The sequence below is a fragment of the Sphingobium sp. B10D7B genome, assembly GCF_025961955.1.
GTDB lineage: Bacteria > Pseudomonadota > Alphaproteobacteria > Sphingomonadales > Sphingomonadaceae > Sphingobium.
On the sequence record NZ_JAOQOQ010000001.1, the window covers coordinates 1,128,439 to 1,184,812 of the forward strand.

A 56,374-nucleotide genomic window follows, 5' to 3' on the forward strand; every position below is an offset into this window, starting at 1 on the left:
CGCGATCCTGCGCTATGTCGGCTCGTGCGATGGCAATATGGAGGAAGGCTCCATGCGCGCGGACGTGAACGTCTCCGTGCGCAAGCCCGGCGAGGAATTCGGGACGCGGACCGAGACGAAGAACGTCAATTCCGTGCGCTTCGTCATGCAGGCCATCGAATATGAAGCCCAGCGCCAGGTCGATGTGATCGAGGGCGGTGGACGGATCGTGCAGGAAACGCGGCTGTTCAACCCGGATACCGGCATGACGCGCTCGATGCGCTCCAAGGAAGATGCGCATGATTATCGCTACTTCCCGGACCCCGACCTGCTCCCGCTGGTGCTGGAGGACAGCTTCATCGAGGATTGCCTGCACTCGCTGCCCGAACTGCCGGATGCCAAGCGCACCCGCTATGTCGAGGTACTGGGGCTCTCCGATTACAATGCCCGCGTGTTGACCGCCGAAGCGGAAACGGCCCGCTGGTTCGAGGCTCTGCTCGCGGAAAGCGCGCGCATCCAGAAGAAGAGCGAAGGTGAGGTGGCCAAGGCCAGCGCCAACTGGCTGCTCTCGGAGCTTTACGGTGCGCTCAATCGCCTCGGCAAGACGCTTGAGGACAGCCCGGTCAACCCCGAGCGCGGCGCGGAATTGCTTGCACTGGTGGCCGATGGCACGATTTCGGGCAGCATCGCCAAGCACGTGTTCGAGATCATGCTGGAGACCGGCGAAGCGCCTGCCGAGATTGTCGAGAAGCGCGGCCTCAAGCAGACCACGGATACTGGTGCGATCGAGGCGGTCGTTGCGAAGATTCTCGCCGACAATGCGGACAAGGTCGAGCAGTATAAGGCTGGAAAGGAAGCTTTGTTCGGCTTCTTCGTCGGTCAGACGATGAAGGCCATGCAGGGCAAGGCCAATCCGCAGATGGTCAATGAGTTGATCAAGAAGGCATTGGGCTGATCGGATCCCGGCCGCACCCAGAAGGCGAGGCCGGGAAGCAGGGATCAGTCGGGTGGCGGCGCGATGGACGGCAGTTCGTCGGGGCCGCGGCCCGGTTCATCGATATTGGGCGTTTCCGGCGCGATTTCCGGCGGTTCGCGAAACGGCGTCTCGTCCGGCGATTCCATGGGTGGAAGCTCGTCAGGTGACTGCGGGGTGATGGTATCCGGGGGAGGAATTTCCGGCTGGCTGGCCATGGCTTTGCGTCCTTTCGTTGCTCTTTTCAACGGGCGGGGTGAGGGATCGTTCCGGATCGACACGGCAAGGCGCGCACAGCCTTGCCCTTTCCCAGGCTTTGCACTATGGCCCGCCGACCGGCGACCGATGCGGGCGTGGCGAAACTGGTAGACGCGCCAGATTTAGGTTCTGGTATCGCAAGATGTGGGGGTTCGAGTCCCTTCGCCCGCACCAGTTGCGCAGCCTGGCCCCGGTCGTTCCAAGAGATTTCATCCTAGCCTGGAAAGCGTCGAGTTAGAGATATGCAGATTGTCGAGACATTGAATGAGGGCCTCAAGCGCGCCTATACGCTGACCGTCACGGCCAAGGACATCGACGCCCGCGTCGAAGAGGAAGTGAAGTCGATTGCGCCGCAGGTGCGGATGCCCGGTTTCCGGCCCGGCAAGGTGCCTGCCAACCTCGTCCGCAAGATGCACGGCCCGGCCCTGCAGCGCGAGGCGCTGGACAAGTCCATCCGTGAGGGCGTCGAGAAGGTCATCGCCGAGAACAAGCTGCGTCCCGCGATGCAGCCCAGTGTCGAACTGACCGCCGATTATGAGGACGGCAAGGATGCCGAGGTCAAGGTCGCTCTGGAAATCCTGCCGGAGGTTCCCGCGCCCAAGATCGAGGGCATCAAGCTGGAGCGGCTCGTCGTCGATGTGACCGACGAGCAGATCGACGAGGCGGTTGGCCGTCTCGCCGCGCAGAGCCAGCGTTATGAGGACGCTCCCAAGACCGCCAAGGCGAAGGAAGGCGACCAGGTCGTCATGGATTTCGTCGGCAAGGTCGACGGCGTGCCGTTCGAGGGCGGCACCGGTTCGGACATGGCGATCGCCATCGGCTCGGGCAATCTGATCCCCGGCTTCGAGGAACAGCTGGTCGGCGTGAAGACCGGCGACGAGAAGACCATCAACGTGACCTTCCCTGCCGAATATGGCTCCAAGGAGCTGGCCGGCAAGGATGCGACGTTCGATCTCGTCATCAAGGCGGTCAAGAACCCCGTCGAGAAGCCCGCTGACGACGAATTTGCCAAGCAGCTCGGTCTCGAGAGCCTCGAGAAGCTGCGCGAACTGTTCAAGGCGCAGATCGAGCAGGAGCACGGCAATCTGACGCGCACCTACATGAAGCGCCAGTTGCTCGATCAGCTGGCTGCCGGCCATGATTTCGAGGTGCCCCCGGGCATGGTCGAGGCCGAGTTCGGCCAGATCTGGCAGCAGCTTGAGCATGAAGCCGGTCACGAGGAAGATCCCGAGGCGGCGCTCAAGGAAATGGAAGCCGACCGCGACGATTATCGCAAGATCGCCGAGCGTCGCGTCCGTCTGGGCCTGCTTCTCTCGGAAATCGGCCAGGCCAATGGCGTGGAGATCACGCAGGCGGAAATGAACCGCCTCGTGGCCCAGGCCGCGCAGCAGTACGCCCCGCAGGACCGCGAGCGGTTCGTCGAATATGTCCGCAACGAGCCGATGGCCGCCGCGCAGCTGCGTGCCCCGCTCTATGAAGACAAGGTCGTCGATTATCTCTTCGAGAAGGCCGATGTGAGCGAGCGCACCGTTGCGCGCGCCGATCTGGAAGCGGCGATCGAAAGCGAAGAGGGCGGTCACGTCCACGGACCGGATTGCGGCCACGATCACAGCCACGACGCCAAGCCGGCCAAGAAGGCTGCCGCCAAGAAGCCGGCTGCCAAGAAGGCTGATGCCGAGGCCGAGGCTGCTCCGGCAGAAGAGGCCAAGGCCCCTGCCAAGAAGGCTCCGGCCAAGAAGGCCGCTGCTGCCAAGGCCGACGAGGGCGAGGTGGCTGAGAAGCCGGCCAAGAAGCCCGCTGCCAAGAAGGCCAAGACTGCCGAGGCCTGAGGCCTGGCTGCAGATCGCATGAACTGATCAGAAGCGAGCCGGAGCGGGATGCCGTTCCGGCTCGCTTTTTCTTTGGATGCATGGCGGCGGGCTCGTGCAGAAGGTGCCGCCGGGCACCGGGGCCGCAAAAGACCATTGCAACCATGCGATCTGTTGCCATAAGCCCGCAGTCCCATGCATCCAGACCCGTCCAGCCCGATGACAGGCGTGCGCATCGCCGTCCTGCTGCCTTGTTATAACGAGGCGGTCGCCATCGGGCAGACCGTCACCGCGTTCGCGCAGGCCTTGCCGCAGGCGGCCATCTACGTGTTCGACAATAACAGCTCCGATGACAGCGTCGCCGTCGCGCGCGCCGCCGGGGCGATCGTCCACAGCGTGCGGCAGCAAGGGAAGGGCCATGTCGTGCGGCGGATGTTCGCGGACGTGGATGCGGACATCTACGTGCTTGCCGATGGCGATGCGACCTATGATGCGAGCGCGGCGCCGGCGCTGGTCAGCGCGATGCTGGACGGGCCGCTCGACATGGTCGTCGGCGCCCGCAAGTCGGAGGTGGAGGCGGCTTACCGTCCGGGGCACCGGCTCGGCAATCTGCTGCTCACCGGGCTGCTGCGGCAGCTTTTCGGGCGCAGTTTCACCGATATCCTCTCAGGCTATCGGGTGTTCTCCCGGCGGTTCGTCAAGAGCTTTCCGATCCTATCGGAGGGCTTCGAGATCGAAACGGAGATGTCCGTCCACGCCCTCGAGCTGCGCATGCCGGTGGGCGAGGTGATGACCGCCTATGCGGCGCGGGCGGAGGGCTCGCTCTCCAAGCTCAACACCTTCCGCGACGGCTGGCGCATCCTGCGCACGATGATCCAGCTCTATCGCGTGGAGCGGCCCTTGTGGTTCTTCGGTTTCATTGCGCTGGTGATCGCGCTGGTTGCCGGGCTGATGGGCGTGCCGGTCGTCCTGACCTATCTGGAGACGGGGCTTGTGCCCCGCTTCCCGACCCTCATCACCATCGTGGGGATGGGCGTCCTGGCTGCCTTGTGCCTGCTCACCGGTCTCATCCTCGACACAGTGACGCGCGGCCGGCAGGAAATGAAGCGCCTCGCCTATCTGGCGCATACCGCGCCGGGGATGTCAGCGCGCCGCTGAGAAGCAAAGGGCCGGTTGCGCTTCCGAAAATGAAGGTGAACGGGTTTGTCTAGCCGCCACGGCGCGCGCTAGGGAAGCCCAAAGGGGCAGCACTATATGGATTTGACGAAGGCCAAGCACCGCTATGTCGCGCTCGATAGCCTGCGGGGTGTGTGCGCCTGCATGGTGGTGATGCTCCACTTTCAGACGCAGGGGCGCATTTCCGCGTTACCTATAGTCCAGCATGGCTTTCTGTTCGTCGATTTCTTCTTTGTCCTGTCCGGTTTTGTGATCGGCTCCAGCTATGGTGAGAGGCTGCGCGAAGGCTTTTCCGTGCCGCGGTTCATGGCGTTGCGGCTTGGGCGCATCTACCCGCTCCACATCGTCATGCTCATGGTCTTTCTGGCTTTTGAGATTGTGTTCGCTCTTTTTTGGCCGACGCTAGCAAACCGGGAGCCCTTTACCGGCACCCAGTCGGTCGCCGCATTTATCCAGTCGCTGTTCCTGGTTCAGATTTTCTTTGGACCTGATGCGACGTCGTGGAACGGCCCAAGCTGGTCGATTGCTGCGGAACTTTGGACGTACCTTATCTTCGCGCTCCTGCTTCGATATCGTGCGCGCTGGTTGCTGCCGGTCTGCGGGGTGATCGTCATCGGGGCACCGATCTTTCTTGCTCTCAACACCGATCGCTTTCTTAACGTCTTCCACGATGGAGCGCTGGTCCGCTGCCTGTTCGGATTTGCGCTAGGCATGGTGGGCTGGCGGTGCGCCGCTTCAGCTCACGCAATCAGGGTGGCAGGCTGGGTGGACCATCTGATCGAGCTTGTCGTGGTTGCAACTGTCATGATGTTCGTGAGCCTCGCCGGAGCAGGCCCGCTGTCCTTGGCGGCCCCACTGGTTTTCCTCATAAGCGTGCTGGTTTTCGCGCGAGAGAAGGGGATATGCAGCCGCGTCCTCAAACTCGCGCCTTTCGTGCTGCTCGGTACTTTGTCCTACTCGATCTACATGATCCATGGCTTTCTCTATTACCGCTTTTTAAACGGTCTTGCCGTTGCGCAGCGGTTCCTGGGGGTGGATTTGATCGTGCGTGTTGATGGTCACAGTCAGGTTGGAGGCACCGCTTTGTTTGGCGACGGCATGACGTTGCTTTTTGTTGGCATCGTCGTGCTCTGTTCTGTGGTCAGCTATCGGCTTGTAGAGATGCCAGGGCAGCGGTTGGCCCGTCGCTTGGTCAAGGGGCGAGATCTGCGTGCGTCACATGGCCCCCCATCTTGAAGTCAGTGCCCAAACGTCCGATGTAGTGGCCGCAGACGGCCAGTAAGAAAGAGAATCATGACCGATAATTTTGATCCGCTCGGGGCACTTGTTCCTATCGTTATCGAACAGTCCAATCGCGGCGAGCGCAGCTTCGATATCTACTCGCGCCTGTTGCGGGAGCGGATCATTTTCGTGACCGGTCAGGTCGAGGATCACATGGCCTCGCTGATCGTTGCCCAGCTGCTCTTTCTGGAATCGGAGAACCCGAAGAAGGACATCTGGATGTACATCAACTCGCCGGGCGGCGTGGTGACCAGCGGCATGGCGATCCATGACACCATGCAGTATATCCGCCCCAAGGTCGGCACGGTGTGCATCGGTCAGGCCGCATCGATGGGCAGCTTCCTGCTCGCGGCCGGCGAACCGGGCATGCGCTTTGCGCTCAGCAACGCGCGGATCATGATCCACCAGCCGTCCGGCGGCGCGCAGGGCATGGCGTCGGATATCGAGATCCAGGCCAAGGAAATCCTCCGGATCCGTCGTCGCCTGAATGATCTGTACGTCAAGTACACTGGCCAGCCGCTGGAGAAGATCGAGGCCGCCATGGATCGCGATACCTTCCTGGAAGCGGAAGAAGCGCTCGCGTTCGGCCTTGTGGACAAGGTGTACGACAAGCGTCCCGGCACCAGCGAAGAAACGCCTGCTTAATGGGTTCGGCCGGCCGCTCACGCGGTCGGCCTTTGCATCCCGGCGGCGGCGTGCATCGTCGCCGGACTTTGGGCTGTGCCGTGGTTGAGTGAGCGGCCAGCTTGTTTCCGCCGCTAAAATCTCTCTGTTCGCAGCCTGGCCGGGGCCGGCCAGCATCTCCCATTGCAAAGCCGGACCAGCCCTCCCATCTTCTTTCCATTATGGCTTTTGAGCCGGCAATGTCTGGTTTACGCTATTTGGCGACATTTTCGGCACTTGTGATGCTGCAAGAAGGCGGTCTAGGATGACCGACGGAAAGAGCATCTGGGCAATTGGCGCGAGACGGCGCCAGACCAAGGAAGAGATTGAATGACAAAGCTCACAGGATCGGATTCGAAGAGCACGCTCTACTGCTCGTTCTGCGGAAAGTCGCAGCACGAAGTGCGTAAGCTCATCGCCGGCCCAACCGTGTTCATCTGCGATGAATGCGTCGAATTGTGCAACGACATCATTCGTGAAGAGACCAAAGGTGGTCTGGTCGGCCGCAAGGAAGGCGGCGTGCCGACGCCCCAGCAGATTTGCGATGTGCTGAGCGATTATGTGATCGGCCAGCAGCGCGCCAAGCGCGTGCTCTCAGTGGCTGTGCACAATCACTACAAGCGGCTCGAGCATGGCGGCAAGGCGGGCGATGTCGAGCTGGCCAAGTCCAACATCCTGCTGATCGGTCCGACGGGTTGCGGTAAGACGCTGCTCGCGCAGACGCTCGCCAAGACGTTCGACGTGCCGTTCACCATGGCGGATGCGACGACGCTGACCGAAGCTGGCTATGTCGGTGAGGATGTCGAGAACATCATCCTCAAGCTGCTTCAGGCGTCCGACTATAATGTCGAGAAGGCGCAGCGCGGCATCGTGTATATCGACGAGATCGACAAGATCAGCCGCAAGGCGGAGAATCCCTCCATCACCCGCGACGTGTCGGGCGAGGGCGTGCAGCAGGCGCTGCTCAAGTTGATGGAAGGCACCACCGCCTCGGTGCCGCCGCAGGGCGGCCGCAAGCATCCGCAGCAGGAATTCCTGCAGGTCGATACGACGAACATCCTGTTCATCGCCGGTGGTGCCTTTGCGGGGCTGGAGAAGATCATCGGCGACCGGCTTGAGGGCAAGTCGATCGGCTTTGGCGCGCATGTCGCAGCGCCGGACGAACGGCGCACCGGTCAGCTGCTCAAGCAGACCGAGCCGGAAGATCTGCTCAAATTCGGCCTGATCCCTGAGTTTGTCGGTCGTCTGCCGGTCATCGCGACGCTGGAAGACTTGGACATCGCTGCGCTGGTGCAGATCCTCACCGAGCCCAAGAACGCGCTGGTGAAGCAGTATCGCAAGCTCTTTGAGCTGGAAGATGTCGAGCTGACGTTCACCGACGAAGCGCTGACGGCGATTGCTCAGCGCGCCATCGAACGCAAGACCGGCGCGCGTGGTCTGCGGTCGATCATCGAGGCGATCCTGCTCGACACCATGTTCGATCTGCCGACGATGGAAGGCGTGACCGAAGTCGTGGTGGACAAGGATGTGGTGGAGGGCCGTAAGGACCCCGTCCGCGTCTTCGGGGCGGAAAAGCGCCAGGCGGGTGACGCGGCCTGATCGGATAATCTGACCGGCATGAAAAACGCCGCCGCCGGGGCCTGAGGGCTCCAGCGGCGGCGTTTTCGCTTGTTCAGCCAAATGCTCAGTCGAGCGTCTGCTTCACCGCATAATATGTGAAGATGGAGTGATCGGGATTGGAGCGGCGGCTGCCGGTGCCGATGATCAGCGTCTTGCCCATCCAGTCATGCGGCCCCTCCGGCACCACGAATGTGGGCGAGAAGCAGAAATAGGCCGGCTGCGGGGTGCCATCATCCAGTCGCGCCTCGCCCGGCTTGGCCGGGATGAGATAGCCATTGTTGTTGATGTAGATCTTGGTGCCGTCATCGGCTTGCAGCATATAGTGCGACTTGATGACGATGGTGCCATCGCCCCGCACAGTGGCATAATCGGCACCGCTATCCGGGATGATGATGCCGGACAGGCGCGGGCCGTAGATCGTGCCGCTGGCGCAGGGCGTGTAGCCCTGATAGCCGCCACCCGGCAGCGGGCCGACGGTGCAGCGTTCGGGGCGGAAATTCACCCGCATCTCGAAAACATATTCGAGATGGGCGGGGACTTGCGGATCGTTCATCGCATGCTCTCCTTTTGGCTGGATAAGGCACTGCCGCCGCCCTGCGGAAAGTGCAAGGCGGCGGCAGCTGGTTTTCTTTGCGAGGCGTCAGCCGTCAGAGCAGCATGAAATAGTGGATGCGGTTGGCCTTCGGGATCTTCTCGGCAACACCGACGAAGATGTGCTTGCCCAGCCATTCGTGCGGGCCTTCGGGCACGTCGAACTTGGGGCTCACACGCATGTAATATTCTTCCGGCCCTACATCTTCGTTGCGGGCCATGCGCTCCATGGCGTCCCCTTCAGCCCAGCGATAGCCGCGGCTCTGCAGATAGATCGGAGTCCCGTCATCGGCCTCCAGCATGTAGCGCGCGTCGAAATCGATCACGCCATTGGGGCGGGACAGCGGATAGTCGCCGCCGCTCATCGGGATGACCCGGCCGCGAATGCGGGGGCCCTCGAAGGTGCCTTGGGCCGCCCACACGGCAGCGCGGGTCGCGCCCATGCTGGTGGGGGAAATCCACACCGCCGGTGTCAGGTCGATCGACACCGTAAAGGCGAATTCGAACTTCGGCGCGAAGGGATGGGGGGCAATCTCGGGCGTTACCATGAAGTGCAATCTCCTTTTTCGATGACTATCAAACAGCAGCTGTGGCGGGCAGCGTCTTGTACCGCGCGCCGAGAATCTGCGCGAATTTGCCGTCGCGCAGATAATAGAAGCCAAGGCTCTCGATGTTGAGGGTTTGCCCCTTCATCAAGGGGCCGGCGATGAAATCGGGCCAGTCTTCCAGGCCGTAGAATTCGGTGCGAACATGGCAGGCGAGGGTGCCCGGACCGGCCGCGACGGCGAGAATGTCGAGCGTTTCGCGGACCTTGGACTTCACGTCGCGGTAGAAATCCAGAATGGCGGAACGTCCTATGATCTGGCGCTTTTCGCCCAGGTTGAACACCACGTCATCGCAATAATAGCGGCCGAAACCTTCGAAATCGTTCGCATTGAAGCGGGCGATGTAGTCGGCATAGTCGTCCTCGGTCATCCTGCGCTCCAAGAAAATTCTTGTTGTTGATTCTTCAACAGCTAAGCGGGTGGCCGCTTGGGTTCAACTGAAAAACGTCGACCCACTCGACCGATATGCTTGCCAGGCCCCGGAATTTGGCCGATTGTTGCGCATGATAACATTGCCCATCACGGGGTCCGCCTGTTTGTGACGATGCCTGCAAAACAAATTGCCATTGCTGCACCTGAGATTGATTGGGCCGTAGAAAGACCGCGTGTTCCGCTCGATCAGGTCATGCGGGTGTTCCTGCGCAAGCCGGGGTTTCTGCTCAACCGCATCGATCAGATCGCCAATGCCCTGTACGGATCGGTGGCCTGCGGGGGCGAGACCTTGTCGCAGGCGGAAATGATGCTGGCGATTGCCGAGCGTCCGGGGAGCGATCAGGTCCGCCTCGCGCGGGCTTGTGGGAGTGATACCTCGACCACGGCGATCGTGCTACAAAATCTCGAACTGACGGGCCTCATTGCCCGCCAACAGGATGAGCGGGATCGGCGGCGCAGTCTGCCCGTGCTGACGGCGGCCGGGGAAGCGCGCATGGACGAAATCCGGTCGTCCTTCGCCCAGCTTCAGGCGTTGCTGCTCGATCCGCTGAGCGATGATGAGCGCGCGGTGGCCATGGCGCAGCTCTCCAGCCTGGTGGAGGCCGGCAATGACGGCGCGCCGCGGTGGGACAGGCAGGACTCCTATCTGGCCAATGTGCCCAGCATGTTGTTCCGCCGCGCGCTGCAGATCCTCCATGCGCATTTCAGCGAGCAGGTCGCCCCGATGGCGGTGACCTTGCGCCAGTTCTCCGCGATGGTGATTCTCGATCTGCATGGCGGCCTGAGCCAGGTGGAATTCGCGCGGGTCTATGGCCTGGATCCCTCCACCTGCGCGATCGTCCTCAAGAAGCTGGCCCAGCGGGGGTGGTTGCAGGCAGTGCCGTCTCCGCAGGATCGTCGCAAGACGCTCTATTTCGTCACCGATGAGGGCCGGCACCAGATCGACCGCCTCCAAGCCAGCGCGGATGCAACGGAAGATGCGGTGCGATCCAACATATCCGCGCGCGCCTTCGAAGCGCTGCTCCCGCCCTTGCAATCCGTGGTGCGCGCGCACTCGGCGATCCTGCGCTATCCGGGCTTTTTCCCCTGGGACAATGAAACGCCGCAATCCTGTTGATTGCGCGTCTAACATCGATATACAACGACGTCTGACTAATTGAGGCGAGTCTCTCGCCTTTGGGGAGGACGTTCATGGCGGATATCGAACGGCGGAGCGTGCCCGTGCACAACCCACGCAGCGGCGCGATCGACTTTATGATGGAAATTGCGACGGCGGAGGACGTAGCGGCGAAGGCCGACCGTCTCCGGCGCAACCAGCAGGCCTGGGGCGCCAAGCCGCTCGCCGAGCGCATCGGCGTCATGCAGCGCTGGCTGGGCGAGGTCGCCAAGCGCGCCAGCGCCATCGCCGAGGCTGATGCGATCGATACGGGCGGGTGCCACACTTCCTATCTCCAGGGCTTCATCACCATGGGCAATATCGGCGGCTGGATCGAGGACGCGCAGGCCGCGCTCGATGCGGCAAGCTATGCCGGTCCCTCCAAGGCCATGCCGCAGGTGGAGGTGCGCACGCAGTTCGTGCCCTATCCGCTGGTCGGCGTGATCGGCCCTTGGAACGCGCCGATGATGCTGGTGCTGCTCGATGCCATTCCGGCCCTGTTCGCCGGTTGCGCCGTGCTCATCAAGCCCTCGGAAGTGACGCCGCGCTGGGTGCAGCCGCTGTTCGAGGCCGTGGCGCAGGTGCCGGAACTGGCTGGCGTGTTCGATTATGTTCAGGGCGATGGCGAGACGGGCCGGGCGATCATCGACACAGTCGATCTCGTCTGCTTCACGGGCAGCGTGCCCACCGGTCGCAAGATCGCCGTGCAGTGCGCCGAGCGCCTGATCCCCTGCTATCTGGAACTGGGCGGCAAGGACCCGGTGATCGTCACTGAAACCGCCGATCTGGAGCGGGCGACCACCGCTGTCCTGCGCGGCGCCGTTCATGCCAATGGCATGGTCTGCTTCTCGGTCGAGCGCATCTACGTCGCCGAGGCCATCCACGACGCCTTCGTCGCGCTTCTCGTTGAGAAGGCGCAGAAGGTCCGCCTCAACAGCGACGATCCGCGCGCCGGGCATCTCCATCCCTTCACCTTCGCGCCGCAGGCACAGATCGTCGAACGGCATATCGCCGATGCGGTCGGGAAGGGGGCCAAAGTCCTCACCGGCGGGGCCGTCGAGCAGATCGATGGCGGGCTCTACATGCGCCCGACCGTGCTGACCGGCGTCACCCACGACATGCTGGTCATGCGGGACGAGACCTTCGGGCCGATCCTACCGGTCATGCCGTTCAAGACGGTTGAGGAGGCGATTGCCCTCGCCAACGACACCATTTTCGGCCTTACGGCGAACGTCGTTGCGGGCAGCGCGGAAGAAGCGATGGCGATCGGCCTGCAGATCAATGCCGGCTCCGTGTTCATGCAGGATACCTTCCTGACCTTCGCCAAGAACCGCACGGTTGGCAGCAATGCCTTTGGCGCGTCCGGCGTGGGCGGCGGCTCGCGCACCGGCCCGGAGGCGATCCTGCGCTATGTGCGCCGCAAGGCCCTGCTCACCAACCATGGCGAGCCGGCCGATATCCAGAACGATCACCATCTTGGAAAACCGGGAGGACACTGACATGGCATGGGAACTGAGCGCACTCGACCGGCTCGAAATTCAGGAGCTTTATTCGCGCTACGCCTGGGGGATCGACCTCGCCGATGAAGAGACGGCGATGTCCACCTTCGCGCAGGACGCCTGGTTCGATCACCTCTGGCAGGGCCGGGTGCAGGGTCACGAGGCGATCCTGGAGAATCTGCGCTCGCTGTGGAACGACCGGCAGAGCTGGTGGTACGGGCGCCAGCACATCATGAACACGCTGATCATGGACCCACGCCCGGAGCAGGGCGAGGTGGACGTGCGCTGCTTCTTCCAGATCCTACAGTTTCAGACCGATTACCACACCAACTTCGTGTTCGGCATCGGCACCCGGCAGGACCATGTGACCAAGAAGGAAGGCGTGTGGCGGTTCCAGTCACTGCACGTCAACGCCTGGACCGCCGCCGATCAGGTGCCGTGGAAAGGCGAGATCCTGCTCAAAAAAAAGCCGAGCCATCAGGCGCCGCCGGTCGCGGGGAAGAAGTGATGCAGATCACCGCTGCCGTCAGTCGCGGCAATCAGCCGGCGCCGGTGCTCGAAAAGCTGGAGCTGGAAGCGCCCCGCGCGGGCGAGATGCTCGTGCGCATGGTCGCGGTCGGCATCTGCCACACCGATCTGCATGAGCATCCGGGGCGTCACGCGCCGCATCCCATCGTGCTCGGCCATGAGGGCGCGGGCGTGGTCGAGGCGCTGGGTGAGGGCGTGCGCGGGTTCGCCGTGGGCGACCATGTGCTCCTCTCGGGCAGCAGCTGCGGGGTGTGCCCCAGTTGCGTGGCCGGACGTCCGACCTATTGTGATCTTGCCATGCCGATGAACTTCGGCGGCAAGCGCCTCGATGGCTCGACGGCTCTGGCGTGCGGCGATGAGCGCATCCACTCGCATTTCTTCGGCCAGTCTTCGTTCGCGACGCACAGCATCGTGCCGGAGCGCACGGCGGTGAAGGTGGACAAGGATATTCCGCTGGAACTGCTGGCCCCGCTCGGCTGCGGCGTCATCACTGGCGCCGGATCGGTGATCGAGGCGTTGAAGGTCGGGGCAGGCGACACCATCGCCATCTTCGGTGTCGGGGGTGTCGGCCTCTCGGCGGTGATGGCCGCCAAGCTGGTGGGCGCGAAGCGGATCGTCGCGGTGGACATCAACCCGGGCCGGCTTGAGCTTGCGCGCGAACTGGGCGCGACCGATGCGATCCGTTCCGACGGCGAGGACGTCGCGAAGCAGATTCGCGCGGTTACCGGTCGCGGCGTGGACTTCACCTTCAACACCACCACCGTGGCGGCCGTCCACACCATGGCGCTGGAATGCCTCGCCATGAACGGCACCGCCGGCTTCGTCGCGGCGCCTCGGGGGGAATGGGCGCCCGCCATGTTCCCCATGCTCGCGGGTGGCAAGCAGTTGCGCGGTATCCTCGGCGGCGACGCCAATCCGCGCACCTTCCTGCCCATGCTGATCGATTACTGGCGGCAAGGGCGCTTCCCGTTCGATCGGCTGATCGAGACCTACGCCTTCGATGAGATCGGCAAGGCGTTTCATGATTGTGAGGCGGGCACGGTGATCAAGCCGGTGCTCAAGGTTGGAGATGCTGCATGACCCCCGAAATCCGCAAACAGCTTGAAGCGTTCGGCACGGAACTGACCCCGGACATGATGGGCGGCACGCAGGGGATTTACCGCGCCCTGCAACCGGGGATCCCGGCCGGCGCCAGGGTGACGCGCGACCATCAATATGGTCCCGATGCGCGCAACCGGCTGGATATCTTCACACGCGACGGGCTTTCCGGCGCGCCGGTGCTGGTGTTCGTCCATGGCGGCGGCTTCGTGATGGGCGACAAGACCACCGAAGGCTCGCCCTTTTACGACAATATCGGCAGCTTCGCCGTGGATGAGGGCTATGTCGGCGTCACCATGACCTACCGCCTCGCGCCTGCCGCCACCTGGCCGGCCGGCGGTGAGGACGTGGCCAATGCCGTCATCTGGCTGCGCGAGAATGTGGCGCAATTTGGCGGCGATCCGGATCGCATCTTCGTGATGGGCCAGTCGGCCGGCGCGGTGCACGTGGCCGATTGCGTCGCGCGCTTCTCGCCGCAGATTGCCGGCGCGCTGATGTGCTCGGGGATTTACGACGTGGCCGCGGCCGAGCCGAACCAGTTCCAGAAATCCTATTATGGCGAGGACCCGGCCGGCTGGGCGCAGGCGTCCACCGTGGCCGGGCTGCTCACCAGCAAGATCCCGCTGTTCTTCTCGGTCTGCGAGTTCGATCCGGTGCCGTTCCAGCAGCAGGCCGCGAGCCTGGCTGCCCGCTACGCCATAACCAACAAGGCCTTTCCAAGGCTGCATTGGCTGGGAGGCCACAACCACCTGTCACCTGTGCTCGAGATCGGGACGCCAGACAGCGACCTTGAGCATCACATCATGAACTTCATCGCCACCGTCTGAGGCAGATTCTTCAGGAGGACCCCATGGTCGAACCCATTCAATTTCCCGATGTCGAGTTGTATCGCGGCTGGGGGGAGCCGATGCGCGCCAATATCGAGCTGCGTGGGCTGGAGCTGATTTCCGGCGCCATCCCCGATGGGCTGGAAGGCGGCCTGTATCGCGTCGGCGCCGACCGGCAATATCCCTCCGGCCGCACCGATGACATCTTCATCGATGGCGAAGGCCAGATGCACATGATCCGCTTCAAGGACAATCAGGCGGATTATGTCGTCAAATGGGTCGAGACGGATCGCTACAAGGCGCAGAAAGCCGCCCGTCGCGGGCTCTTCGGCAGCTACCGCAACCGCTATACGGCCGATGAAAGCGCGAAGGACATCCACCTCGGCACGGCCAACACCACAGCGATGTTCCATGCCGGCCATCTCTATGCGTTGAAGGAAGATGACCTCCCTTACGAGATCGACCCCGACACGCTGGAAACCAAGGGCCGCGTCGACTTCGACGGACAGATATTGTCCGAGACGTTTACGGCGCATCCCAAGGTAGACCCGATCACCAACGAGCTGCTGGCGTTCGGCTATCAGGCCAAGGGCGATGCGACCAAGGATTTCGTGTTCTACGTCTTCGGGCCGGATCGCAAGATTAAGACCGAGATCTGGTTCGAGATGCCCTATGCAGCCTGCGTCCATGATTTCGCGATCACCGATGAATGGGTGGTCGTGCCGTTCTTCCCGCTGATCACCGATCTCGACGTGGTGAAGCAGGGCGGGCCTTATTATCAGTGGCATCCCGACCAGCCGGTGCATGTCGCGCTGGTGCCGCGTTATGGCAAAGCGGAGGATATTCGCTGGTTCAAGGGGCCAACCGGCAGCGCCGGTCACATGATGAACGCCTATCGCGAGGGCACGAAGGTCCACCTCGACCTGTGCTATTATGATGGCAACTGCTTCCCCTTCTTCACCACGCCGCAGGGCGAGGAGACGGCGCCGGTTCCGCCTTTCCTGACGCGCATGACGTTCGACCTCGCTAGCAATGAGGACAGCTTCACCACGCAGCGTCTGCTGAACATTCCGGGCGAGATGCCGCGCACGGACGATCGCTATCAGGGGCGGCCCTATCGCTATGGCTTCCTGCTCGCACGCGCACAGGATGGATCGAGCGGCACGGCGCGGTTCGACAACCAGACCGGCGAGTTCCAGATCTGGAAGCCGGGCCCGGGCGATAGCGTGCAAGAGGCGCAGTTCGTTCCGCGCACGCCGGATGCGCCGGAAGGCGATGGATGGCTGCTCGTGCTGGTCGCACGCGGCTCGAAGAACCGCAGCGATCTGGCCATTCTCGATGCGCAGAATTTGGCGGCTGGGCCGGTTGCGCTGCTCAAGCTGCCCGTCCGCGTCCGCTCGACCTTCCACGGCACCTGGGTGCCGGAGGAGACGCTCAAGAGCGGCCAGTATAATATGAAGCTCAGCTCGGCGGCCTGATCGCTTACACCTATCGGCCGACCGGTTCCCTGTAGACCGGGCGGGCCTCAAACAGAAAGGGCGGCCCTCGCATCATCGCGAGGCCGCCCTTTTCCGTTTCGCCCGACAACCGTCGAGCACGCATATCAATGCGCGAGCGTGACGGGCTCTCTATCCTTCGCCTCTTCCTGGCGGCGGATATAGGCGAGAGCGAACATCAAGATCGCGGTGCCCAGCGGCAGCGCTGCCGTCAGGGCGAGGGTGAGTTGCAGCGAGTAGTGCTGGGCGAGCGCGAAGCCGCCCGCAATCGGCGCCACGATGCCGCCAATGCGCCCGGCGCCACCGGCCCAGCCCAATGCCGTGCTGCGCATCCGGGGCGGATAGACTTGGGCGATCATCGTGTTGAGGCCGGACTGTCCGCCGGTCTGGAAGAACTGCCAGGTGAGCAGCGCGACCACGAAGAAGGCGGAGTAGAAGGGCACCCAGCCCAGCAGGTTGATGGTCACGGCCAGCATGACATAGAAGCAGGCGATGAGCAGGGCAGGGCGCATCCGGTCCATCAGCCAGCCGATGGAGAGCGTGCCCGCAACGCCGCCGAGATAGCCGATCATGGCGACCTTTGCGAAATCCTGAATCGGAATGCCCGACATTTCGAGGAAGAAGGTCGGCATCCAGGCGCTAAGCAGGGCCGTGTTGGTCATGCTGAGCGTGCAGGCAGCCCAGACCAGTGCCGTCATGGTCAGGCGACCCTCGGAGAACACGTCGGACAGCTTGGCCTTGCGCCCCTTGGCGCCACCGCTCTCGATCACGAACAGTTCGTCGCCCCGCAGGTCGACATTGCGGTCGATCTTGCGGATCGTGGTCGCGATCCGCTGGTCGGACGGGTTGCGCTCGGCCCGGAACTTGAGCGATTCCGGCACGATCAGGAAGAGCAGCACCGCGCAGGTAATCGGCACGAGGCCGCCGATCCAGAAGCCGCTTTCCCAGCCATAGCTGTCCAGCAGCCACGCCGCGACGACGCCGCTGGCGGCACTGCCGGTCGAGAAGCCGACAAGCGCCAGAGAGATCAGCGTCGAGCGTTTGCGCTTGGGGGTCAGCTCGGAGATCAGCGCCATGGCCATGGGCAGGCCCGCCGCCATGAACACGCCGGCAATGCCGCGCAGAACAGCCAGCTGCGTGAGCGTCTGGGCATGGATGCTGCCGATGGTGATCGTGCCGAAGATGAGGCAGGAGACCATGAGCATGAACCGCCGTCCGAACCGGTCCGCCAGCGGGGCGATGCTGAAGGCACCAATGGCGAGGCCGATCTGCTGATAGACGAACACCTTGGTCATCGCCTCGGAGGTCTCTCCGAAATCTGCAGCGATGGCCGGCGCGATCTTGCCGATCATGAAGATATCGAACCCGTCGATGAAGCAGACCAGAACGCAGACGAGCAGCGCCATGATCTGGGTGGCGCTGATCCGCGACCGATCGATGAAGTCTTCGACGTCAAACCTGTTCATATTCAGCCATCCCGCATCCATCCGGCCGACCAGCCGGGCTTTTTATCGGATTGCACCAAAACACGGTGTTGATGGGGAATCAACATCCTTATAAGGCAAAGCTGCAGATTAGCGGTTGTGATGGGCGGCAATGTCGCCCATGGGCGCCGCGTAAGAGCGGGCGCGACGCGGCTTCGACGTGATCGGAACAAGAGGCGCCACCGGCCCGCAGGCCAGGGTCCATCGTGGCATGGATGCGACACTTTCTGACAAAGTCATCAATATTTCCTGCTCGATGAGAAATTTTCTTGTTTTCTCATCGGTGCTCTTCCAATGGCGCAGGCTGGAGTATCGGGCAAAGTCAATATCTCGGAGTATTGGCGATGCTCGGCTGGTCTTATGCCAGCGGGAGAAGGATGCAGTACAGGCGAAGCCCGTGGCTTCGATCAGGCCCTCATCGTGCCTGGTCGGCTCACAGGCAAAGGCGATCTCGTTCGTCTTGGCGCATAAGTCCACTCCCTGCTGATCACTCCAATAACGCGGTGAAGCTGCGTGGTGTCCTGGCCTGTTCGCGGGCGGCGCTGTCTCCGGGCGGCGTGGGGATGCGGCGAGGCATTCACCCATCGATCAATGGGCCTGCGCCCGCGTTTTGGGAGATTTGGAATGTCGTTTTCGTTGAGGAACAAGCTTCTGGGCATGGCGGGTGCGTCCGTCTTTGCCATGAGCATCGCAGCGCCCGCACAGGCGCAGGACGATGCCGCTGCCCAGGCGCAGCCCCAGCGCGCCGGTGTCGAAGAGATCGTCGTGACCGCGACGCGCTCGGCCACCAACCTGCAGGAAACGCCGCTGGCCATCACCGCCGTAACCGCTAATGCGCTGACCGATCGGGCGATCAACAACATTCAGGACGTTGCGGCCATCGTGCCGAACGCCAGCTTTGCGGCAGCGAACGCCTCTTTTGGCCGCGCCGTGCAGGCCTATATCCGCGGCATCGGCCAGTATGACTTCAACCTGGCGTTCGAGCCGGGCGTGGCCTTCTATGTCGATGACCAATATTATGCACTGCTCGCCGGCTCGACCTTCGATCTGCTCGACCTTGAGCGCGTCGAAGTGCTGCGCGGTCCGCAGGGTACGGTGTTCGGCCGCAACGCCATCGGCGGCGCCGTCAACCTGATTTCCAAGGCACCCGATGCCACCCCTTCGGCCTATGTCGAAGCGACCGTGGGCAGCTACAACCGCACCGACCTGCGCGCCGGATTTAACGTGCCGCTCTCGGAGAACCTCTTCTTCCGCGTCTCAGGCGTTTCGAAGAAGCGCAAGGGCTACCAGAAGCTGCTCGACTTCCGTTGCGACATGGTGCGTCAGGGCACGCCGGGCCTCGCCGGCAGGTTCCCCTCGCTCGATCCCTCGGACGGCTTCCTCTCCGGCGCCTCGCAGACCGATTGCGAACTGGGCCGCTATGGCGGTGAAAGCGTCGTCGCCCTGCGCGGTGCGCTGCGTTACGCCGGCACCGGCATCGACCTGACGCTCTCGGCTGACTACACCAACGATGATTCCCCGGCGGTGGCAAACAAGCAGCTGCGTATCGTGCCAAGCGCAGCCACGCAGGCGCTTGATGCGGCCGTTTATCAGCCGCTGTGGGGGGTCAGCTATGACAGCCGCTTCCTCACCAACAGCCCCTACACCACCTACGCCACCTATTGCGATCCGATCCCGGCTGGGACCAACATCGCCGGCACTTATTACAACGGTGGGTCGGACCGTGGCGGCCAGTGCTTCGACCGCAAGGCTGTGATCGAGAATTACGGCTTCAGCGGCAAGGCCGTGGTCGATCTGACGCAGGACCTGACGCTCACCGTGCTGGGCAGCTACCGCAATGTCTTCACGACGGCGGTGAACGATACCGACGGCTCGCCGCTGAGCCTGCAGACCACCAAGTCCATCATTACGCATGAGCAGTGGACGGTCGAACCGCGCCTCAACTACACCAGCCCGCTGTTCGATGTGACCGCCGGTCTGTTCTACTACAAGGGCAAGGGCCTGACGACCTCCAACGTCTCGATCCCGTTCCTCAACTTCCAGCAGAACGCCCGCATTAGCGTGGATAGCGAAGCCAAGGCCGCTTATGCGCAGGCGCAGGTTCGTCCGCTCGATCGCCTGCAGCTCACCGCTGGCCTGCGTTACTCGGAGGACACCAAGGACACGCTGTTCAACAACGGCCAGGGCGGCATCATTCGCCCCGTGCTCGTCAAGGACGACCGCATCGATTACCGCTTCGGCGCGGACTACAAGCTGACCGATTCCGTGATGGTCTACGGCTCGATCGCGTCGGGCTATCGTCCCGGTGCGTTCAACCCGCGTCCGTTCCAGGCCTCGCAGCTCGTGCCCGTCGCAGCCGAGGAAATGGTCGCCTACGAACTCGGCTTCAAGGGTGACTTCTTCGACCGTCGCCTGCGCCTGAACGTGGCCGGCTTCTACTCGGATTACTCCTCGCGCATTGTCTCGCAGAGCGGTTCGGAGTGCATCAACAACGGCACGACCGGTGTCTGCACGCTCGCCGGGACGCAGGTCGATCCGGCTGTGACCGGCGGCAACGAGCTGTGCCGCGCCTATAATCCGGCGACGGACGGTGCGGTCAACCTGGCGCAGGGCATTGGCGTGGCTTGCATCTCCAAGACCAACTACGTCAATTCTCCGGGCAAGGTGAAGGGCTTCGAGGTCGAGCTGGAGGCCCGTCCGGTCGATGGCCTGACGTTCAATCTCGCGGGCGGTTACACGCACTTCGATGCGCCGGAACTGCGCAACGATCCGCTCGTCGTGAACCAGACGCCGGTTTACGTGCCGCAGTGGACGGGTTCGGCTGGTATCCAGTACGAGATCCCGGTTGAGCAGCTGGGCGGCTCCATCACGCCGCGGATCGACGGCTTCTATCAGTCGAAGATCTCGTTCAACTCGCGCAGCCCGATCGCCCAGATCCCCGGCCGCGCCGTGTTCAACGGGCGGATCAGCTACCAGAACGATGCGGGCGACCTGACCGTGGCGGTCGGTGCGACCAACCTGTTCAACAAGCAGTACTACTACAACATCTTCGATCTGGTGCCCTTCGGCCAGCCCACCACGGAAGCCCAGCCGGGCCGTCCCCGCGAGTGGTATCTCTCGGTTCGCAAGAGCTTCTGACGCGCGCCTGACAGCGTCAGGCTGACATAAGGAAAGGCCGCCCCGGCGACATCCGGAGCGGCCTTTCTCTTTTGTTGCGTGAGAGAGCAGCGGGCAGGGCGGCCGCGCCGCCCCGTCCTTGCGCCTCAGCGGCTGGCGACGGGCGTGACGCCCATTTCCTTGAGCAGCCGCTGCGCGCCGTCGACCTTGTCCATCGTCCAGAGCATGAAGCGGCTGTCGACATGGATCGTGCGATTGCGCTCGGCCACATAGGCCCAGTCGGAGATCACGCCTTCCAGCGTGCCGTCGAAGGCCAGGCCGACGAATTCGCCGCGCGCGTTCAGCGTCGAGGAACCCGAGTTGCCATTGGTGATGTCGACATTGGACATGAAGTCGACCGGCAGCGTGCCCAGCTCTGTCGCGGCATAGGGGCCGTAGTCCTTGGCCTTGATCGCATCGATTGCGCCCTGCGGGGCATTGAACTCGCCCTTGCCGGTCTGCTTGGCGAGAAGGCCCTCGGCGGTGGTGAAGGCGGTCCAGATCTGGCCGTCCTTCTCCTTGCCCATGACCTTGCCCCAGGTCAGGCGCAGCGAGCTGTTGGCATCTGGATAGAGGGGCAGGCCGGCCGCCTGTTTATAGGCCATCAGACCCTTCATATAGCCAGCCCGCGCGGCCTGTGTGTGACCCGACCGAGCCTTGGCGGTCTGCTCGCTCTCCATGTCGCCGGCATAGAGCGCGATGGCGAGCTTGATGAACGGATCGTCCGAGGTCTCGAAGGCGGAGGCGGGGTTGTCCAGCCAGCCCAGCCGGGTCGGCGTGTCGCCCAGCTTGGTCTCGCCATAGAGCCGGTCGAAGCCGATCTGCGTCAGCGCGGCCTCAAACTTGGCATCGCGATCGGCCGCATCGAGCTGGCGATATTCGGCGAGGGCAGCCTCGAACAATTGACGATCGATCTTGGGCAGGAAACGGCGCTCGACCTGACGGAGCCGGTCGACAATGCTTTCGCGGTCACGCTGCTGGAAGCCGCTCTCGCGCTGGGCGTCCGGCTTCTCCTGCTCCTTGGCCCAACGATACAGGGTGCGGGCTGCGCCGAGCAGTTGAGCGCGGTTGAGCAGGGAGGTGCGCAGGCCGGTGAGGGAAGCCTTGTTATTCTCGATGACCACCGCATCCAGCGCCGCAATGTCCGCCCCGTAGCGCGCCTGACGGGCCGCATCGGCAGCGACCCAGTTGCGGAAGGCCTTTTCCTCGGCCGGCTTGCGCTCATCAAGGCGGATGGCGTCGGCACCGACGAGGTCGCCGGCGAGCTTCTTCTCGTAATTCTCGGCCCCCGCGAGGATGGAGGCGTAGCGGATCTGCGCCTCCCGATCGCCCGCCGTCACCTTGTCGATCTGCGTCGCATAGTCGCTCAGCAGGCGCTGCCAGAGCGGCTCATATTCCGCGAAGTTGAACAGCACTTCATCGCTGGTGCGCAGGCGGTTGGTGGTGCCGGGGAAGCCGGCGACCATCACGAAATCGCCTTCCTTCACACCCTGCGAGGCTATGCGCAGCCAGGACTTCGGGCGGTAGGGGACGTTCTCCTTGGCGAACGGCTTTGAGCTGCCGTCCGGCCCGACATAGGCGCGATAGAAGCCGAAGTCGCCGGTGTGGCGCGGCCACATCCAGTTGTCCGTCTCGCCGCCGAAATTGCCGAGCCCTTCGGCCGGCGCGTAGACGAGCCGCACGTCCTGAATCTCGAGCTGCTGCTGGAGATAATAGGCCGCGCCGCCATAATAGGGCCGCACGTCGCAGCGGCGGTTGGCCTGCTTCTCGCACGCCGAGATCAGCGCCTTGCGATTGGCGTCCAGCTTCTCGTAACGGGCGAGGCCATCGAGGCGGGGCGTCACGCCGCGCATCATCGCGCTGGTCACATCGCGCAGATCCTCGATCACATAGATGCGCGATCCGGGTGCGGCGGGCAGTTCTTCGCCCAGCTCCTTGGCGAGAAAGCCGTTGGTCAGATAATCACGGCCTTCGCCGCTATTATACTGGATCGACCCCTGCACGCAGTGATGGTTGGTCGCGACCAGCCCCTCGGGGCTGAGGAATGCAGCCGAGCAACCGCCCAGCGACACGATGGCGTTGAGCGGCGCGGCATCCAGCCGCCCGAGCTGATCTGGCGATAGCGCAAGGCCATCGGCCTTGAGCGCCTCGCCAATGTCCTTGATCTGGCCCGGCATCCACATGCCTTCATTGGCAGCGGCCGGAGCGGCAAGGGCGAGAAGGGCGGTGCAGCCCGCGAGAGAAACGATATGATGGACACGCCGAGGCATGAGGCAAGGCTCCTGCAAATTTTGAGGTTGCCCTGCCTATCGCGCCATGAATGGGTGAACGCAAGCCGGGGCAGCCCGTTCGACCGGGCCACCCTGAGCTGACGCTACGTCACCGGCAAGGTCGCCTCAGGCCTGCAGGCCGTTGTCCGCCTTGATCATGTCGGCTGCCTTCTCGCCGATCATGATGCTTGCGGCATTGGTGTTGCCACCCACGATTCGCGGCATGATGGCGGCATCGGCCACGCGCAGGCCCTGGAGGCCGTGGACGCGCAGGCGCGGATCGACCACCGCCATGTCATCCTGCCCCATGGCGCAGGTGCCGACGGGGTGCAGGGCGGTGTTGATGGCGCTGCGCACCCAGGCATCGATCTCCGCATCGCTCTTCACATTCGGGCCGGGCATCACCTCGCCGCGCAAGACGTCGCTCAGCGGTGCGGTGGAGAATATCTCGCGCAGTTGCGGCACGAGGCGGCGGAAGAAGGCGCGATCGTTCTCGGTGGAGAGCACGTTGGAGAGGATGCGCGGCTTGTCCGTCGGGTCTGCCGAGCGCAGCTTCACCCAGCCGCGACCCTCGGGCCGCAGCAGCACGCAGGCCATGGCCACCACGTCCGCCTTGGGCTTGCGCCAGCCGGGGAACCAGGTCTGCGCGCCGATCATGGTCGGCTGGAACAGGCACTGCGCATCCGGGCGCTCAAGCTCGGGCCGGGTCTTGATGAAGCCGTTGGCGGTCACCGGCATATCCGCGATCATGCCGCCGCGCGTCAGCAGCCACTGCAGCGCGGCAAGCGCCGAGCGGTCGATGCGCAGGCTGTTGGTCAGCGTCACGCTGCGCGCCGCTGCATTGACCATCGCGACCGAAGGGTGATCCTGCAGGTTCATGCCGACGCCGGGGAGGTGATGCACCACATCGATGCCCTGCTCGGCGAGATGCTCGGCCGGGCCGATGCCGGAGAGCAGCAGCACCTGGGGCGAATTATAGGCACCGCCCGAAAGGATGATTTCCTGCGCGGCGGCGACCCGCTTGTCCCGGCCTTCGCTGTCGCGATAGTGAACCGCGACCGCGCGGCCGTTGGCGACCTCGATGCGGGTGACCAGCGCGCCGGTTTCCACGGTCAGATTGGGCCGCGACATCGCCGGAATGAGGAAGCGCGCGGCGGTGCTGGCGCGCGTGCCCTCATGGATGTTGAGCGGCGGCGGTCCCCAGCCTTCCTGGTCGGCGCGGTGGAAGCTGTCGCGCTCGTCATAGCCGAGCGATTTTACGGTGCTGATGAACCGTTGGTAGAGATCGTTGGTCTTGGGCTGCTGCTTGACGCTGAGCGGCCCGCCCTTGCCATGCCAATGGTCCTCAGGCCCCCAATGGTTTTCCGATTTCTTGAAGTAGGGCAGCACATCGTCATAGCTCCAGCCCTCGTTGCCGAGCTGGCGCCACTCGTCATAGTCCCGCGCATGGCCGCGTGCGTAGAGCATGCCGTTGATCATCGAGGAGCCGCCCAGCGCCTTGCCGCGCGGCTGGCGGATCTGGCGGTTGTCTGCGAACGGCTCCGGCTCGCCCATATAGCTCCAGTTGAACTTGGGATCGGCCATGACGAACGGGAAAAGGATCGGCATGGTGAGGCGGATGTCGCGCTCGCGGCGTCCGGCCTCCAGCACGAGGACCTTGGCATTGGGGTCTTCCGACAGGCGGGCGGCGATGACCGCGCCGGCCGAGCCGGATCCGATGACGATGAAGTCGGGCGTGGAGCTGTTGGCCAAGACTCAGAGTTCCTTGAAGCGGGCAGATTTGATGTGCGTGAACTTGCCGTTCGCGATGCGGTACAGGATGATGCTCTCGATCTCGCGCACATCGCCCTTCTTGGTCGGCCACATTTCAAATTCGGGCCAATCCTTGATCGTCTCGAAGCGGGTGTGAACCCGCAGCGCTGCGCCGTCATCGGCGAGAATGAGGTCGAGGATCGTCAGCGTTTCCTCGAAATGCGCCTTCACGCCGCGATAGAAGTCGCCAATCTTTTCCCGGCCGACGATGTGCATCCGGTCCCCCAGCTGAAAGTCTACGTCATCTGCGTAGAAGCTGGTGAAGCCATCGAAATCATTCGCGTTGAAGGCGTTGATATAGCGCTCGAAATCCTCGCGGGTCATGCGGCATACTCTCCTGTGTGAACCAGTTCGTCAGCGGGCAGGACCTTGCCCTTGAGGATGTCCGCCGCGCGCTCGGCGAGCATGATGGTGGGGGCGTTGATGTTGCCGCCGGTCTCGTCCGGCATCACCGAGGCGTCGATGACCCGCAAGCCCTCCATGCCGATCACCCGCAACTGCGGATCGACCACCGCCATCGGGCCGGTGCCCATCCGGCAGGTGCCGAGCGGATGCTGCGTGGTGGTCGTGGTGGCGCGGATGTGCTCATCCAGCGCTTCATCGCTCGCCACATCGGCGCCGGGCGAGATTTCCTTGCCGGTGATCTCGGCTTGCGGCGAAGTGGCATAGATCTTCCGCGCAATGCGGATGCCCGCCCGCGCCGTCGCGAAATCGGCTGGCGCGCTGAACAGGTTAAGGAAAATGCCGACATGATCGTCGGCCTTGGGCGATTTGAGGAAGACCCGGCCCCGGCTTTCCGGGTGGAGCAGGATGACGTCGGCGGTCAGCTTGTGCGGCGGACGCTTCTTGATGCCGGGGAACCACAGATGCGCGTCGAGCGTCACCGGGTTGCACCAGAGCTGAATGTCCGGCTGGGCGAGGCGCGGGTCGGTGCGCAGCACCGGGTTGGCGCTGTTCACCTGCCGCGCGAAGGGGCCGGTGCCCATGAAGTACCAGCGCAGCACGGAGAGCGTTGCCCTGTCGAAGCGCAACTCATTGACGAAGGTGACCGGGGCGGCTTCGAACAGCACCGGCGTGCGCGGATGCTCCGAGAGATTCTCGCCGACGCCGGGCAGGTCATGCACGACCGGGATATCCATCTCGCGCAGATGCTGCGCCGGGCCGATGCCGGAGAGCATGAGCAACTGCGGCGAATTGTAGCTGCCGCCCGAGAGGATGACCTCGCGGCGGGCGAGAGCGGTTTTGAGTTCGCCATCGTGGCGATACTCCACGCCAGTGGCACGCTTGCCCGCGGTCAGCACACGCTGGGTCATCGCATTGGTCAGCACCGTCAGATTGGGCCGGGCCATGGCGGGTTTGAGATAGGCGGCGTAGGTCGATGCGCGGCGGCCATTCTTGTCGATGGTCAGCTCGACGCGGCCGACGCCTTCCTCGTCGCCATCGTGAATATCGTCGGTGATCGGGAAACCGGCGTTCTTCGCGGCGGCCATGAGTTCATCGTGCAGCAGCCATTTGGTGGCGTTGGGCGTCACGCTCAGCGGGCCGTCGGCGCCGTGCAGATCGGACGCGCCGCGCCAGCTGCGCTCCATCTTGCGGAAATAGGGGAGCACATCGGCGTAGCTCCAGCCCTTGCAGCCCATCTGCGCCCAGCGATCGAAATCGGCGCTGTGACCGCGCATGAACACCATGCCGTTGATCGAGCTGGAGCCGCCGAGCAGCCGGCCGCGCGGCAGGATCAGCTTGCGGTTGTTCATGTGCGGCTCCGGCTCCGTCCAATAGGGCCAGGTGTAGCCGGGCTTGAACAGCGCCTTGAGGAAGCCAAGCGGCATCCGAATCAGCCAGTCATCGCCACCACCGCCTGCCTCCAGCAGCAGGACGCGCACATTCGGGTCCTCGGTGAGTCGCGCCGCGAGCACCGACCCCGCGGACCCCGCGCCGACAATCACATAATCAAAGGAATTTTCGGACAAAGTCACTCTCCATGGACTTCCGGCGCGCTAGAGTTGGCGTGGACGCATGTCTGCTGTTATTGAGGAGATCATGATGATTCAACATGATCTCTGCCGTCAGGGTACCGACGGCTGCTGGAAAGGATGTCTGTTTCGATGAATGCGCCTTACAATCCCGGTCTGCTTGAGCAACTGCGTATGCGCTACGCCAACGGCCCGGTCAAAATGTTGATCGGCGGGCAGTGGGTCGAGGCCGCATCCGGCGAAACCTTCGAAACGCTCAATCCCTCGACCGGCGAACTCATCGCAAATGTGGCCAGCGCCGGCGAGGTCGATGTGGACCGGGCCGTTGCCGCCGCGCGCAAGGCGTTCGAGGGTGCCTGGTCGGGCGTGAAGCCCACCGAGCGGACCAATTTGCTGCTCAAGCTCGCCGATCTGCTCGAAGCCAATGCCGAGGAACTGGCTCTGCTGGAGACGCTGGACGTAGGCCGCCCCATCCAGTTCTCGCGGATGATCGATGTTGCGGGCGCCGTGGGCCAGCTGCGCTACAATGCCGGCTGGGCGACCAAGATTTTCGGCGAGACCGCAGAGATCAGCGCACCGGGCGAATGGCTCTCCTATGTGCTGCGCGAGCCGGTTGGTGTGTGCGCGCAGATCGTGCCGTGGAATTTTCCGCTGGTCATGGCCATGGGTAAGTTGGCCCCGGCGATCGCGGCGGGCTGCACCGTGGTGCTCAAGCCAGCCGAACAGACTCCGCTCAGCACGCTGCGGCTGGGTGAGCTGGTGCTTGAGGCGGGTTTCCCCGAAGGCGTAATCAACATCGTCTCGGGCTTCGGCCGGACCGCTGGCGCGGCGCTGGCTGCGCACCGCGATGTCGACAAGGTCTCGTTCACCGGTTCGACGGTGACCGGCAAGGCGATCATCGAAGCCTCCAAGACGAACTTCAAGCGCGTGCAGCTCGAACTGGGCGGCAAGTCGCCCACCTATATCTTTGCGGATGCGGACCTCTCCAAGGCCATTCCGGCAGCGGCGATGGGTATCTTCTTCAATGCCGGTCAGGTCTGCGCGGCGGGATCGCGCCTGTTCGTGCATGAGAAGGTGGCCGATGCCGTGCTGGAAGGCGTGGTGAACATGGCGCGGGGCATGAAGGTCGGCCAGACCCTCGATGCCGCGACCATGATCGGCCCGCTGGTCAGCGCGGCGCAGCTTGACCGCGTGACCGGTTATATCGAATCCGGCCGCCAGGAAGGCGCCAGCGTGCTTGCCGGCGGCGATCGCCTCTCCGGTGAGGGCTATGAGGGCGGCTATTTCGTCCAGCCCACCGTGCTGGTGGATACCAAGCCCGACATGCGCGTGCGCGCCGAGGAAATCTTCGGCCCGGTGCTCTGCGCGATGCGTTTCAATGATGAGGACGATGTCGCGGCGCTGGCGGCGCGGGGCAATGAGACGGAGTTCGGCCTGTCCGCATCCATCTACACCCAGAATATCTCCACTGCACATAAGCTGGCCCGGCGCCTCAAATCCGGCACCATCCGCATCAATGGATCGGGCGGCGTCGATCCCGCGCTTCCGCTCGGCGGCTACAAGGCCTCCGGCTGGGGCCGTGAGAATGGCAAGGCCGGCGTTGAGGCCTATACCGAGCTCAAGGCGGTCAGCGTCGCCCTCTAAGGGCGCGCTGCGAATTATAGTGCCGCCTCGGGTCTACCGGGGCGGCCCGAGGAGAGGGGGAGCGCAATTGAGCGCAAAGGATAACAATAACGGGGCGGCGGGCCCTCTCGAAGAAGCCTGGCGCATCTTCGATTCCCGCCACCTTCCTTATCGTCTGCTGATGCTTGGCAAGATGCTCGACCGGCTTTCGGTCCAGCATATCCGGGACAATGCGGGTGTCTCGCTGGCGGAGTGGCGGGTGCTGGCGCATTTGGCCGTAATGGGCACCAAAAGTGCCAGCGAAGTCTCGGCCGCCGCGCTGGTGGACCGGGCGGAAGTCAGCCGCGCGGTGCGGGTTCTCGAAGAAGAAGGCTTCCTGCGGCGGGAGGAAAATCCCCGAAACCGCAAGAGCAGCCTGCTGGTGCTGACCGAAAAGGGGCAGGACAGCTACAAGCGGGTCCATATGGATCGGCGCAAGTTCTTCAGCATGTTGACGGCCGATTTCAGCGAGTCCGAACTGTCGGACCTGGACGGCATGTTGCTGCGCATGGCCAAAAGGGCCGACCAAATGGGGCGTGAAGGCGTTCCTTCAGCGAGGAAAAAGCCTTGAATTACGACGATTATGTCGCCGACTTTAACGAAGGGCAGGATGATCGCCTGGTCGAGCGGTGGTTCGCGCCGGATTGCGTGATGTACAGCAGCACCCGCGTCTGCCGTGGGCGCGATGGCCTGCTCGATTTCCTTGACTGGGCCCATGACGGCGTACGCGAGGTCATCCGCCCCCGACTGGTGCTGCAGGAGGGCAACCGGCTGTTCGTCGATGTGGACATGGATTTCATCTGCCACGCGCCGCGCCCCGATTTCCCCTTCGCGCCCTTGCTGCCGGGCGACATTCTGACGGTGCGGTTCTTCGTGACCTATCTCTTGAACGAGGCCGGGCAAATCCAGGAATTATGCTCCATGACCTGGCCGGCGGAGCAGGGCGTCACCAAGGCGCCGATGCTTTCATCCCATGCGGGCGGGCGGGCGGCCTATCATGCCTATGCGGCGGCGTTCAGTGCTGGCGATATGGAGCGGGCAGGGCGTTACTACACAGAGGACTGTGTGCTGCGGCTGCCATCCGTGCCTGTCATCAACGGGCGCGATGGCATCTGCGACTTCTATCGCACCATGTTCCAGACGGTACGCGAAGATCTCACCATCCATGGGCTGGTGATCGACGACAATGGGATTGCGGTGGACTGCACCAGCACGTTCACGGCGCAGCAGGACGCGCCCGATTTCGTGGTCGCGCCGCTCAAGCAAGGCGAGAGCGTTCAGGTGCGCGTGTTCGTCGTCTACGGATTGCGCAATGGGCAAATCGCGACGATCGACGTGGCGCGGGCAGGCGCCGTGGCACCGCCCGCGTCCGCCTGATCGTCAGGTTATCGACGGCTGGAATGCCGGCGGATCGCTGGCGGGAAAGGACTCGTCCGAGGCTTCGTCAATCTCGTCCCATTTGCCCGGGGCGGGCTTGTGCTTCATCGCATCCGGCCCGGCATCGCGGACCTCGGGGTTTTCGTCCGTCTCGGTTTTCGTCTTGGGATCTTCGGGCATCGACATCTCAAATCCTTTCGTGATTTCCTTGTCGTCTGATCGATCAACGCCCGCGTGCGCCAGCAGTTGCATGGCCCTGTCGGAAGCGGAACGCGTCCTGCCGCGTTAGGCAGCTATGAAGGCATCCGGTTTTTATCGCGCGATCCGCTGGCTCGTCTGGGCGGGCGTTCTGATTCTGGCAGCGTTGCTGGCGTTCGCGCTGTTCCGTCCGGCCCCGCAGGATCTTCCCTGGACGCCGCTTTCGCTGGATCAGCCCATCGGCCTGTTCACGCGGCACAAGCTCTCGGGATTGCGGGATGATGCGCCACAATGTCGCGCCTTGCTGCATCGCGCCGGGGTGGAGACGACGGCGGTCCCGGCTTTCGGCAGTGACCAATGCCGGGTCACGGCCGCCACGCGCATTGCGGCGGGTCAGGACATGCTCGCCCTTTCGCCGACGGACGTGGCCCCGGCCTGTACCGTTATGGCCGCCACCGCGCTCTGGACCTGGCAGGTCGTCCAGCCTGCCGCGCAGCAAATTCTTGGCGCGTCGGTTGCCCGCATCGAGCATTTGGGCAGCTATAGTTGCCGGCGCATGTACGGCCGCGGCGAAGGTGCGTGGAGCGAACATGCCACCGCCAATGCACTCGACATCGCCGGCTTCGTGCTGAGCGACGGCCGCCGGATCTCGGTGCTGCGGGATTGGGACGGGGAGGGCGAAGAGGCCGCGTTCCTGCGAACCGTGCGCGATGGCGCATGCCGCCTGTTCTCTACCGTGCTTTCGCCGGATTATAACCGCCAGCATGCCGATCACTTCCACTTCGATCAGGCGGATCGGGGCGGGGTCAGCTGGGGCGTTTGCCGCTGATCAGCCGGCCTCGACCTGCTGCTCTTCCAGCCAGGCGATCAGGCCGCGTTCTGGGCGGCTGAGCCATTTCGTCTGGCGCGGCAGGCGCGTCTGCTTGCGGAATTCGCTCGCCCCGTCGCGCGCAAGGGCGACGAGATTGGGGTGGATGTAGGATTTGCGGGCTATGGCCGGCGTATTGCCCAGATGTTCGGAGACATGGGTCAGCATCGCCGTGAGGGTGGAGACCTCCTGCTCGTGCAGCAGCCAGTCGAACGCGAGCACGCTCGCCCGCCATGTCCGGAAGTGCTTGGCGGTGAAGTCCGCGCCCATCGTCTCGCGCAGATAGCCGTTCACATCCGATGATGAGACCGGCGAGGCAGTGCCGTCGTCGCGCAGATACTGGAAGAGGTGCTGGCCCGGCAGATCCTGCATCTGGCGAACGAATCGAATGAGGCGGCGGTCGGTCATGCTGACTTCGCTCAGCTTGCCCGACTTGGCCTTGAACCGCAGGGTGAGGCGGCTGCCGGTGACCTTGGCATGGCGCCGGCGCAGGGTGGTGGCGCCAAAGCTGCGATTGCTCTTGGCATAGGCCTCGTTGCCCACGCGGATGCGGCCGCTGTCGAGCAGTTGGACGACCGAGGCGATGGCCCGCTCTTCCGTCAGGCCGCGCCCGGCCAGATCATCCTCCACCCGGCGGCGCAGCAGCGGCAGCAGGGCGCCGAACGCGGCGCAGCCCTCATATTTGCGCGCGTCCCGCTCGGCCGTGAAATCGGGGTGGTAGCGATATTGCTTGCGCCCGCGCGCATCGATGCCCGTCGCCAGAATATGGGCATGGGCATTGGGCGCAAACCAGGCATCGGTATATGCCGGCGGCAGTCCGATGCGGTTGAGCCGGTCGATCTCCGCGCGGTCGGTGATGCGCGCGCCTTCCGCATCGAAATAGGCCCAGCCGCGTTTTCCACTCGGTCGGCGGCGGATGCCCGGCATGCTGTCGTCGACGAAAATCAGCGCGTGTGTCATGCTCGGGGCCGCTCCTTGCCTATCCACGGGGCCTATCCACGGGACTTGTCCACGGGCATGGACGAGCGCACAACGCGCAAGCTGTGGGTTTGGACCCAGCTGGCGGCGCACGTAGACAGGCCCGGCAGATGACAGTGGAGAAACCGGTGACGAAGATGCGGGAAGAACGCGACAGCCTGGGCCCCATCGACGTGCCTGACGCGGCCTATTGGGGCGCCCAGACGCAGCGCAGCATCGAGAATTTCCCGTTCGGCCCGGCTGAGCGAATGCCGATCGGCATCGTTCATGCGCTGGCGATCGTGAAAAGCGCCGCCGCGCATGTGAACCGCGCGCACGGACTGGCCCCGGACATCGCCGATGCCATCGAGACGGCAGCGGCGGAGATCGTGGCCGGCAAGCTGGACGATCAGTTTCCCCTGGTCATCTGGCAGACCGGCAGCGGCACCCAGACCAACATGAACGTGAACGAGGTGATCGCCGGCCGGGCCAACGAGGCGCTGACGGGCCAGCGTGGCGGCAAGGCACCGGTCCATCCCAACGATCATGTCAATATGAGCCAGTCGTCCAACGACAGCTTCCCGACGGCGCTGCACATCGCAGCCGCCCGCGCGCTGGTCGAACGGCTGCTGCCCGCGCTCGATCATCTTGCCGATCTGCTCGGCGCGATGGCGAAGGCTTGGTCCGGCATCGTCAAGATCGGCCGGACGCATCTGCAGGACGCGACACCGCTTACGCTCGGGCAGGAGTTTTCCGGCTATGCTCAGCAACTGCTCAACTGCCGCAACCGTCTCTCCCGCGCCCTAGAAGAGGAGCTGCTGCCGTTGGCGCAGGGCGGCACGGCGGTCGGCACAGGCCTGAATGCGCCGCAAGGGTTCGGCGAGGCGGTGGCGAAGCAGATCGCGGCGTTGACCGATCTTCCGTTCAGGACCGCGCCCAACAAGTTCGAGGCCTTGGCCTCCAACGATCCGCTGGTCCAGCTCTCCGGGTCTCTGGCGACACTCGCTGTCGCGCTGACCAAGATCGCCAATGATATCCGCCTGCTCGGCTCGGGGCCGCGTTCGGGGCTGGGCGAACTGGAATTGCCGGCCAATGAGCCAGGCAGTTCGATCATGCCCGGCAAGGTCAACCCCACCCAGTGCGAGATGCTGACGATGGTTGCCGCGCAGGTGATCGGCAATCATCAGGCCGTGACGGTCGGCGGCTTGCAGGGGCATCTCGAACTTAACGTCTTCAAGCCGATGATCGGTGCGGCGATCCTGCGTTCCATCGATCTGCTGAGCACGGGAATGGAGAGCTTTGCCGAGCGCTGCGTGGAAGGCATCGTGCCCAATGAGGAGCGCATCGCGGACTTGGTCGAGCGCTCGCTGATGCTGGTCACCGCCCTGGCACCCGAGGTCGGCTATGACAACGCCGCCAAGATTGCCAAATATGCCCATGAGCAGGGCCTGAGCCTGCGCGAGGCGGCCTCTGCGCTCGGGCTTGTCGATGCGGCGACCTTCGATCGTCTGGTGCAGCCGCAGTCCATGATCTGACCGAACCGGCCTTCTGGCCGCCGATGCGCCACGGCGTGACTCGCTGTCGATCGGTTTGCCGCTTTACCCGGAACCCCTGCGCTATCTGGCCGTTGGTTTGGCAGATGGCGTCGCGCTGACGCGCCGCCTCAAGACCCAGGGCCGGCATAGTCCGGCATTGGCACCTTGGTCCCGGTTGGATCGGCAAACCCCTTCCGTGGATCGAGGCCCACCTTCAACAGGAAGAGGACCAGGCTCATGGCTACCGAAATCGCAATTGACGAAACTCAGCGCCTCATCTCCTCCGACAAGGTCGAGGGAACGACGGTGTACAACCGGCAGGGCGAGAAGCTCGGGACGGTGCGCAACTTCATGGTCGATAAGCGCAGCGGCAAGGCTGAATATGCCGTGATGTCGTTCGGCGGGCTGTTCGGCCTCGGAAGCGATTATTATCCGCTGCCGTGGGACATGCTCGATTATGATACCGAATATGGCGGCTATGTCGTCGACATCGAGAAATCCCGTCTCGAAGGCGCGCCGCGATATGCGCAGGAAGACCCCGTCTACGACCATGGCTACGGCCGGCAGGTCTACGGATATTGGGGGATCCCTTATCCCTTCGTCTGATCGACAGGCACAGGCCGCCCGGCACGAACGGGCGGCCTTTTAATTTGGAGGCTTACTCATGCCAGCCAAATCCAAAGCGCAGCAGAAAGCCGCCGGGGCAGCCTTGTCCGCCAAACGCGGTGACAGCGCCAAATCCGACCTCAAGGGGGCCTCACGCGAGATGTATGACTCGATGAGCAAGAGCCAGCTTGAGGATTTTGCCTCAGGCACCCGCAAGGGCAAGCCAGACCACGTCAAGTGACGTGCTGAACGGAAGAATGATCCATGACTGACACAATCGACATGATCCACGAAGACAATCTGCCTGGTGACGAGCACAAGCTCGATCCCCAGCCGGAGTTCATGCCGCGCTACCCCGGATCGGGCCGACTGAAAGGCAAGGTCGCGGTCGTGACCGGTGCGGATAGTGGTATCGGCCGGGCGGTTGCGGTGCTGTTCGCGCGTGAAGGCGCCGACGTCGCCATTGCCTATCTGTGCGAGCATGAGGACGCCGCCAAGACGCAAAAGCTGGTCGAGCAGGAAGGCGCTCGCGCGCTCGTGTTCGCAGGCGATCTGGGTGACAAGGCTGTCTGTCAGGACCTGATCGATCGCACCGTGGGAGCGTTCGGGGGTCTCGACATCATCGTCAACAATGCCGGCGAGCAGCACCCGGACAAGGCGATCGAGGACATCACCGAGGAACAGCTCAAGCGCACGTTCCAGACAAACATCTACTCGATGTTCTTCGTGGTGCAGGCGGCGATGCCGCATCTTCGCGAGGGCGCCGCGATCGTCAACTGCACCTCCGTCACAATGTATCAGGGCTCCAAGGAACTGCTCGATTATTCGAGCACCAAGGGCGCCATCACGGCGTTCACCCGCTCGCTCAGCGAAAACCTCATCGACAAGGGCATTCGCGTCAACGCCGTGGCGCCGGGGCCGATCTGGACGCCACTCAACCCGTTCGGCGGTGCCAGCAAGGAGAAACTCGCGCATTTCGGCGAGAGCACGCCGATGGGTCGCCCGGGCCAGCCGAACGAAGTCGCGCCGTGCTTCCTGTTCCTCGCCTGCGAGGATTCCAGCTATATGAGCGGGCAGGTGCTCCACCCCAATGGCGGGATGGTCGTCGGCTCCTGAGTTCAGCGCCTCTGCCTGTCCGTTCGCGCCGCTGTGAGCAAAGCCTTGTCCACAGCGTCGTGACGGCCGGCAGCGTCCTGCTCGAGCGCAGCGCAGATGGCGCTGCTCGCCATCGGCGCTGCTTCCATCAACTTGCCCATCTGGGCCGGCAATCTGGCCACGGTGATGCCGGCATACCAGCAGGTCTGGGCAAGACTGACATGGCCCATCCAATCCGGCTTGGCATCATAGAGCGCCATCTCATGAAAGCGAGGTGCGATATCTAGCGTGTCGGCATAGACCGCCATGGTCGCTGCGCTGGCGAGCGCGACCTGATCCCCGATCATGAGTGTGCCATATTGATGGCCCATCGCCGCATCGGCAAGCAGCGTGGGCGCCGCTCGGCAGGCGGCTAAGGCGTCGACCCAGCGGAAGGCTTTCGCGCCGATGACCTTGTCCGGGCGGATACGCAGAATGAGATCGAATTCGTCGCCTCGGGCGGTCGCCATGTCTGACGCGGCCTTGAGCTTGTAGTGCATCTTGCGGGCATTGGACCAACCCGCAAAATCCGGGTCGCTATCGTCCTCCAGCACTACATGTTCCGTGCGATAGAAGGTTTCGAGTTCGGCCTTGCTGACAATCCCGCCATCCGCCAGCGCAGTAAATAGCGCCGGGTATCGATCGGCCATGCCGGTCATGCCAAGCCGCCCGGCGTGCAGGCGCCACGCCTCGCAAAAGGCTTCGCCGGCAAAGGGCAGATAAGCGCGGAACGGCTCTGCGCCCGAGCGCCCGATCTTGCTCCAGCTATGGATGAAGAATTGGCAGTCCGCGTCCCGCAGCAAGCTGGCCTGCCAGGTCGGGAAGGCCGCGCGGTAGCCACGCAGCTGGCCCGAAACGCACACGGCAATGCGCGGACGGCGCCGCCCGAGCTTGAGGAAAGGCGCCTTGCCCGTGACCTTGTCCTCCACGAAAGCGGCCGCCTGCCATGGCCTGGAGTCCAGCCGGGCAAGCGCTGCGTTCGACCGAGCGCGATCAGCAGTCGAGCGCAGCTTGAGGCCCGGCTGCGCCAGCGCGGCCAGGTCCGGACCGAGGGCCGTCGTGACTGCCGCTGCGCTCGCGGGACCATCCGGCGAAACCGCCCATCGCAGCGCCAGAGAGCGCGCCGCCGCGCCATCGTCCTCATCGGTTGCACCACCCGGATATGCGCTGCGATAGGCCGCCAGCCATGCGGCAAGTTGTGCGTCTACACGGCGTGATCCCGTGATCCACAGAAAGAGCAGTAACTGCCAGGCAGGAAAGCGACGCACCAGCACATCGGGGGGCGTGTTCTCCGCGAGACCGGCCAGATCGGCGATGTTGCGCTGAAAATGCACCGCATCGAACATGCCGTTATAGGGCAGGCTGAGTTCGTGCCGATCCAGTTGCGGCAGCAGGTCGAGATGCCAGCGCGAGATCGCGGCTTCGTCCTGCCAGCCCTGCAGGGGGTGGCGCAGCAGCAGCACGGCGATCAAAAAGCCGCGGTCGTGCGCGCCCTCATCCCACAAAGCTGTCAGAACGGGCCGAAGAAGGTCGGCCGCCTTCTGGAGTACGCCCTGATTGCCGCCGGCATGGGCTGCTGCGACCCGCGCGCAAAGGGCAGGGGGCGTGCCGTCGCGATCGCGCTCAAGGACGAGGATGCGGAGGAGATCGTCCAGCCGCTCCCGACCCCAGTCCGTCGGCAAAGCCTCGTCGATCAGCGCGCCGGTCACAGCGCGTCCGGCGCCCTCAAAGGCGGGGCGGGCCGTTATGCCCTCCTTAAATATTGCCTCGTAAATCTCCAGGGCAGGGGTATAGTCTGAGGCCTCGGTCAATTCTTTGGCTGCGGCAAGCCGATCGTCGAGGAACTCGCTTGCAGGTTTTCCATTTACAGACTTCACGGGTTTTCCTCGATGGCCAATGGCGCGCGCGTTCAACCTAGCAAGATTTCGGATTAAGAATTCAACCCATTTCCACATTCTCACGACGGCCAGCTGAGAGAATGCTCGCCAGCGCGACAGATGTGCGTCGATTGCAGGGGGTTATTTGAGGGTCGATGGTCGTTTTAGTTATGTCGCGGGGCGGGAAATGACGTCGGACGTGTCCGTGGAGCCATGGCCGCTCGGCGTGGACCTCTCCGTCTATGACGCCCTGCTGTTCGATCTGGATGGCACGTTGGTCGATACCATGCCGCTCCACGGCCTCGCCTACGCAGCGGTGTTCGATGCGCGCGGCTATCGCTTCACCATGGATGATTATCTTGCAAATGTCGGTCCGCCCGCCCGGATCGCGATCCCGGCTTTTGCGGCAGCGGCGGGCATGGGTGAGATCGACGATGCGATGATCGCCGCCCTCCATGCCGAGAAGAAGGCGCATTTCAAGACCGTGCTGCGGCAGGAGAAGGCGCCGGCCCTGACCGCCTCACACTTGCTGGCGCGTCATGCCGGCACGATCCCCATGGCACTGGTGTCGTCGGGCAATCGGGATGGCGTCGAAGCGATCTTGGAAACGATGGCGTGGCGCCCCCATTTCGGCGCCGTGGTCAGCGGCGATGATGTGGCGCAAGGCAAGCCGCATGCCGAACCTTATCTCGCGGGCGCGGCGTTGCTGGGGGTGGCCCCCGCACGCTGCCTCGTGTTCGAGGATACGCCGGTCGGAATCGCGTCCGGGCTTGCCGCGGGCATGACTGTCATTGACGTGACCCAGGCTGGCGTCATCCATGGGCCGGGCAAATCATGACAGGACCAGAGTTGACCCTCGACAGCCACCCGGCCTTGCGGATGTTTCGCGAGGTCATTCCGCTCTCCGGCTTTTCCGGCGCGACCGTCGCGCTGGTTCGTGATGGCGGGCAGCCCTTCGTGCGCAAGGCGGCCAATCTTGTCGATGCCAACGGGTCGTTGCGCGATCAGGCGGTGCGGCAGCAGGCGCTGGCTGGGCTGGTGGAAGGCTGTGCCGGGATGCCCGAGGTGCTCGACATGGGCGAGCAGGACGGACTGTTCTATTTCGACATGGCGTTCATCCCGTCGCGCGATGCGGTCAATTTCCTCTCCAATGGCACCTTTGATAATGTCGCCGATTTCGCCGACCGCGTGGAGCGGCTGATGAGCTGCCTGGCGGTCTCGGTGCCGGTCAGCCAGCCGCCACTCGCGCCGCGCAAGAGCCTGCTGGTGGACAAGCTGCAGCAGATTGCCGACAAGACTGGCGCGATGCACGAGGAAGCGCTCGCCCCTCTGGTGGAGGCGGCGCGGCGCATGGATGTGCTGGTGGCGGACGAGAAACCCACGGCCGCGCATGGCGATCTGACCTTCGAGAACATCCTCGTCGACCGGCGCGGCGCCTTGTGGCTGATCGATACGATCACATCGCCGTTCGACCATGTCTGGATCGACTGGTCCAAGCTGTTTCAGGAATGCGAGGGGCTTTGGCACGCCCATCGCGGCCGGCCGCTCGCGCGGGGTGTGACATGGTGGCTGCGCCAGCGCTTCCACGCCGCAGCGACAGCGCTCGACCCGGCCTATCCGGCCCGCCACTACATCCTGCTCGGCCTCACCTTCGCGCGCATCCTGCCTTATGCGAAGACCGACGAGGACCGGGCCTTCGTTGCCCGGCGGGTGGCCGAATGCGGCCGCGCTGCCCTGGACAATCTTTGACGCGAGAGAGAAGACCCATGAAGATCATCGTACCCTGCGCCGGCCGCTCCTCCCGCTTCCCCAACATGGCGCCCAAGTGGATGTTGCCCGACAATGATGGCCTGCCCATGGTCTTCAAGGCGGTACAGGGCCTTGGCGCCAATGTGGATGATTTCATCTTCACGATCCTGCGCGAGCATGAAGAGCGCTTCCAGGCCCAAGAAGGTCTGCGCGCCGCCTTCGGACAGAAGGTCAACTGCGTCATCCTGGACGAGCCGACGCGCAGCCAGTCGGAAACGGTCGCCCAGACGCTGCTCAAGAGCGGCATCGACGAGCCCTTCATGGTGAAGGACAGCGACAATTATTTCGAGGTGCCGCACCTTTACCAGACGTACAATTATGTGTGCGTCGCGTCGCTCAGCAGCTTCAGCCAAGTCAATCCGCAGAACAAGAGCTATGTTCAGGTCGATCAGGAAGATGTGATCGTCAATTTCCGCGAAAAGCAGGTCATCTCCGATCTGTTCAGCGTCGGCGGCTATTATTTCTCCAGTCCGCGCGAGTTTTTGACGGCCTATGACGAGCTGATGGGCCAGCCGCGCCTGTCCGCCGGCGAGCTCTATCTCTCCGAGATTATCGGCTATCTGGCGATGCAGGGCTCGGTGTTCCGCATCCAGCGGATCAAGCAGTATCAGGACTGGGGGACGGTCCACGAGTGGCGCGAATATCTGCAGGGCCACCGGGTGTTCTTCATCAGCGTCGATGGCTTCCTGTTCGAGCAGGGGTCGCTGTTCTTCAAGCCGGGTTTCGAGGAAGTGAAGCCCAATCCGGTGGCGATCGAGACGGTGCAGAAGCTGGCGGCGGAGGGGCAGAAGATCTTCTATCTCTCCATCCGTCCGCAGGAGCTGGAAGCGCTGACCAAGAGCCAGCTCGCCGCCGCTGGCCTGCCTGAGCGGCCGCTGCTGCTCGGCTGCGATCTGGCGCAATGGACGCTGCTGACTGCGCCGCATTCCAACCAGCCGTTCCGCACCTCGCATGCTGTCGAGATCGCTGCGGATGATCCCAACATGGCGGAAAAGCTGGCCGTTGACCGCTGACGTCGGGAAAGCCGGCGCTGGTCTCTTGCCTTTGTCCGGCTTGACCCTAAGAACAGGCCCTTAGAATAGGCAAAGTCAATTTGGGTGTCGCGGGCTAGGCGCGCGATCTGCCCGATAAGAGAGGAATGCAGGCATGAAGATCGCAATCATGGGTGCCACTGGCAATGCAGGCCAGCGTCTGGTCGATGAGGCCGTGAGTCGCGGGCACAGTGTCACCGGCATTTCGCGCAGCGCGGACACTCAGGCCCCGCGCGAGGGCGTGACGTGGGTGAAGGCCGACATCAATGATGTCGACGACATGGCGAGCAAGATCGCCGGCCATGATGCGGTCATTCTCTCCATGCCGTTCAAGTCGCTGGATGCGGACAATGTGTTCGCGGTGGCGCGCAAGGCCGGGTGCTGGCTGCTGGTCGTCGGCGGCGCGGCGAGCCTGCAGACCGAGGATGGCGTGGTGCTGCTCGATACGCCGGGTTTCCCGGACTTCATCAAGGTCGAGGCCGCACCGGCGCGCGATTTCCTCAACCAGCTGAAGGCCGGACCGGGCTTTGACTGGACGTTCCTGTCGCCGGCCATGATGTTCGGACCGGGCGAGCGCACCGGCACCTTCCGCCTCGGCACCGAGACGCTGCTGACGGCCCCGGACGGTAAAAGCTCGATCAGCTATGAGGATTTCGCCGTCGCGATGATCGACGAGATCGAGACGCCCAAGCACAAGAACATGCGGTTCACCGTCGGCTACTGACGGCGGTGTCATCCATGAACGGCGAGGGCCGGGGCTTCCAATATGCCTTTGGTATGCACGGCCTGCTTAGGCCGTTGGAAAGTCTCGACGACTGCTGTAAAGAGTCGCGGTGACTAGCTGCCAACAATGTGTCGTGCGGAACCGCGCGATCTGTTCATCTTTGGATACCTCCGAGCTGGAGGTACTCAACAAGATCGGTCGTCGCGTGCCCGTGCATCGCGGGCAGACGCTGATGTGGGAAGGCGATGACAGCTTGCTGGTCGCCAATGTGATCGACGGCGTGCTCAAGCTGTCGACCTCCACAGCGGATGGCCGCGAGCAGATCGTCGGCGTTGTCTATCCGTCCGATTTCATCGGGCGTCCGTTTGGCAGCACGACTCAGCACAGCGTCACCGCGCTGTGTGATGCGCAGGTGTGCCTGTTCACGCGCTCCTCCTTCGACGATTTTGCCCGCACGCATCCGGAGCTGGAGCACAAGCTGCTCCAGCGGACCCTCACCGAACTGGATCGCGCCCGCCACTGGATGCTGTTGCTCGGGCGCAAGAGCGCCGGAGAGCGTGTCGCGACCTTCCTGCTCGAAATGGCGCAGCGGCTTGCCGATGCAAGCTGTAGCGGCAGCGATCTTGTCGAGCGCTTCGAACTGCCGCTCACCCGCCAGCAGATGGCCGATCTGCTGGGCCTCACCATCGAGACTGTGAGTCGCCAGCTCACCCGGCTGCGCCAGGCCGGGATCATCGATCTGCCGGATCGGCGGACCGTCGTCATTCTCGATCATGACGCCATGGAGGCCGAAGCCGGCAACGGCTGAGCACCGCGCTCCTCGTCGCCGCGCATCACGGCACACCGGCCACCCCGCAGGCCGCATTCTTCCCGTTGACCCATGTCAATGATGCCGAGCCCCCGCTGATCCACAGCGACAGCACAGTCCCAGGACTGTGCTGCTCAAGGGGTTTCTATGACCGGTCTAACAATGAAGGCGGGAGGCTGGCTCCTGCTCGCCATTCTCGCGATGCTCGCCTCCGCGCTCGCCGTGGATTCCGGATTTGCCATCCACATGGTCATTGCGTCGCTCGCGGCGCTGCTCGCCATGATGGGGACGCTTCGCTCCGCCGATTGGGGCGGCATGGCGCGCGGCATTCTGCGCATGCCCGATCAGGGGCATTATGATGACGATCCGGTGCGCTGGGGCGTTATCGCCACGGTGTTCTGGGGCATGGCCGGTTTTCTCGCCGGGCTCTACATTGCCTTGCAGCTTGCCTTCCCGGCGCTCAACCTGGGGCTGGAATATACCAGCTTCGGGCGCTTGCGGCCGCTGCACACCTCGGCAGTGATCTTTGCCTTCGGTGGCAATGCCCTGATCGCGACCAGCTTTTATGTCGTGCAGCGCACCTGCCGCGCCCGGCTTGCCTTCCCCTCGCTCGCGCGCTTCGTCTTCTGGGGCTACCAGCTCTTCATCGTGCTCGCCGCGACCGGCTATCTCCTCGGCATCACCGAGGCGAAGGAATATGCCGAGCCCGAATGGTATGTCGACCTGTGGCTCACCATCGTTTGGGTCGCCTATCTCGCGGTCTTCGTTGGCACGATCGTCAAGCGCAGCGAGCCGCATATCTATGTGGCGAACTGGTTTTACCTGAGCTTCATCCTCACCATCGCGATGCTCCACATCGTCAACAACCTGTCGATGCCGGTCAGCCTGCTTGGTTCCAAGAGCTACAGCGCCTTTGCGGGCGTGCAGGATGCGCTGACCCAGTGGTGGTACGGCCATAACGCCGTGGGCTTCTTCCTCACCGCCGGCTTCCTGGCGATGATGTACTATTTCGTGCCCAAGCAGGCCGAGCGGCCGATCTACAGCTATCGCCTGTCGATCATCCACTTCTGGTCGCTGATCTTCCTCTACATCTGGGCCGGCCCACACCACCTCCACTACACCGCGCTGCCCGATTGGGCGCAGACGCTGGGCATGGTCTTCTCGGTCATGCTGTGGATGCCGAGTTGGGGCGGCATGATCAACGGCCTGATGACGCTGAACGGCGCCTGGGACAAGGTCCGCACCGATCCGATCATCCGCATGATGGTGATGGCGCTCGCCTTCTACGGCATGAGCACCTTCGAAGGGCCGATGCTCTCGATCAAGAGCGTGAACAGCCTCTCGCACTATACGGACTGGACCATCGGCCACGTTCACTCGGGCGCGCTCGGCTGGAACGGCATGATCACCTTCGCGGCGATCTACTATCTTACGCCGCGGCTGTGGGGCCGCACCCGGCTCTACTCGCTGCGCATGGTCAACTGGCACTTCTGGCTCGCGACCGTCGGCATCGTCTTCTACGCCTCGGCGATGTGGGTCGCCGGCATCATGCAGGGCCTGATGTGGCGGGAATATGGCGCGGACGGCTACCTTGTCTACGCCTTCTCGGACACCGTCCGCGCGATGTTCCCGATGTACGTACTGCGCGCCTTTGGCGGACTGCTCTACCTCTCGGGCGCGGTGTGCATGACCATCAATGTGTGGCGCACCATCCTCGGCCACCAGCGCGTCGAAGCGCCCATGAGCGACGCTGCCTATGACGCCGCCAAGGACCGGCCGATCACTCACAAACCTGCTGCGGTTCCCGCGGAATAAGGACGGAAAACCATGTCGAGCTTTGCACAGAAGCACAAGAAGCTGGAGCGCAACGTTACGCTCCTTGCCGTCGCTGCCTTCGCTGCGGTTACCGTGGGCGGCATCGTGGAGATCGCACCGCTCTTCTGGATCGACAACACGATCGAGAAGGTGGAGGGAATGCGTCCCTACACGCCGCTGGAGCTGGCGGGCCGGAACATCTACATGCGGGAGGGCTGCTACAACTGCCACTCGCAGATGATCCGCCCGTTCCGCGACGAGGTGGAGCGCTACGGCCATTACAGCCTCGCCGCCGAGAGCATGTATGACCACCCATTTCAGTGGGGCTCCAAGCGGACTGGGCCGGACCTGGCGCGCGTCGGCAAGCGCTACTCGGATGAGTGGCACGTCCAGCACCTCATCGATCCGCGTAGCGTCGTGCCGGAATCGATCATGCCGACCTATGCCTTCCTCACCAAGCGTGAGCTGAAGGCAGGCGACATGACGGCCCATCTCACGGCGCAGCGCCGGGTGGGCGTGCCCTATAGCGATGAGGACATCAAGAAGGCGAATGCCGATCTGATGGCGCAGGCCGATCCCGAGGCCGACACTGCCGATCTCCTCAAGCGCTACCCCAAGGCCCAGGCCCGCGATTTCGACGGCAATCCGGCCAAGCTGACCGAGATGGACGCCCTCGTCGCCTATCTCCAGATGCTCGGCACGCTTGTCGATCTGGATAGCGCCGCGCCGCAGGAGGTGGAGCGATGAGCTATAATGATCTGCGCCACTTCGCGGACAGCTACGGGCTTTCGGCAATGGTGGTGCTCTATTTCGGCCTGTGCGCATGGGCGTTCCGTCCCGGCTCGCGCCGGAGCAACCAGGACGCCGCGCACCTGATCTTCGCCGAAGATGGCGAGGCCGCAGCCCATGACAGGAAGAACAACCATGGCTGAGAAGAAACGCATCGACGCGCCGACCGGCACCCAGACCGTCGGCCATGAATGGGACGGGATCGAGGAGCTCGATACCCCCATGCCGCGCTGGTGGGTCTGGACATTCTACGCAACGATCGTGTTCGCGATCGGCTATGTGGTGGTTTATCCTGCTATTCCATTCGCGCATGAAGCCAGCAAGGGGCTGTTCGGCTGGTCCAGCCGCGGGCAGCTCCAACAGGTGATGGATGCCGAGACCGCGCGCCGGACGCCGATCCTCTCGGCCATCGCTGCCACGCCCATCGAGAAGCTGGTCGCCCAGCCAAAGCTGATGGAAGCGGCGATGCAGGGCGGCGCCGCAGCCTTCAAGGTGCATTGCGTGCAATGCCATGGCTCGGGCGCTGCCGGCGCCAAGGGTTACCCGAATCTGGTGGATGATGATTGGCTGTGGGGCGGCGACCTGCAGTCGATCGAATATACGATCACTCATGGCGTGCGGAACCCGGATGAGCCGCAGACTCGCACGAGCCTGATGCCCGCCTTCGGCAAGGACGGCATTCTCACCGGCACGCAGGTTCAGGATGTGGTGAGCCATGTCCGCGTGATCAGCGGGCAGGAGAAGGCCAGCGCTTCCTCACGGCGCGGCGACGTGCTGTTCCAGCAGAATTGCGCGGTGTGCCACGGCCCCGCGGGCAAGGGACTGCGTGAATTCGGTGCGCCGAACCTGACCGACCCGATCTGGCTCTATGGCGGCGATCGCGAGACGCTGACCCAGACCGTGACGAACAGCCGTCGGGGTGTGATGCCCGCTTGGGGCCATGCTCTCGACAAGGCGACGATCCGCATGCTGGCCGTCTACGTCCACGGCCTTGGCGGTGGCGAGGCGACGCCGGTCGCAGCGCAGATTGCCGCTGAGGCTGCCGGGGCACCGGAGGCGCAGGCCAACGCCGCGACACCATAAGGCGGAGCTGGCCCTTCCTCCGCGCGTCGGGGGAGGGGCCAGCTGCCGCTCATTTCGTTGATCCTGCTCAATGTCGTTTGAGCCGACTGCGCCTAAGCGAAGATCGATCGGAGGCAATCTGATGCCGAAGACGCCAACAACGGACGCTGCCATGTCCCCCGTGAATGATGTTACCGCGCCAGCGGAAAGCCTCTACGCCAAGCGCAAGTCGGTCTTCCCCAAGCAGGTCGATGGGCCGTTCCGCCGCTTCAAGTGGCTGGTGATGGCCGTCACCCTGACGATCTATTGGGCCACGCCCTGGATCCGCTGGGATCGCGGGCCGCACGCGCCCAATCAGGCGGTGCTGGTCGATCTCGCCAATCGCCGCTTCTTCATGTTCGGCATCGAGATCTGGCCGCACGAATTCTATTATGTCGCCGGCCTGCTCATCATGGCGGGCGTCGGTCTGTTTCTGGTGACCTCCGCCGTCGGCCGCGCCTGGTGCGGCTACGCCTGCCCGCAGACCGTCTGGACCGATCTGTTCCAGCATGTCGAGCGCTTCCTCGACGGCGATCGCAACGCGCAGATCAGGCTGGAGAAAGCACCCTGGACCCCGATGAAGGTCTGGAAGCGGCTGCGCAAATGGGCGGTCTGGCTGGTCATCTCGTTCCTCACCGGCGGCGCGTGGATCTTCTACTTTGCCGATGCGCCGACGCTGCAACACCAGTTCTGGACCGGGCAGGCGCCGTTCGTCGCCTATGGCACCACCTTCGTGCTGACCATGACGACCTTCATCTTCGGCGGCTTCATGCGCGAGCAGGTGTGCATCTACATGTGCCCCTGGCCGCGCATCCAGACCGCGATGACAGATGAGAAATCGCTCATCGTCACCTACAAGCACTGGCGCGGCGAGCCCCGCACCAAGGGCCTGAAGAAGGCGCAGGATGAAGGGCTGCCGACCGGGGACTGCATCGACTGTCTGCAATGCGTGCAGGTCTGCCCGACCGGGATCGACATTCGCGAGGGACCGCAGATCGGGTGCATCACCTGCGCCTTGTGCGTCGATGCCTGTGACAAGGTGATGGCGCAGATCGGCCGCCCGCGCGGCTTGATCGACTATGCCACGGAGATCGACTGCGAGGCCGAGATGAAGGGTGAGGCGCCGGCGCCCGTGCGCAAGCGCCTCTTCCGTCCGCGCACAATTGCCTATTTCGCGATCTGGGCGAGCATTGGCCTCGCCATGCTGTTCGCGCTGGGCGTGCGTTCGCGCATCGACATCGCGGCCAATGCGGAGCGCAATCCGGTCTATGTCCGCCTATCCGACGGGTCGATCCGCAACAGCTATCTGATCAAGGTGCGCAACATGCAGAGCCGCGCGCGCCCTATGGCCATCGGCCTCGATGGGCTGGACGGCGCACTGATGTGGCGTGAGGGGCAGACCCGCGATCAGGCGAGCCGGACCCTGCAAATCTACGTGCCGCCCGATCAGGTGCTCAAGGAACGCGTGCATGTGGTTGCGCCGGCGCAGGGCATTGCCCGCCAGGATTTCGCCTTCACGCTGCGCACGCTCGACGAGCAGAAAGAGGCAGCGCAGGATGATGAGAGCTTCGTTCGACCGGAGGTAGGCCAGTGACCCGCAAGTTCACCGGACGGCATATCACCGTCATTCTCGTCAGCTTTTTCGGCGTGGTCATGGCCGTCAACTTCACCATGGCCTTCCTTGCCAGTTCCACTTTCGGCGGGCTGGTGGTGCAGAACAGCTATGTCGCCAGCCAGGAGTTCAACAAATGGCTGGCGCAGGCGCGTGCCGAAAACGCGCTGGGCTGGGCGCTCACGCTGAATCGGACTGCGGAGACACGGCTGAGCGCGACGCTGCGCAGTGCGAATGCGCCGATGAACGATGTGGCGCTGACCGCCACCGCCCGTCACCCGCTTGGCCGCAAGCCGGATATCGTGCTGCAATTCCGGGCACTCGGCGGTGGCGTGTATGAGAGCCTCCAGCCCCTGCCGCAGGGCCGCTGGATCGTCCATGTGCGGGCCCGCGCCCATGGGCGGGAGATCAACAGGGTGGTCGATCTGTCATGACCTATGTGGCGCCCAGGCCCGATTGGTCGGCTGATGCGGTCGAAACCCGCCTCGCTGTGCCGGACGTGCATTGCGCCGGCTGCATCTCCAAGATCGAGCGGCTGTTGCCATTGCAGCCGGGAGTCCACGCCGCCCGCGTGAATTTCTCGGCCAAGACGGTGATCGTCGCGCATGCCGCCGATCTGGCCGAGCCTGACCTGCTGCGCGCCTTCGACGCGATCGGGTTCGAGGCGCAACCGCTGCACAGCGCGGCGGCGCATGAGCGCAGCCAGGCGCTGCGTAAGTCGATCCGCGCCCTTGCCGTGGCAGCCTTTGCGGCGATGAACGTCATGCTGCTCTCGGTCTCGGTCTGGTCCGGGGCGGATGGCAGCGCGCGCGAATTGTTCCACTGGATCTCGGCGCTGATCGCCATCCCGGCGGTCAGCTATGCGGGACAGCCCTTCTTCCGGTCGGCCTTCAAGGCGCTGCGGGCGGGCACGACCAATATGGATGTGCCGATCTCCATCGGCGTCATTCTCGCCACCTCGATGAGCCTCTATGAGACGATCATCGGCGGTCGCCATGCCTGGTTCGATGGCGCGTTGATGCTGCTCACCTTCCTGCTTGCGGGTCGGGTGCTGGACGAGATGATGCGCGCGCGCGCCGCCAGCGGAGCCGAAGCGCTGGTACGCCGCACCGCGCCCGGTGCCATGCGGCTGGCCGAGGATCGCGCGAGCCAGTGGGTTGCCGCCGATGCGCTGGCCGTGGGCGACCGCGTTCTGGTTGCCGCCGGCGAGCGGCTCGCGGCAGATGGCATAATCGAGCAGGGCAGCAGCCGGTTCGATCTCTCCTTGCTCACCGGCGAAAGCGCGCCGGTGACGCTGCGTGCGGGGGACCTTGCGACCGCGGGCACGCTCAATCTCGACGGCCCGGTGACGCTGCGCGTGACAGCCGTAGGCGAGGGGCGGGCGATTGCCGAGATTGCCCGGCTGATGGAAAGCGCCGGCCAGGCCAAGTCCCGCTATGTCCGCCTCGCCGACAAATGCTCGCGGCTTTACGCGCCGGTGGTGCATCTGCTCGCTGCCATCACCTTTGCCGGCTGGATGATCGCCGGGGCGGGCTGGCACCAATCGCTGCTGGTCGCCATCGCCGTGCTCATAATTACCTGCCCCTGCGCGCTCGGCCTCGCCGTGCCGGTGGCGCAGGTGGTGGTCTGCGGCGCGATGATGCGGGCCGGGCTACTGGTCAAGGATGGCAGCGCGCTTGAGCGCCTCGCGCAGGCCGATCAGGCGCTGTTCGACAAGACCGGCACCCTCACGCTCGGTCGCCCGCGCGCCTTCGGTGTCGAGGCGCTGGACGAGGAGGAGCGGAGCATTGCCCGCGCGCTGGCCATGGCCAGCCGCCACCCCCTCGCGGTGGCGCTCCGGCAGGCGCTGGGCGGCGAGCATGTCGGCCCGGCGGTTCTCACTGACGTCGAGGATATTCCCGGCGAGGGCGTTCGCGCGCTCTGGCAGGGGCAGGCTGTGGCGATGGTCAGGCCGACGCCAGAGGATCTGAGCGACCAGGCTGGCGCAAGTGACGATCCGACCATGGCGGTCGCGCTGGACCTGGCGCACGGGCGCCGCCACATCATCCGCTTCGCCGATGCGCTGCGCCCGGATGCCGCGCGGGCGCTGGCGGACCTCTGCGCCCTTGGCCTCCCGCCGGCAATCATGTCGGGCGATCGGGAGGAGGCGGTCCAATCGCTAGCCGATGAGCTCAGCGTGCCGGCCGAGGGCGGGATGCGCCCGGCCGACAAGCTGGCGCGGCTGCAGGCGCTGGCCGAGGCGGGCCACAAGCCTTTGATGGTGGGCGACGGACTGAACGACGGCCCGGCACTTGCCGCGGCCCATGTCTCCATGGCGCCCGGCTCGGCAAGCGACGTCGGCCAGCAGGCGGCGGACATCGTGTTTCTGGGCGACAGCCTCTCGGGTATCCCGAAGTCGGTGCGGGCCTCGCGCGCCACCATGCGCATTGTCCGGCAGAATATCGGTCTAGCGATCGGCTATAATGCGCTCGCCGTGCCGCTGGCGATTGCCGGCTATGTCACGCCGCTGATTGCCGCCGTCGCGATGTCGAGCAGCTCGCTCATCGTTGTGGCCAATTCCCTCCGTCTGCGCTGGGCTGTCAAATGAACGGATTGATCTTCCTCATCCCCGTGGCCCTGCTGCTCGGCCTGACCGGCCTCGTCGCGTTCATGTGGTCGCTGCGCAATGGCCAGTTCGATGATCCGGACGGCGCTGCCATGCGCATTCTGATCGAGGATCAGGATAAGCCGGCGTCGTAGCGAACCTGTGACGTCAAGGACAGTGACCGCCGTTCGTCCTGAGTAGCTGCTGAGCTTGTCGAAGCGGCGTATCGAAGGACTAGCCCGTGCGCTGCGATGCTTCGATACGGCTCTTCGATACGCGCCTGCGGCTCACCTCAGACCCTACTCAGCACGAACGGCCGGGATTCGAACACCAAAAAAAACGGGCCTGCTCCGGGAGAGGGAGGAGCAGACCCGCCTTGCCGGCGCGTGCCGGTAACTGGGCTTAGAAGCGGTAGCTGACGCCGCCGCTGACCACCCAGGGATCGAGTTCGTGCCGGGTCGCCAGCACGGTGGCGCCGGAGGCATTGTAGAATTCGGCAGTCGGCCGGACGAAGTAGCGCTTGGCGTCGAACGAGATACCAAGGCCCGTATCATTCACCGGAATGTCGATGCCGGCCTGCAGCGCGAAGCCGACCTTGCTCTTGAGCTTGGCGCTCGCGGCGCCCAGCGCGGCAGTGCCGCCCGCGCCCACCTTGGAGTCCACCACCCAGAAGTAGCTCGGCCCGGCGCCGATATAGGGTTTGATGGGGCCGGCATTGAGGTGATATTTCAGCGTCACCGTCGCCGGCACGATCTTGATGTCATCGAGCAGCCGGTTGACGCCCTTGATCGCGCCCGCGCCATCCACATGGTGCGCGGTCATGCAGCAGATCGTCTCCACCGAGACGGCATCGCTCAGGAAATATTCGATTGCGACGGTCGGCACCCAATTGTCGCTGGCGGCGGTGTCCGTGCCGGCAGGCAGCGTCACCGTGGCGGATTTCACCGTGTCGATCTTGCCATTCGGCAGCACGCCGGTTGCCATCAGCTTGACCTGCACCTTGCCTTGCTGCGCCTGCGCGACCCCGGGGGCAGCGAGCATCGCAAGACCGGCGACACAGCTGAATAAACGAGCATTCATGGGTTCTTTCCTTTCTTTCCCTGAACCTGCATCGCTCATTAGGATTGGGGTGGGCGCCGCTCATTGACCCAGCGCAAGACTTGGCTTGATCGAGGTCAAGGGCAGCCAAGGCCCGACAAAGTAGAGCCATTTCCATGTGGTCCTATTATCCCGATCTGCTCGCCCGGCCGGTGCCGCGCTACACCAGCTATCCGACGGCGGCCGAGTTCACGGACCGGGTGGGGGAGGCCTATCTCGGCCATGCGCTGGATGCGGTGCAGCCGGGGCAACCCGTCTCGCTTTATGTGCACATCCCCTTTTGCGAGGAGATCTGCTGGTATTGCGGGTGCAACACCGGGCGCTCCAACAAGGCGCAGCGGTTGACCAGCTATCTCGATGCGCTTCATGCCGAAATTCGCACTGTCGCCCAGCGCCTCGGCGGACGCGCCCGCGTCGAGCGCATCGCCTTTGGGGGCGGCAGCCCCAATGCCATCCCGCCGCTGGAGTTTGCCCGGCTGGTCGATGAGATGATGCTGGCCTTCAACTGCGGCGCGCCGGTGCTCTCGGTCGAGATCGATCCGCGCGGGTTCGACCAGCGCTGGGCCATGACGCTGGGCGTCTCCGGCACCAAACGCGCCAGCCTTGGCGTGCAGACCTTCGATCCCGCCATCCAGGCCGCAATCGGGCGGGTCCAGCCGCGCGATCTGATCGTCAGCGCGGTTGATCGCCTGCGCAGCAACGGCGTGCGGTCCATCAATTTCGATCTGATGTACGGTCTGCCCGGCCAGGACCGCGCGATTCTGGAGCAGACGCTGGACGAGGCCATCGCCATGCGGCCGGACAGGATCGCCCTGTTCGGCTATGCGCATGTGCCGCATATGCTGCCCCGCCAGAAGCGGATCGATGCCACCCATCTGCCTGATCAGGCCGAGCGTTTCGCCATGGCGGCGCTGGGGCATGTTCAGCTGGTGAGCGCGGGCTACGTGCCCGTCGGTTTCGATCATTTCGCGCTGCCCCATGACGATCTCGCCAAGGCCCAGCAGAGCGGCACGCTGCGCCGCAATTTTCAGGGCTTCACCGAGGATCGGGCCGATGTGCTGATCGGCATCGGCGCGACGGCCATCGGCCAGTTTCCGCATCTCATCGTGCAGAATGACAAGAATAGCGGCCGCTACCGGATGCGCGCCGGCGCCGGCCGCCTGACCGGCGAGCGCGGCATCCTGCGCGACGCGGATGATCAGCGGCGCGGCGCGATCATCGAGGATCTGCTCTGTGGCCGGGCCGCTAACGTCGGCACCGATCTGCACCGGACCGACCTGCGTGCCGGGCTCGCGCCCTTCCTGGAGCGAGGCCTCGCTACGCTGGAGGGCAATAGCTTGCGCATCACCGAACAGGGGCGGCCTTATGGACGCGCCGTCGCAGTGTTGTTCGACCGCCATCGCGCCCTATCGCAGCAGCGGTTCAGCAGCGCGATCTGAGCGATGGCCGATCCGTGGACCTTTGGCGGCGGATTTCTGCTCGGCTTTGCCTCCAGCCTGCACTGCGTCGGCATGTGTGGCGGCATTGCGCTCCTGCTCGGCCAGGCGCGGAGCGAGGGTGACCATCCCGCGGCCTTCGCGGCCCGGCTTCATGCCGGTCGCATCGGGGCCTATATGGTGATGGGTGGCGCGGCGGGGGCGCTGGGCGCACTGGCGCTGGGCGGGCTGGATGCGACACTCGGCCATCTGCTCCTGCGCTGGGCGGCGGCGATGAGCCTCGCGTGGGTCGGCTTCTCGATGCTGGGTCTCATGCCGAGCCCCGCTGTGGTCGGTCACGCAATCAGGGGGCAGGTGCATGTGCCGGCTTCCGTCGCAGGCGCGGCGCGATCGATGCTGCCGCCGCGCCTGCGCATGGTTGCTACCGGCTTTGGCTGGGGCATGATGCCGTGCGGAATGGTCTACGGTGCGTTGCTATATGCGGCCTTTGCCGGGTCGCTCACCGGCGGACTGCTGGTCATGGCGGGCTTTGGCATCGGCACACTGCCGGCGCTGCTTGCGGTGCAGGGCGGCGCTACGATGCTCGCCGGGCTGGCCCGCAAGCCCGGCGTGCGGACGCTCGCCGCCCTCGCAATCCTGCTCTGCGCGCTGCTCAGTCTCGGCGCCGGGGAGGCCGGCCTGCTGGCCCTGTGCCGCGCGAAATAAGCGTTCGACCGGCTTGGGCGGGGTTGCAAGAATCAGTCTCAGGTTCCAACAAGCGGCAACTGGCGCGCGAGCGCCGTTCCTTGCTGGAGAGATGGGGCATGAAAACGCGGGCTGCGTTAGCATTTGAGGCGAAGAAGCCGCTGGAGATCGTCGAGCTGGATCTGGAAGGGCCCAAGGCGGGCGAGGTTCTGGTCGAGATCATGGCGACGGGCATCTGCCATACCGACGCGTACACGCTCGACGGCCTCGACAGCGAAGGCATCTTCCCCAGCGTGCTCGGCCATGAAGGTGCGGGCATCGTGCGCGAGGTCGGCGTGGGCGTCACCTCCGTGGTGCCGGGCGACCATGTCATCCCACTCTACACGCCGGAATGCCGCCAGTGTAAGTCCTGCCTCTCAGGCAAGACCAACCTGTGCACCGCGATCCGCGCGACGCAGGGCAAGGGCCTGATGCCGGACGGCACGACGCGCTTTTCCTACAAGGGCCAGCCGATCTACCATTATATGGGCTGCTCGACCTTCTCGAACTTCACCGTTCTGCCCGAGATCGCGGTCGCCAAGATCCGTGAAGATGCGCCGTTCAAGACGAGCTGCTACATCGGCTGCGGCGTGACGACGGGCGTGGGCGCGGTTATCAACACCGCCAAGGTTCAGGTCGGCGACAATGTTGTGATCTTTGGACTCGGCGGCATCGGCCTCAACGTCATCCAGGGTGCCCGCCTCGCCGGCGCCAACAAGATCATCGGCGTCGACATCAACCCGGATCGCGAGGAATGGGGGCGCAAGTTCGGCATGACCGACTTCCTCAATTCCAAGGGCATGAGCCGCGAGGATGTGGTAGCGAAGATCGTGGCGATGACCGACGGCGGCGCGGACTATACCTTCGACGCGACCGGTAACACCGAAGTGATGCGCACGGCGCTGGAAGCCTGCCATCGTGGCTGGGGCACCAGCATCATCATCGGCGTAGCGGAAGCGGGCAAGGAGATCGCCACGCGGCCATTCCAGCTCGTTACCGGGCGCAACTGGCGCGGCACGGCGTTCGGCGGCGCCAAGGGCCGCACGGACGTGCCCAAGATCGTCGACATGTACATGACCGGCAAGATCGAGATCGATCCCATGATCACCCATGTCATGGGCCTGGAAGAGATCAACACCGCCTTCGACCTCATGCATGCCGGCAAGAGCATCCGCTCCGTGGTGGTGTTCTAAGGTCCGCAGGGCGGCGGTTGCGCTCGGGAGCGGCACCCATGTTCAGGCATCTGGTCCTCGGCACCAACGACATCGAGCGCGCGCGCATCTTCTATGATGCGACGTTCGCGGCGATGGGCATCGCGCCGGCGCAGGCCGACGCGAAGGGGCGGCTGCTCTATCGGGATGGCGGGGGTCTGTTTATCGTTGGCCATCCCATCGATGGCCAACCGGCCTCCCATGCCAATGGCGGGACCGTCGGCTTTCTGGCGCCCTCACCGGAGGCGGTGAAGGCCTGGCATGCAGCCGGCCTGGCGCATGGCGGCCAGGCGTGCGAGGGAGAGCCGGAGAACCGGATTTCGCCCGCCACGGGGCGGGGCATCTGGGTCGCATATCTGCGCGATCCGGATGGCAACAAGCTTTGCGCGGCCTGGGACGAACCCCAGTGATGCTCCGGCGCGCGCAGGATTTTGAGTAACCAAGAGGAGAGTTACAATGTTTACGCATATCATGGTTGGCGCGAAGGACCTCGCGCAGAGCGCGAAATTCTATGACGCCGTGCTCGGCGCACTGGGCGCTGGCGCCGGCCACAACATTGGCGATCGCGCTTTCTATTCGCACAATGGCGGCACCTTCGGCATCATTTCGCCGATCAACGGCGAGCCGGCGACCCATGCCAATGGCGGCACCATCGGCTTTGCCGCTGCCGACAAGGATCAGGTCGACGCGTTCCATGCTGCCGGTGTGGCCAATGGCGGCACCAGCGAAGGCGAGCCGGGCAAGCGCCCGCAGGCGCCGGGCAATGCCTATGGCGCCTATCTGCGCGATCCGACCGGCAACAAGATCTGCGTCTTCTGCCAGCTGCCTGAAGGCGCCTGATCGATGACGCTGGAGACGCTCTCGACGAACAAGGCCTATGGCGGCGTCCAGGGCGTCTACCGGCACGAATCTTCGGAGACGGGGACGGCAATGACATTCGCCGTCTTCGTCCCCGAGCATGAGCCGGGCGAAACACTGCCCGTGCTCTTCTACCTCTCCGGTCTCACCTGCACCCATGCGAACGTGATGGAAAAGGGCGAGTATCGCGCGGCCTGCGCAGCGGAGAAGATTATCTTCGTGGCGCCGGACACCAGTCCGCGGGGCGAAGATGTGCCCGACGATGCGGAGGGCAAATATGATTTCGGCCTGGGCGCCGGCTTCTATGTCGATGCGACCCAGGCACCGTTCGCGACCCACTATCGCATGAAAAGCTATATCGAGCAGGAATTGCCGGCGCTGATCGCCGCGAATTTCCCTGTCGATATGGCGCGGCAGGGCATCACCGGGCACAGCATGGGCGGCCATGGCGCGCTCACCATCGCTTTGCGCAATCCCGAGCGCTTCCGGTCCGTCTCCGCCTTCGCGCCGATCGTTGCTCCAAGCCAGGTGCCGTGGGGGCAAAAAGCGCTCGGCGGCTATCTGGGGGACGATGCATCGGCCTGGGCGCAGCATGATGCTGTCGCGCTGATCGAAAGCGGTGCCCGACTGCCCGACCTGCTGGTCGATCAGGGCGGCGCGGACAATTTCCTCGAGCAGGAGCTGCGCACGCATCTGCTGGGCGAGGCCTGCGCCAAGGCCGGTCAGCCCGCGACAATCCGCATGCAGCCCGGCTATGACCACAGCTATTATTTCATCTCGACCTTCATGGCCGAGCATATCCGCTGGCACGCCGAACGCCTCAAGGCCTGATCTTCGCTACCTTTTCGGCGCGCAGGCTTAGACGGAGCGTGCGCGTCCTTGGGTGAGGGTGGCCTCTTGCCGCTTGAGATAGGGATCGTTGAGAAAGGTGCCGAACGGGAAGAATGCCGCCAGCGTCGTCCGCAGCCAGCCCATGACACCAAAGCCCTTGCCCGGCAGCACGAACAGCATCGCGCCGATGTAGAGCAGGAAGGCGATGCCATGGGTCATCCCGACCGGACGGATCAGCGCCGGATTGTCGAAGCCATATTTGAGCGGCATCGCGATCAGGAACAGCGTGAGGGTCGTGATGCCTTCCACCAGGGCGATATAACGGAAAATCCTGAGCATGGTGTCTCCTGAGCGGTCGATGACCTGTCGCGTCGCGATCACAGCTCTGTCGCAAGACTCACACGATATCGTCGCGCCGGTTGCCTGATCGGGTTCGATGGGCTTTATCATGCAGATGACAGCATGCCAGGGGCGAGGAGCAAAAATATCGTGACGCAAGAGGCGGATATCGGTCCCGCCCAGCTCGATGCCGGGCTTCTGGGGATGCGCCTCATGCTGCTCATGCGCGCGATCCGCGAGGGCGGCCTGCCGCTGTTCGAGGCGGAGGTGGGTTACAAAGAAATCCATCGCCATTTGCTGCTGCTGCTCGGGCTTTCCGGCGGCATGACCTCTCAGGACATCGTCGGCTTTGCCGGCTACGAAAAGGCGCAGGTCAGTCGCGCGATCAAGCCCTTGGAGCGGGACGGACTGATCGTGCGTGAGAAGCTGCGCGCCAAGCTCACCCTCTCCCCGGCGGGGCGGGTACTCTTCGAAAAGATCCGCGCCATCGTCCGCGCCCGTGACGGCCAGCTGGTGGCCGGACTGGGGCGCGACGAGCTCGAACGCTTCGGCCTGCTCACCGACCAGTTGGCGCAAAAGGCCGCCCGCATCTACAATCACGAGCGCTGCCTGAGTGTCGAGGCGGGGATCATCGGTGCGGCACCGGGCGGGGCCGGCACGCCCTCATGGCCTGTGGGGCCGGAGGGCAAGAAGATCGAGCCGCCGC

The 56,374-nt window shown here is 64.1% G+C and carries 55 protein-coding genes and 1 tRNA gene (2 of these 56 running past the window's edge); 42 read left to right on the plus strand and 14 right to left on the minus strand.

Translation table 11 applies throughout. The features are described 5' to 3' along the window. Positions 1-934, plus strand: partial view of an Asp-tRNA(Asn)/Glu-tRNA(Gln) amidotransferase subunit GatB gene (gene gatB, locus M2331_RS05300; RefSeq protein ID WP_181559301.1) — the 3' portion only. The gene continues 569 nt to the left of window position 1, outside the view; the window shows 934 of its 1,503 coding nt (coding positions 570-1,503); the start codon falls outside the window, past its left edge; its stop codon occupies positions 932-934. Positions 935-978: 44 nt separating this feature from the next. Here the strand turns inward: gatB and M2331_RS05305 are convergent, their stop codons facing one another. Then, positions 979-1,170 carry a hypothetical protein gene (locus M2331_RS05305; RefSeq protein WP_181559302.1) on the minus strand — a complete coding sequence of 64 codons (192 nt, stop codon included), beginning with the start codon at positions 1,168-1,170 and terminating at the stop codon, positions 979-981. A gap of 129 nt (positions 1,171-1,299) precedes the next feature. Between M2331_RS05305 and M2331_RS05310 the strand changes: the two genes are divergently transcribed. The 6 genes from M2331_RS05310 to clpX all read left to right on the plus strand — a co-directional run bounded on the left by M2331_RS05310 (position 1,300) and on the right by clpX (position 7,737). Continuing rightward, positions 1,300-1,384, plus strand: a tRNA-Leu gene (locus tag M2331_RS05310). 68 nt (positions 1,385-1,452) lie between these two features. Continuing rightward, positions 1,453-3,039, plus strand: a complete 1,587-nt coding sequence (tig, locus tag M2331_RS05315; protein ID WP_181559303.1) for a trigger factor — start codon at positions 1,453-1,455, stop codon at positions 3,037-3,039. A gap of 174 nt (positions 3,040-3,213) precedes the next feature. After that, positions 3,214-4,176, plus strand: coding sequence for a glycosyltransferase family 2 protein (locus tag M2331_RS05320; RefSeq protein ID WP_264592303.1), 963 nt, complete (start codon positions 3,214-3,216; stop codon positions 4,174-4,176). A gap of 96 nt (positions 4,177-4,272) precedes the next feature. After that, on the plus strand, positions 4,273-5,430 hold the full coding sequence (locus M2331_RS05325; RefSeq protein WP_181559304.1) for an acyltransferase family protein: 1,158 nt from the start codon (positions 4,273-4,275) through the stop codon (positions 5,428-5,430). 57 nt (positions 5,431-5,487) lie between these two features. Next, positions 5,488-6,120 (plus strand): ATP-dependent Clp endopeptidase proteolytic subunit ClpP, encoded by a 633-nt coding sequence (gene clpP / locus M2331_RS05330; protein WP_181559305.1) that lies wholly within the window; start codon positions 5,488-5,490, stop codon positions 6,118-6,120. A 348-nt stretch (positions 6,121-6,468) separates the two neighbouring features. Further along, positions 6,469-7,737: an ATP-dependent Clp protease ATP-binding subunit ClpX gene (clpX, locus tag M2331_RS05335; protein WP_181559306.1), complete on the plus strand. Its 1,269-nt coding sequence runs from the start codon at positions 6,469-6,471 to the stop codon at positions 7,735-7,737. Positions 7,738-7,822: 85 nt separating this feature from the next. Here the strand turns inward: clpX and M2331_RS05340 are convergent, their stop codons facing one another. The 3 genes from M2331_RS05340 to M2331_RS05350 all read right to left on the minus strand — a co-directional run bounded on the left by M2331_RS05340 (position 7,823) and on the right by M2331_RS05350 (position 9,324). Continuing rightward, entirely contained in the window at positions 7,823-8,311 is a 489-nt protein-coding gene (locus M2331_RS05340; protein ID WP_181559307.1) for a DUF3237 domain-containing protein, read from the minus strand. A gap of 94 nt (positions 8,312-8,405) precedes the next feature. Then, complete coding sequence (locus tag M2331_RS05345) at positions 8,406-8,897, minus strand: DUF3237 domain-containing protein (RefSeq protein WP_181559308.1); 492 nt, start codon at positions 8,895-8,897, stop codon at positions 8,406-8,408. Between the two features lie 28 nt (positions 8,898-8,925). After that, a complete protein-coding gene (locus M2331_RS05350; RefSeq protein WP_181559309.1) occupies positions 8,926-9,324 on the minus strand; it encodes a nuclear transport factor 2 family protein in 399 nt (132 codons plus the stop codon). Positions 9,325-9,579: 255 nt separating this feature from the next. Here M2331_RS05350 and M2331_RS05355 point away from each other — a divergent pair, with 255 nt between their 5' ends. From M2331_RS05355 to M2331_RS05380, 6 genes are all read left to right on the plus strand, one after another. Next, complete coding sequence (locus tag M2331_RS05355; RefSeq protein ID WP_181559310.1) at positions 9,580-10,503, plus strand: MarR family winged helix-turn-helix transcriptional regulator; 924 nt, start codon at positions 9,580-9,582, stop codon at positions 10,501-10,503. A 74-nt stretch (positions 10,504-10,577) separates the two neighbouring features. Next, entirely contained in the window at positions 10,578-12,041 is a 1,464-nt protein-coding gene (locus M2331_RS05360) for an aldehyde dehydrogenase family protein (protein WP_181559311.1), read from the plus strand. 1 nt (position 12,042) lies between these two features. Next, positions 12,043-12,549, plus strand: coding sequence for a nuclear transport factor 2 family protein (locus tag M2331_RS05365; protein ID WP_181559312.1), 507 nt, complete (start codon positions 12,043-12,045; stop codon positions 12,547-12,549). After that, a complete protein-coding gene (locus M2331_RS05370; RefSeq protein ID WP_181559313.1) occupies positions 12,549-13,649 on the plus strand; it encodes an NAD(P)-dependent alcohol dehydrogenase in 1,101 nt (366 codons plus the stop codon). The genes M2331_RS05365 and M2331_RS05370 overlap by 1 nt, the downstream gene beginning before the upstream one ends. Continuing rightward, complete coding sequence (locus M2331_RS05375; protein ID WP_181559314.1) at positions 13,646-14,494, plus strand: alpha/beta hydrolase; 849 nt, start codon at positions 13,646-13,648, stop codon at positions 14,492-14,494. Before M2331_RS05370 ends, M2331_RS05375 begins: the two co-directional genes overlap by 4 nt. Before the next feature lie 23 nt (positions 14,495-14,517). After that, on the plus strand, positions 14,518-15,972 hold the full coding sequence (locus tag M2331_RS05380) for a carotenoid oxygenase family protein (RefSeq protein ID WP_181559315.1): 1,455 nt from the start codon (positions 14,518-14,520) through the stop codon (positions 15,970-15,972). 125 nt (positions 15,973-16,097) lie between these two features. Here the strand turns inward: M2331_RS05380 and M2331_RS05385 are convergent, their stop codons facing one another. Beyond that, entirely contained in the window at positions 16,098-17,456 is a 1,359-nt protein-coding gene (locus M2331_RS05385; RefSeq protein WP_181559316.1) for an MFS transporter, read from the minus strand. Positions 17,457-18,155: 699 nt separating this feature from the next. On the opposite strand from M2331_RS05385, the gene M2331_RS05390 reads away from it, so the two are divergent. Next, a complete protein-coding gene (locus M2331_RS05390; RefSeq protein ID WP_264592304.1) occupies positions 18,156-20,612 on the plus strand; it encodes a TonB-dependent receptor in 2,457 nt (818 codons plus the stop codon). A gap of 125 nt (positions 20,613-20,737) precedes the next feature. On the opposite strand, the gene M2331_RS05395 is transcribed toward M2331_RS05390, so the two are convergent. From M2331_RS05395 to M2331_RS05410, 4 genes are all read right to left on the minus strand, one after another. Then, positions 20,738-22,900, minus strand: a complete 2,163-nt coding sequence (locus M2331_RS05395) for a S46 family peptidase (RefSeq protein WP_181559318.1) — start codon at positions 22,898-22,900, stop codon at positions 20,738-20,740. Positions 22,901-23,026: 126 nt separating this feature from the next. Continuing rightward, a complete protein-coding gene (locus M2331_RS05400; protein WP_181559319.1) occupies positions 23,027-24,652 on the minus strand; it encodes a GMC family oxidoreductase in 1,626 nt (541 codons plus the stop codon). 3 nt (positions 24,653-24,655) lie between these two features. Continuing rightward, positions 24,656-25,036, minus strand: a complete 381-nt coding sequence (locus M2331_RS05405) for a nuclear transport factor 2 family protein (protein WP_181559320.1) — start codon at positions 25,034-25,036, stop codon at positions 24,656-24,658. Continuing rightward, the gene (locus tag M2331_RS05410) at positions 25,033-26,682 is read right to left on the minus strand and encodes a GMC family oxidoreductase (RefSeq protein WP_181559321.1); all 1,650 of its coding nucleotides are present in this window, start codon (positions 26,680-26,682) and stop codon (positions 25,033-25,035) included. Before M2331_RS05410 ends, M2331_RS05405 begins: the two co-directional genes overlap by 4 nt. A gap of 135 nt (positions 26,683-26,817) precedes the next feature. On the opposite strand from M2331_RS05410, the gene M2331_RS05415 reads away from it, so the two are divergent. From M2331_RS05415 to M2331_RS05425, 3 genes are all read left to right on the plus strand, one after another. Beyond that, on the plus strand, positions 26,818-28,329 hold the full coding sequence (locus tag M2331_RS05415; RefSeq protein WP_181559322.1) for an aldehyde dehydrogenase family protein: 1,512 nt from the start codon (positions 26,818-26,820) through the stop codon (positions 28,327-28,329). A 67-nt stretch (positions 28,330-28,396) separates the two neighbouring features. Then, positions 28,397-28,918, plus strand: a complete 522-nt coding sequence (locus M2331_RS05420) for a MarR family winged helix-turn-helix transcriptional regulator (protein ID WP_181559323.1) — start codon at positions 28,397-28,399, stop codon at positions 28,916-28,918. Further along, positions 28,915-29,724 carry a nuclear transport factor 2 family protein gene (locus M2331_RS05425; RefSeq protein WP_181559324.1) on the plus strand — a complete coding sequence of 270 codons (810 nt, stop codon included), beginning with the start codon at positions 28,915-28,917 and terminating at the stop codon, positions 29,722-29,724. Before M2331_RS05420 ends, M2331_RS05425 begins: the two co-directional genes overlap by 4 nt. A gap of 3 nt (positions 29,725-29,727) precedes the next feature. Here M2331_RS05425 and M2331_RS05430 read toward each other — a convergent pair whose 3' ends face one another. Beyond that, complete coding sequence (locus tag M2331_RS05430; RefSeq protein ID WP_264572224.1) at positions 29,728-29,910, minus strand: hypothetical protein; 183 nt, start codon at positions 29,908-29,910, stop codon at positions 29,728-29,730. Between the two features lie 109 nt (positions 29,911-30,019). On the opposite strand from M2331_RS05430, the gene M2331_RS05435 reads away from it, so the two are divergent. Then, complete coding sequence (locus tag M2331_RS05435; protein ID WP_181559325.1) at positions 30,020-30,751, plus strand: extensin family protein; 732 nt, start codon at positions 30,020-30,022, stop codon at positions 30,749-30,751. Here the strand turns inward: M2331_RS05435 and M2331_RS05440 are convergent, their stop codons facing one another. Beyond that, positions 30,752-31,750 carry a DNA topoisomerase IB gene (locus tag M2331_RS05440; protein WP_181559326.1) on the minus strand — a complete coding sequence of 333 codons (999 nt, stop codon included), beginning with the start codon at positions 31,748-31,750 and terminating at the stop codon, positions 30,752-30,754. A gap of 128 nt (positions 31,751-31,878) precedes the next feature. On the opposite strand from M2331_RS05440, the gene fumC reads away from it, so the two are divergent. The 4 genes from fumC to M2331_RS05460 all read left to right on the plus strand — a co-directional run bounded on the left by fumC (position 31,879) and on the right by M2331_RS05460 (position 35,004). Beyond that, the gene (gene fumC / locus M2331_RS05445; RefSeq protein ID WP_220128516.1) at positions 31,879-33,282 is read left to right on the plus strand and encodes a class II fumarate hydratase; all 1,404 of its coding nucleotides are present in this window, start codon (positions 31,879-31,881) and stop codon (positions 33,280-33,282) included. 237 nt (positions 33,283-33,519) lie between these two features. Continuing rightward, on the plus strand, positions 33,520-33,888 hold the full coding sequence (locus M2331_RS05450; protein WP_181559327.1) for a PRC-barrel domain-containing protein: 369 nt from the start codon (positions 33,520-33,522) through the stop codon (positions 33,886-33,888). Positions 33,889-33,946: 58 nt separating this feature from the next. Further along, complete coding sequence (locus M2331_RS05455) at positions 33,947-34,129, plus strand: DUF3008 family protein (protein WP_181559328.1); 183 nt, start codon at positions 33,947-33,949, stop codon at positions 34,127-34,129. Between the two features lie 23 nt (positions 34,130-34,152). Next, the gene (locus M2331_RS05460; protein ID WP_181559329.1) at positions 34,153-35,004 is read left to right on the plus strand and encodes an SDR family oxidoreductase; all 852 of its coding nucleotides are present in this window, start codon (positions 34,153-34,155) and stop codon (positions 35,002-35,004) included. Positions 35,005-35,006: 2 nt separating this feature from the next. On the opposite strand, the gene M2331_RS05465 is transcribed toward M2331_RS05460, so the two are convergent. Further along, positions 35,007-36,899 (minus strand): hypothetical protein, encoded by a 1,893-nt coding sequence (locus tag M2331_RS05465; RefSeq protein WP_181559330.1) that lies wholly within the window; start codon positions 36,897-36,899, stop codon positions 35,007-35,009. Between the two features lie 199 nt (positions 36,900-37,098). Between M2331_RS05465 and M2331_RS05470 the strand changes: the two genes are divergently transcribed. The 13 genes from M2331_RS05470 (at position 37,099) to ccoS (ending at position 49,327) form a co-directional block, all read left to right on the plus strand. After that, positions 37,099-37,737 (plus strand): HAD family hydrolase, encoded by a 639-nt coding sequence (locus M2331_RS05470; protein ID WP_181559331.1) that lies wholly within the window; start codon positions 37,099-37,101, stop codon positions 37,735-37,737. An 11-nt stretch (positions 37,738-37,748) separates the two neighbouring features. After that, positions 37,749-38,648, plus strand: a complete 900-nt coding sequence (locus M2331_RS05475; RefSeq protein WP_181559332.1) for a phosphotransferase — start codon at positions 37,749-37,751, stop codon at positions 38,646-38,648. 17 nt (positions 38,649-38,665) lie between these two features. Continuing rightward, positions 38,666-39,721 (plus strand): hypothetical protein, encoded by a 1,056-nt coding sequence (locus M2331_RS05480; RefSeq protein WP_181559333.1) that lies wholly within the window; start codon positions 38,666-38,668, stop codon positions 39,719-39,721. 133 nt (positions 39,722-39,854) lie between these two features. Next, a complete protein-coding gene (locus tag M2331_RS05485; RefSeq protein WP_181559334.1) occupies positions 39,855-40,463 on the plus strand; it encodes an NAD(P)-dependent oxidoreductase in 609 nt (202 codons plus the stop codon). 109 nt (positions 40,464-40,572) lie between these two features. Then, entirely contained in the window at positions 40,573-41,271 is a 699-nt protein-coding gene (locus M2331_RS05490) for a Crp/Fnr family transcriptional regulator (protein ID WP_181559335.1), read from the plus strand. 147 nt (positions 41,272-41,418) lie between these two features. Further along, complete coding sequence (gene ccoN, locus M2331_RS05495) at positions 41,419-43,086, plus strand: cytochrome-c oxidase, cbb3-type subunit I (protein WP_181559336.1); 1,668 nt, start codon at positions 41,419-41,421, stop codon at positions 43,084-43,086. 12 nt (positions 43,087-43,098) lie between these two features. Then, entirely contained in the window at positions 43,099-43,833 is a 735-nt protein-coding gene (gene ccoO, locus M2331_RS05500) for a cytochrome-c oxidase, cbb3-type subunit II (protein WP_181559337.1), read from the plus strand. Beyond that, positions 43,830-44,018, plus strand: a complete 189-nt coding sequence (locus tag M2331_RS05505; RefSeq protein ID WP_181559338.1) for a cbb3-type cytochrome oxidase subunit 3 — start codon at positions 43,830-43,832, stop codon at positions 44,016-44,018. The genes ccoO and M2331_RS05505 overlap by 4 nt, the downstream gene beginning before the upstream one ends. After that, positions 44,011-44,958: a cytochrome-c oxidase, cbb3-type subunit III gene (ccoP, locus tag M2331_RS05510; protein WP_181559339.1), complete on the plus strand. Its 948-nt coding sequence runs from the start codon at positions 44,011-44,013 to the stop codon at positions 44,956-44,958. Before M2331_RS05505 ends, ccoP begins: the two co-directional genes overlap by 8 nt. A gap of 151 nt (positions 44,959-45,109) precedes the next feature. After that, positions 45,110-46,570 (plus strand): cytochrome c oxidase accessory protein CcoG, encoded by a 1,461-nt coding sequence (gene ccoG / locus M2331_RS05515; protein ID WP_181559340.1) that lies wholly within the window; start codon positions 45,110-45,112, stop codon positions 46,568-46,570. Continuing rightward, positions 46,567-47,022 (plus strand): FixH family protein, encoded by a 456-nt coding sequence (locus M2331_RS05520; RefSeq protein ID WP_181559341.1) that lies wholly within the window; start codon positions 46,567-46,569, stop codon positions 47,020-47,022. The genes ccoG and M2331_RS05520 overlap by 4 nt, the downstream gene beginning before the upstream one ends. Beyond that, positions 47,019-49,175 (plus strand): heavy metal translocating P-type ATPase, encoded by a 2,157-nt coding sequence (locus M2331_RS05525; RefSeq protein ID WP_181559342.1) that lies wholly within the window; start codon positions 47,019-47,021, stop codon positions 49,173-49,175. Before M2331_RS05520 ends, M2331_RS05525 begins: the two co-directional genes overlap by 4 nt. Beyond that, positions 49,172-49,327, plus strand: a complete 156-nt coding sequence (ccoS, locus tag M2331_RS05530; protein ID WP_181559343.1) for a cbb3-type cytochrome oxidase assembly protein CcoS — start codon at positions 49,172-49,174, stop codon at positions 49,325-49,327. Before M2331_RS05525 ends, ccoS begins: the two co-directional genes overlap by 4 nt. 247 nt (positions 49,328-49,574) lie before the next feature. Here ccoS and M2331_RS05535 read toward each other — a convergent pair whose 3' ends face one another. Then, positions 49,575-50,252, minus strand: a complete 678-nt coding sequence (locus tag M2331_RS05535; RefSeq protein WP_181559344.1) for an OmpW/AlkL family protein — start codon at positions 50,250-50,252, stop codon at positions 49,575-49,577. Positions 50,253-50,386: 134 nt separating this feature from the next. Here M2331_RS05535 and hemN point away from each other — a divergent pair, with 134 nt between their 5' ends. The 6 genes from hemN to fghA all read left to right on the plus strand — a co-directional run bounded on the left by hemN (position 50,387) and on the right by fghA (position 55,329). Next, entirely contained in the window at positions 50,387-51,709 is a 1,323-nt protein-coding gene (gene hemN, locus M2331_RS05540; protein WP_181559345.1) for an oxygen-independent coproporphyrinogen III oxidase, read from the plus strand. A 3-nt stretch (positions 51,710-51,712) separates the two neighbouring features. Then, positions 51,713-52,411 (plus strand): sulfite exporter TauE/SafE family protein, encoded by a 699-nt coding sequence (locus M2331_RS05545; protein ID WP_181559346.1) that lies wholly within the window; start codon positions 51,713-51,715, stop codon positions 52,409-52,411. A gap of 98 nt (positions 52,412-52,509) precedes the next feature. Continuing rightward, positions 52,510-53,622, plus strand: a complete 1,113-nt coding sequence (locus tag M2331_RS05550; RefSeq protein WP_181559347.1) for an S-(hydroxymethyl)glutathione dehydrogenase/class III alcohol dehydrogenase — start codon at positions 52,510-52,512, stop codon at positions 53,620-53,622. A gap of 38 nt (positions 53,623-53,660) precedes the next feature. Beyond that, entirely contained in the window at positions 53,661-54,050 is a 390-nt protein-coding gene (locus M2331_RS05555; protein ID WP_181559348.1) for a VOC family protein, read from the plus strand. A gap of 46 nt (positions 54,051-54,096) precedes the next feature. Further along, entirely contained in the window at positions 54,097-54,480 is a 384-nt protein-coding gene (locus M2331_RS05560) for a VOC family protein (protein WP_181559349.1), read from the plus strand. Positions 54,481-54,483: 3 nt separating this feature from the next. Further along, the gene (fghA, locus tag M2331_RS05565; protein ID WP_319800980.1) at positions 54,484-55,329 is read left to right on the plus strand and encodes an S-formylglutathione hydrolase; all 846 of its coding nucleotides are present in this window, start codon (positions 54,484-54,486) and stop codon (positions 55,327-55,329) included. Between the two features lie 27 nt (positions 55,330-55,356). Here fghA and M2331_RS05570 read toward each other — a convergent pair whose 3' ends face one another. After that, a complete protein-coding gene (locus M2331_RS05570; protein ID WP_220128521.1) occupies positions 55,357-55,668 on the minus strand; it encodes a DUF3817 domain-containing protein in 312 nt (103 codons plus the stop codon). A gap of 150 nt (positions 55,669-55,818) precedes the next feature. On the opposite strand from M2331_RS05570, the gene M2331_RS05575 reads away from it, so the two are divergent. Next, positions 55,819-56,374 carry the 5' portion of a MarR family transcriptional regulator gene (locus M2331_RS05575; protein ID WP_181559350.1) on the plus strand. 440 nt of this gene lie beyond the right edge of the window, so 556 of the gene's 996 nt are visible here — the first part of the coding sequence; its start codon is at positions 55,819-55,821; its stop codon lies off the right edge, out of view.

Excerpts from the sequence above, each read along its gene's own strand:
- M2331_RS05305 (WP_181559302.1), bottom strand. The coding sequence starts at position 1,170 with ATGGCCAGCCAGCCGGAAATTCCTCCCCCGGATACCATCACCCCGCAG.
- tig (WP_181559303.1), top strand. The coding sequence starts at position 1,453 with ATGCAGATTGTCGAGACATTGAATGAGGGCCTCAAGCGCGCCTATACG.
- M2331_RS05320 (WP_264592303.1), top strand. The coding sequence starts at position 3,214 with ATGCATCCAGACCCGTCCAGCCCGATGACAGGCGTGCGCATCGCCGTC.
- M2331_RS05325 (WP_181559304.1), top strand. The coding sequence starts at position 4,273 with ATGGATTTGACGAAGGCCAAGCACCGCTATGTCGCGCTCGATAGCCTG.
- clpP (WP_181559305.1), top strand. The coding sequence starts at position 5,488 with ATGACCGATAATTTTGATCCGCTCGGGGCACTTGTTCCTATCGTTATC.
- clpX (WP_181559306.1), top strand. The coding sequence starts at position 6,469 with ATGACAAAGCTCACAGGATCGGATTCGAAGAGCACGCTCTACTGCTCG.
- M2331_RS05340 (WP_181559307.1), bottom strand. The coding sequence starts at position 8,311 with ATGAACGATCCGCAAGTCCCCGCCCATCTCGAATATGTTTTCGAGATG.
- M2331_RS05345 (WP_181559308.1), bottom strand. The coding sequence starts at position 8,897 with ATGGTAACGCCCGAGATTGCCCCCCATCCCTTCGCGCCGAAGTTCGAA.
- M2331_RS05350 (WP_181559309.1), bottom strand. The coding sequence starts at position 9,324 with ATGACCGAGGACGACTATGCCGACTACATCGCCCGCTTCAATGCGAAC.
- M2331_RS05355 (WP_181559310.1), top strand. The coding sequence starts at position 9,580 with ATGCGGGTGTTCCTGCGCAAGCCGGGGTTTCTGCTCAACCGCATCGAT.
- M2331_RS05360 (WP_181559311.1), top strand. The coding sequence starts at position 10,578 with ATGGCGGATATCGAACGGCGGAGCGTGCCCGTGCACAACCCACGCAGC.
- M2331_RS05365 (WP_181559312.1), top strand. The coding sequence starts at position 12,043 with ATGGCATGGGAACTGAGCGCACTCGACCGGCTCGAAATTCAGGAGCTT.
- M2331_RS05370 (WP_181559313.1), top strand. The coding sequence starts at position 12,549 with ATGCAGATCACCGCTGCCGTCAGTCGCGGCAATCAGCCGGCGCCGGTG.
- M2331_RS05375 (WP_181559314.1), top strand. The coding sequence starts at position 13,646 with ATGACCCCCGAAATCCGCAAACAGCTTGAAGCGTTCGGCACGGAACTG.
- M2331_RS05380 (WP_181559315.1), top strand. The coding sequence starts at position 14,518 with ATGGTCGAACCCATTCAATTTCCCGATGTCGAGTTGTATCGCGGCTGG.
- M2331_RS05385 (WP_181559316.1), bottom strand. The coding sequence starts at position 17,456 with ATGAACAGGTTTGACGTCGAAGACTTCATCGATCGGTCGCGGATCAGC.
- M2331_RS05390 (WP_264592304.1), top strand. The coding sequence starts at position 18,156 with ATGAGCATCGCAGCGCCCGCACAGGCGCAGGACGATGCCGCTGCCCAG.
- M2331_RS05395 (WP_181559318.1), bottom strand. The coding sequence starts at position 22,900 with ATGCCTCGGCGTGTCCATCATATCGTTTCTCTCGCGGGCTGCACCGCC.
- M2331_RS05405 (WP_181559320.1), bottom strand. The coding sequence starts at position 25,036 with ATGACCCGCGAGGATTTCGAGCGCTATATCAACGCCTTCAACGCGAAT.
- M2331_RS05415 (WP_181559322.1), top strand. The coding sequence starts at position 26,818 with ATGAATGCGCCTTACAATCCCGGTCTGCTTGAGCAACTGCGTATGCGC.
- M2331_RS05430 (WP_264572224.1), bottom strand. The coding sequence starts at position 29,910 with ATGTCGATGCCCGAAGATCCCAAGACGAAAACCGAGACGGACGAAAAC.
- M2331_RS05435 (WP_181559325.1), top strand. The coding sequence starts at position 30,020 with ATGAAGGCATCCGGTTTTTATCGCGCGATCCGCTGGCTCGTCTGGGCG.
- M2331_RS05440 (WP_181559326.1), bottom strand. The coding sequence starts at position 31,750 with ATGACACACGCGCTGATTTTCGTCGACGACAGCATGCCGGGCATCCGC.
- fumC (WP_220128516.1), top strand. The coding sequence starts at position 31,879 with ATGACAGTGGAGAAACCGGTGACGAAGATGCGGGAAGAACGCGACAGC.
- M2331_RS05450 (WP_181559327.1), top strand. The coding sequence starts at position 33,520 with ATGGCTACCGAAATCGCAATTGACGAAACTCAGCGCCTCATCTCCTCC.
- M2331_RS05455 (WP_181559328.1), top strand. The coding sequence starts at position 33,947 with ATGCCAGCCAAATCCAAAGCGCAGCAGAAAGCCGCCGGGGCAGCCTTG.
- M2331_RS05460 (WP_181559329.1), top strand. The coding sequence starts at position 34,153 with ATGACTGACACAATCGACATGATCCACGAAGACAATCTGCCTGGTGAC.
- M2331_RS05480 (WP_181559333.1), top strand. The coding sequence starts at position 38,666 with ATGAAGATCATCGTACCCTGCGCCGGCCGCTCCTCCCGCTTCCCCAAC.
- M2331_RS05485 (WP_181559334.1), top strand. The coding sequence starts at position 39,855 with ATGAAGATCGCAATCATGGGTGCCACTGGCAATGCAGGCCAGCGTCTG.
- ccoN (WP_181559336.1), top strand. The coding sequence starts at position 41,419 with ATGACCGGTCTAACAATGAAGGCGGGAGGCTGGCTCCTGCTCGCCATT.
- ccoO (WP_181559337.1), top strand. The coding sequence starts at position 43,099 with ATGTCGAGCTTTGCACAGAAGCACAAGAAGCTGGAGCGCAACGTTACG.
- M2331_RS05505 (WP_181559338.1), top strand. The coding sequence starts at position 43,830 with ATGAGCTATAATGATCTGCGCCACTTCGCGGACAGCTACGGGCTTTCG.
- ccoP (WP_181559339.1), top strand. The coding sequence starts at position 44,011 with ATGGCTGAGAAGAAACGCATCGACGCGCCGACCGGCACCCAGACCGTC.
- ccoG (WP_181559340.1), top strand. The coding sequence starts at position 45,110 with ATGTCCCCCGTGAATGATGTTACCGCGCCAGCGGAAAGCCTCTACGCC.
- M2331_RS05525 (WP_181559342.1), top strand. The coding sequence starts at position 47,019 with ATGACCTATGTGGCGCCCAGGCCCGATTGGTCGGCTGATGCGGTCGAA.
- ccoS (WP_181559343.1), top strand. The coding sequence starts at position 49,172 with ATGAACGGATTGATCTTCCTCATCCCCGTGGCCCTGCTGCTCGGCCTG.
- M2331_RS05535 (WP_181559344.1), bottom strand. The coding sequence starts at position 50,252 with ATGAATGCTCGTTTATTCAGCTGTGTCGCCGGTCTTGCGATGCTCGCT.
- hemN (WP_181559345.1), top strand. The coding sequence starts at position 50,387 with ATGTGGTCCTATTATCCCGATCTGCTCGCCCGGCCGGTGCCGCGCTAC.
- M2331_RS05545 (WP_181559346.1), top strand. The coding sequence starts at position 51,713 with ATGGCCGATCCGTGGACCTTTGGCGGCGGATTTCTGCTCGGCTTTGCC.
- M2331_RS05550 (WP_181559347.1), top strand. The coding sequence starts at position 52,510 with ATGAAAACGCGGGCTGCGTTAGCATTTGAGGCGAAGAAGCCGCTGGAG.
- M2331_RS05555 (WP_181559348.1), top strand. The coding sequence starts at position 53,661 with ATGTTCAGGCATCTGGTCCTCGGCACCAACGACATCGAGCGCGCGCGC.
- M2331_RS05560 (WP_181559349.1), top strand. The coding sequence starts at position 54,097 with ATGTTTACGCATATCATGGTTGGCGCGAAGGACCTCGCGCAGAGCGCG.
- fghA (WP_319800980.1), top strand. The coding sequence starts at position 54,484 with ATGACGCTGGAGACGCTCTCGACGAACAAGGCCTATGGCGGCGTCCAG.
- M2331_RS05570 (WP_220128521.1), bottom strand. The coding sequence starts at position 55,668 with ATGCTCAGGATTTTCCGTTATATCGCCCTGGTGGAAGGCATCACGACC.